General features: G+C 52.5%; 54 protein-coding genes and 1 riboswitch (2 of these 55 running past the window's edge). Of the genes, 31 read left to right on the top strand and 23 right to left on the bottom strand.

What is annotated here, in order from left to right; translation table 11 throughout:
- Window positions 1-95, bottom strand: a riboswitch (Glutamine riboswitch) (it extends 54 nt beyond the left edge of the window).
- Window positions 96-157: 62 nt separating this feature from the next.
- A complete protein-coding gene (locus NDI45_RS01725; protein ID WP_348245899.1) occupies window positions 158-718 on the bottom strand; it encodes a 2'-5' RNA ligase family protein in 561 nt (186 codons plus the stop codon).
- Between the two features lie 100 nt (window positions 719-818).
- Here NDI45_RS01725 and NDI45_RS01720 point away from each other — a divergent pair, with 100 nt between their 5' ends.
- On the top strand, window positions 819-1,643 hold the full coding sequence (locus tag NDI45_RS01720; RefSeq protein ID WP_348245897.1) for a pentapeptide repeat-containing protein: 825 nt from the start codon (window positions 819-821) through the stop codon (window positions 1,641-1,643).
- Between the two features lie 2 nt (window positions 1,644-1,645).
- On the opposite strand, the gene NDI45_RS01715 is transcribed toward NDI45_RS01720, so the two are convergent.
- Entirely contained in the window at window positions 1,646-2,479 is an 834-nt protein-coding gene (locus NDI45_RS01715; protein ID WP_190790390.1) for an ABC transporter permease, read from the bottom strand.
- An 85-nt stretch (window positions 2,480-2,564) separates the two neighbouring features.
- On the opposite strand from NDI45_RS01715, the gene NDI45_RS01710 reads away from it, so the two are divergent.
- The 4 genes from NDI45_RS01710 to NDI45_RS01695 all read left to right on the top strand — a co-directional run bounded on the left by NDI45_RS01710 (window position 2,565) and on the right by NDI45_RS01695 (window position 6,146).
- Window positions 2,565-2,687 carry a hypothetical protein gene (locus NDI45_RS01710; protein ID WP_277879035.1) on the top strand — a complete coding sequence of 41 codons (123 nt, stop codon included), beginning with the start codon at window positions 2,565-2,567 and terminating at the stop codon, window positions 2,685-2,687.
- Between the two features lie 6 nt (window positions 2,688-2,693).
- A complete protein-coding gene (locus NDI45_RS01705; protein WP_190790389.1) occupies window positions 2,694-3,596 on the top strand; it encodes a MoxR family ATPase in 903 nt (300 codons plus the stop codon).
- A gap of 93 nt (window positions 3,597-3,689) precedes the next feature.
- Window positions 3,690-4,178, top strand: a complete 489-nt coding sequence (locus NDI45_RS01700; RefSeq protein WP_190790388.1) for a DUF2062 domain-containing protein — start codon at window positions 3,690-3,692, stop codon at window positions 4,176-4,178.
- 258 nt (window positions 4,179-4,436) lie between these two features.
- Window positions 4,437-6,146 carry a metallophosphoesterase family protein gene (locus NDI45_RS01695; protein WP_348245989.1) on the top strand — a complete coding sequence of 570 codons (1,710 nt, stop codon included), beginning with the start codon at window positions 4,437-4,439 and terminating at the stop codon, window positions 6,144-6,146.
- Between the two features lie 97 nt (window positions 6,147-6,243).
- Here the strand turns inward: NDI45_RS01695 and NDI45_RS01690 are convergent, their stop codons facing one another.
- Entirely contained in the window at window positions 6,244-7,377 is a 1,134-nt protein-coding gene (locus NDI45_RS01690) for a geranylgeranyl reductase family protein (protein ID WP_190790386.1), read from the bottom strand.
- Between the two features lie 406 nt (window positions 7,378-7,783).
- A complete protein-coding gene (locus NDI45_RS01685; RefSeq protein WP_190790385.1) occupies window positions 7,784-8,440 on the bottom strand; it encodes a glutathione S-transferase family protein in 657 nt (218 codons plus the stop codon).
- A gap of 259 nt (window positions 8,441-8,699) precedes the next feature.
- Here NDI45_RS01685 and NDI45_RS01680 point away from each other — a divergent pair, with 259 nt between their 5' ends.
- A complete protein-coding gene (locus NDI45_RS01680) occupies window positions 8,700-9,236 on the top strand; it encodes a hypothetical protein (protein ID WP_348245893.1) in 537 nt (178 codons plus the stop codon).
- 29 nt (window positions 9,237-9,265) lie between these two features.
- On the opposite strand, the gene NDI45_RS01675 is transcribed toward NDI45_RS01680, so the two are convergent.
- Window positions 9,266-9,613: a DUF2203 domain-containing protein gene (locus NDI45_RS01675; protein ID WP_190790383.1), complete on the bottom strand. Its 348-nt coding sequence runs from the start codon at window positions 9,611-9,613 to the stop codon at window positions 9,266-9,268.
- A 121-nt stretch (window positions 9,614-9,734) separates the two neighbouring features.
- Between NDI45_RS01675 and NDI45_RS01670 the strand changes: the two genes are divergently transcribed.
- The 7 genes from NDI45_RS01670 (at window position 9,735) to NDI45_RS01640 (ending at window position 15,957) form a co-directional block, all read left to right on the top strand.
- The gene (locus NDI45_RS01670) at window positions 9,735-10,067 is read left to right on the top strand and encodes a DUF6439 family protein (protein ID WP_348245891.1); all 333 of its coding nucleotides are present in this window, start codon (window positions 9,735-9,737) and stop codon (window positions 10,065-10,067) included.
- A 73-nt stretch (window positions 10,068-10,140) separates the two neighbouring features.
- Window positions 10,141-10,827 carry a hypothetical protein gene (locus NDI45_RS01665; protein WP_190790382.1) on the top strand — a complete coding sequence of 229 codons (687 nt, stop codon included), beginning with the start codon at window positions 10,141-10,143 and terminating at the stop codon, window positions 10,825-10,827.
- Between the two features lie 40 nt (window positions 10,828-10,867).
- Window positions 10,868-11,686: a glucosamine-6-phosphate deaminase gene (nagB, locus tag NDI45_RS01660; RefSeq protein ID WP_348245889.1), complete on the top strand. Its 819-nt coding sequence runs from the start codon at window positions 10,868-10,870 to the stop codon at window positions 11,684-11,686.
- A gap of 490 nt (window positions 11,687-12,176) precedes the next feature.
- Window positions 12,177-12,782, top strand: a complete 606-nt coding sequence (locus tag NDI45_RS01655) for a hypothetical protein (protein WP_348245887.1) — start codon at window positions 12,177-12,179, stop codon at window positions 12,780-12,782.
- Window positions 12,783-12,962: 180 nt separating this feature from the next.
- Window positions 12,963-14,105, top strand: a complete 1,143-nt coding sequence (gene nagA / locus NDI45_RS01650; protein ID WP_348245885.1) for an N-acetylglucosamine-6-phosphate deacetylase — start codon at window positions 12,963-12,965, stop codon at window positions 14,103-14,105.
- A 10-nt stretch (window positions 14,106-14,115) separates the two neighbouring features.
- Window positions 14,116-14,997 carry an MnmC family methyltransferase gene (locus NDI45_RS01645; protein WP_348245883.1) on the top strand — a complete coding sequence of 294 codons (882 nt, stop codon included), beginning with the start codon at window positions 14,116-14,118 and terminating at the stop codon, window positions 14,995-14,997.
- 18 nt (window positions 14,998-15,015) lie between these two features.
- Window positions 15,016-15,957: an alpha/beta hydrolase gene (locus NDI45_RS01640; protein ID WP_348245881.1), complete on the top strand. Its 942-nt coding sequence runs from the start codon at window positions 15,016-15,018 to the stop codon at window positions 15,955-15,957.
- Here the strand turns inward: NDI45_RS01640 and mtnC are convergent.
- The 5 genes from mtnC to NDI45_RS01615 all read right to left on the bottom strand — a co-directional run bounded on the left by mtnC (window position 15,954) and on the right by NDI45_RS01615 (window position 20,761).
- Window positions 15,954-16,721 (bottom strand): acireductone synthase, encoded by a 768-nt coding sequence (gene mtnC / locus NDI45_RS01635; RefSeq protein ID WP_348245879.1) that lies wholly within the window; start codon window positions 16,719-16,721, stop codon window positions 15,954-15,956. The genes NDI45_RS01640 and mtnC overlap by 4 nt on opposite strands.
- 121 nt (window positions 16,722-16,842) lie before the next feature.
- Window positions 16,843-17,397, bottom strand: a complete 555-nt coding sequence (locus tag NDI45_RS01630; RefSeq protein ID WP_190793799.1) for a cupin domain-containing protein — start codon at window positions 17,395-17,397, stop codon at window positions 16,843-16,845.
- Window positions 17,398-17,433: 36 nt separating this feature from the next.
- On the bottom strand, window positions 17,434-18,051 hold the full coding sequence (gene mtnB / locus NDI45_RS01625) for a methylthioribulose 1-phosphate dehydratase (protein WP_190793798.1): 618 nt from the start codon (window positions 18,049-18,051) through the stop codon (window positions 17,434-17,436).
- Between the two features lie 78 nt (window positions 18,052-18,129).
- Window positions 18,130-18,468 (bottom strand): hypothetical protein, encoded by a 339-nt coding sequence (locus tag NDI45_RS01620; RefSeq protein WP_348245876.1) that lies wholly within the window; start codon window positions 18,466-18,468, stop codon window positions 18,130-18,132.
- 352 nt (window positions 18,469-18,820) lie between these two features.
- Window positions 18,821-20,761, bottom strand: a complete 1,941-nt coding sequence (locus NDI45_RS01615; RefSeq protein ID WP_190793797.1) for an ABC transporter ATP-binding protein — start codon at window positions 20,759-20,761, stop codon at window positions 18,821-18,823.
- Between the two features lie 279 nt (window positions 20,762-21,040).
- Between NDI45_RS01615 and NDI45_RS01610 the strand changes: the two genes are divergently transcribed.
- The gene (locus tag NDI45_RS01610; RefSeq protein WP_190793796.1) at window positions 21,041-21,322 is read left to right on the top strand and encodes a YiaA/YiaB family inner membrane protein; all 282 of its coding nucleotides are present in this window, start codon (window positions 21,041-21,043) and stop codon (window positions 21,320-21,322) included.
- A gap of 445 nt (window positions 21,323-21,767) precedes the next feature.
- Window positions 21,768-21,959 carry a hypothetical protein gene (locus NDI45_RS01605; RefSeq protein ID WP_190793795.1) on the top strand — a complete coding sequence of 64 codons (192 nt, stop codon included), beginning with the start codon at window positions 21,768-21,770 and terminating at the stop codon, window positions 21,957-21,959.
- A 54-nt stretch (window positions 21,960-22,013) separates the two neighbouring features.
- On the opposite strand, the gene NDI45_RS01600 is transcribed toward NDI45_RS01605, so the two are convergent.
- Complete coding sequence (locus tag NDI45_RS01600; protein ID WP_348245873.1) at window positions 22,014-23,606, bottom strand: glycoside hydrolase family 57 protein; 1,593 nt, start codon at window positions 23,604-23,606, stop codon at window positions 22,014-22,016.
- A gap of 170 nt (window positions 23,607-23,776) precedes the next feature.
- Between NDI45_RS01600 and NDI45_RS01595 the strand changes: the two genes are divergently transcribed.
- Window positions 23,777-28,252, top strand: coding sequence for a hypothetical protein (locus tag NDI45_RS01595; RefSeq protein WP_348245871.1), 4,476 nt, complete (start codon window positions 23,777-23,779; stop codon window positions 28,250-28,252).
- Window positions 28,253-28,493: 241 nt separating this feature from the next.
- Here the strand turns inward: NDI45_RS01595 and hemJ are convergent, their stop codons facing one another.
- Together hemJ and NDI45_RS01585 are read right to left on the bottom strand one after the other, a co-directional pair.
- Complete coding sequence (gene hemJ / locus NDI45_RS01590; RefSeq protein ID WP_190790627.1) at window positions 28,494-29,096, bottom strand: protoporphyrinogen oxidase HemJ; 603 nt, start codon at window positions 29,094-29,096, stop codon at window positions 28,494-28,496.
- Between the two features lie 232 nt (window positions 29,097-29,328).
- A complete protein-coding gene (locus tag NDI45_RS01585; RefSeq protein WP_190790626.1) occupies window positions 29,329-29,553 on the bottom strand; it encodes a DUF2811 domain-containing protein in 225 nt (74 codons plus the stop codon).
- 845 nt (window positions 29,554-30,398) lie between these two features.
- Between NDI45_RS01585 and NDI45_RS01580 the strand changes: the two genes are divergently transcribed.
- From NDI45_RS01580 to NDI45_RS01565, 4 genes are all read left to right on the top strand, one after another.
- Window positions 30,399-31,121 (top strand): pyridoxine 5'-phosphate synthase, encoded by a 723-nt coding sequence (locus NDI45_RS01580; RefSeq protein WP_348245868.1) that lies wholly within the window; start codon window positions 30,399-30,401, stop codon window positions 31,119-31,121.
- A 16-nt stretch (window positions 31,122-31,137) separates the two neighbouring features.
- The gene (locus NDI45_RS01575; protein WP_348245866.1) at window positions 31,138-31,299 is read left to right on the top strand and encodes a hypothetical protein; all 162 of its coding nucleotides are present in this window, start codon (window positions 31,138-31,140) and stop codon (window positions 31,297-31,299) included.
- Between the two features lie 68 nt (window positions 31,300-31,367).
- Entirely contained in the window at window positions 31,368-31,697 is a 330-nt protein-coding gene (locus NDI45_RS01570; RefSeq protein ID WP_348245864.1) for an MgPME-cyclase complex family protein, read from the top strand.
- Between the two features lie 139 nt (window positions 31,698-31,836).
- Window positions 31,837-32,682: a hypothetical protein gene (locus NDI45_RS01565; RefSeq protein ID WP_348245862.1), complete on the top strand. Its 846-nt coding sequence runs from the start codon at window positions 31,837-31,839 to the stop codon at window positions 32,680-32,682.
- Window positions 32,683-32,709: 27 nt separating this feature from the next.
- On the opposite strand, the gene NDI45_RS01560 is transcribed toward NDI45_RS01565, so the two are convergent.
- The 4 genes from NDI45_RS01560 to folD form a co-directional block, all read right to left on the bottom strand.
- Window positions 32,710-33,270: a dihydrofolate reductase family protein gene (locus tag NDI45_RS01560; protein WP_348245860.1), complete on the bottom strand. Its 561-nt coding sequence runs from the start codon at window positions 33,268-33,270 to the stop codon at window positions 32,710-32,712.
- Between the two features lie 27 nt (window positions 33,271-33,297).
- A complete protein-coding gene (locus tag NDI45_RS01555) occupies window positions 33,298-33,753 on the bottom strand; it encodes a divergent PAP2 family protein (protein WP_190793290.1) in 456 nt (151 codons plus the stop codon).
- Window positions 33,754-33,783: 30 nt separating this feature from the next.
- Entirely contained in the window at window positions 33,784-34,698 is a 915-nt protein-coding gene (gene crtE, locus NDI45_RS01550; RefSeq protein WP_190793289.1) for a geranylgeranyl diphosphate synthase CrtE, read from the bottom strand.
- A gap of 115 nt (window positions 34,699-34,813) precedes the next feature.
- A complete protein-coding gene (folD, locus tag NDI45_RS01545; protein ID WP_348245857.1) occupies window positions 34,814-35,677 on the bottom strand; it encodes a bifunctional methylenetetrahydrofolate dehydrogenase/methenyltetrahydrofolate cyclohydrolase FolD in 864 nt (287 codons plus the stop codon).
- Between the two features lie 239 nt (window positions 35,678-35,916).
- On the opposite strand from folD, the gene NDI45_RS01540 reads away from it, so the two are divergent.
- From NDI45_RS01540 to NDI45_RS01520, 5 genes are all read left to right on the top strand, one after another.
- Entirely contained in the window at window positions 35,917-36,348 is a 432-nt protein-coding gene (locus NDI45_RS01540) for a hypothetical protein (protein ID WP_348245855.1), read from the top strand.
- The gene (locus tag NDI45_RS01535; protein WP_190793286.1) at window positions 36,345-36,848 is read left to right on the top strand and encodes an NUDIX hydrolase; all 504 of its coding nucleotides are present in this window, start codon (window positions 36,345-36,347) and stop codon (window positions 36,846-36,848) included. Before NDI45_RS01540 ends, NDI45_RS01535 begins: the two co-directional genes overlap by 4 nt.
- Window positions 36,848-37,594 (top strand): SprT family zinc-dependent metalloprotease, encoded by a 747-nt coding sequence (locus tag NDI45_RS01530; protein ID WP_190793285.1) that lies wholly within the window; start codon window positions 36,848-36,850, stop codon window positions 37,592-37,594. Before NDI45_RS01535 ends, NDI45_RS01530 begins: the two co-directional genes overlap by 1 nt.
- 267 nt (window positions 37,595-37,861) lie before the next feature.
- A complete protein-coding gene (gene era, locus NDI45_RS01525) occupies window positions 37,862-38,866 on the top strand; it encodes a GTPase Era (RefSeq protein WP_190793284.1) in 1,005 nt (334 codons plus the stop codon).
- Window positions 38,867-39,125: 259 nt separating this feature from the next.
- Entirely contained in the window at window positions 39,126-41,036 is a 1,911-nt protein-coding gene (locus NDI45_RS01520; RefSeq protein ID WP_190793283.1) for a GAF domain-containing sensor histidine kinase, read from the top strand.
- Window positions 41,037-41,041: 5 nt separating this feature from the next.
- Here the strand turns inward: NDI45_RS01520 and NDI45_RS01515 are convergent, their stop codons facing one another.
- Window positions 41,042-41,977 (bottom strand): serine hydrolase, encoded by a 936-nt coding sequence (locus NDI45_RS01515; RefSeq protein ID WP_190793282.1) that lies wholly within the window; start codon window positions 41,975-41,977, stop codon window positions 41,042-41,044.
- A gap of 161 nt (window positions 41,978-42,138) precedes the next feature.
- On the opposite strand from NDI45_RS01515, the gene NDI45_RS01510 reads away from it, so the two are divergent.
- Window positions 42,139-42,882 (top strand): C40 family peptidase, encoded by a 744-nt coding sequence (locus NDI45_RS01510; protein WP_190793295.1) that lies wholly within the window; start codon window positions 42,139-42,141, stop codon window positions 42,880-42,882.
- A gap of 653 nt (window positions 42,883-43,535) precedes the next feature.
- Here NDI45_RS01510 and NDI45_RS01505 read toward each other — a convergent pair.
- Window positions 43,536-44,507 (bottom strand): hypothetical protein, encoded by a 972-nt coding sequence (locus NDI45_RS01505; RefSeq protein WP_190793281.1) that lies wholly within the window; start codon window positions 44,505-44,507, stop codon window positions 43,536-43,538.
- 283 nt (window positions 44,508-44,790) lie between these two features.
- Here NDI45_RS01505 and NDI45_RS01500 point away from each other — a divergent pair, with 283 nt between their 5' ends.
- A complete protein-coding gene (locus NDI45_RS01500; RefSeq protein WP_190793280.1) occupies window positions 44,791-45,483 on the top strand; it encodes a Crp/Fnr family transcriptional regulator in 693 nt (230 codons plus the stop codon).
- Between the two features lie 45 nt (window positions 45,484-45,528).
- Here the strand turns inward: NDI45_RS01500 and NDI45_RS01495 are convergent, their stop codons facing one another.
- The 3 genes from NDI45_RS01495 to NDI45_RS01485 form a co-directional block, all read right to left on the bottom strand.
- Entirely contained in the window at window positions 45,529-46,290 is a 762-nt protein-coding gene (locus NDI45_RS01495; RefSeq protein ID WP_242067471.1) for a lecithin retinol acyltransferase family protein, read from the bottom strand.
- A 103-nt stretch (window positions 46,291-46,393) separates the two neighbouring features.
- Complete coding sequence (locus tag NDI45_RS01490) at window positions 46,394-48,547, bottom strand: PPC domain-containing protein (RefSeq protein WP_190793279.1); 2,154 nt, start codon at window positions 48,545-48,547, stop codon at window positions 46,394-46,396.
- A 177-nt stretch (window positions 48,548-48,724) separates the two neighbouring features.
- Window positions 48,725-51,172: a GH116 family glycosyl hydrolase gene (locus NDI45_RS01485; protein WP_348245850.1), complete on the bottom strand. Its 2,448-nt coding sequence runs from the start codon at window positions 51,170-51,172 to the stop codon at window positions 48,725-48,727.
- A 166-nt stretch (window positions 51,173-51,338) separates the two neighbouring features.
- Between NDI45_RS01485 and NDI45_RS01480 the strand changes: the two genes are divergently transcribed.
- Window positions 51,339-51,887: a gamma-glutamylcyclotransferase gene (locus NDI45_RS01480; protein WP_190793277.1), complete on the top strand. Its 549-nt coding sequence runs from the start codon at window positions 51,339-51,341 to the stop codon at window positions 51,885-51,887.
- Window positions 51,888-52,553: 666 nt separating this feature from the next.
- Window positions 52,554-54,047: a GAF domain-containing sensor histidine kinase gene (locus NDI45_RS01475; RefSeq protein WP_348245847.1), complete on the top strand. Its 1,494-nt coding sequence runs from the start codon at window positions 52,554-52,556 to the stop codon at window positions 54,045-54,047.
- A gap of 193 nt (window positions 54,048-54,240) precedes the next feature.
- Here the strand turns inward: NDI45_RS01475 and ilvD are convergent, their stop codons facing one another.
- A complete protein-coding gene (gene ilvD, locus NDI45_RS01470; RefSeq protein WP_348245845.1) occupies window positions 54,241-55,926 on the bottom strand; it encodes a dihydroxy-acid dehydratase in 1,686 nt (561 codons plus the stop codon).
- A 474-nt stretch (window positions 55,927-56,400) separates the two neighbouring features.
- On the opposite strand from ilvD, the gene NDI45_RS01465 reads away from it, so the two are divergent.
- Both NDI45_RS01465 and NDI45_RS01460 read left to right on the top strand, forming a co-directional pair.
- Window positions 56,401-57,240: a pentapeptide repeat-containing protein gene (locus tag NDI45_RS01465; protein ID WP_190793274.1), complete on the top strand. Its 840-nt coding sequence runs from the start codon at window positions 56,401-56,403 to the stop codon at window positions 57,238-57,240.
- A 66-nt stretch (window positions 57,241-57,306) separates the two neighbouring features.
- Window positions 57,307-57,416, top strand: partial view of a low specificity L-threonine aldolase gene (locus tag NDI45_RS01460; RefSeq protein WP_348245987.1) — the 5' end (the start) only. It continues 973 nt past the right edge of the window; only the first 110 of its 1,083 coding nucleotides appear in the window; its start codon is at window positions 57,307-57,309; its stop codon lies beyond the right edge, outside the window.

Below are 57,416 nucleotides of genomic sequence, written 5' to 3'. Positions count from 1 at the left end.
TTCCCTACTTCCGTCCTTTTCGATCGCCCCCGGTGCTTTGCTGACAATCTAGCTTTAGCAATCCAGAATTTACGACCTAGATTAGGATGAACGATTCACTTTCTGTATCTATTGTTACGGTTTCAGATTCTCCTGTCAACAAAAACTCGATCGGTTGTCACGAATCTTTAGTATCGGGTTGCCCCCCTAATTCAAACTCCGATCGCACCTGCCACCGCTGCCCCTCATGAATCAGCAAAATTAGGCGATTGCTTACAAACTCAAATTCAACCGATCGCGCCTGAAGCTCTGCCCAAGCAGCCTTGAAGATGGGCTTGTTGATATTCCGTGAAGCCACCGTGAGATGGGGCGAAAAGCCGCGCTGTTTGTTCTTCGGGTCACGAATGCCAATCTGCTCTAAATCCTGTATAAGGACAGCCTGAAGGGCTAGGAGTTCCGGGGTTTTTAACACGTTCACGTACAGTACCCTCGGCGCAAATGCTCCAAAGCCAGAGATGGTCACCGGGACGGGCGATCGGGTTTGGGCAAACTGCCGCAAGCGATTCTCTAACTCAAAAACCTGCTCGAATTCCCACAGAAAAGGTGGTTGAAGCGTGACGTGGGGCGGAGCCTTGGCAGTGCGAGTCTGAAAGCGATCGGTCAGCTCCTGAATAGTGCGATCGGCGTAATCCTGGACTGCTTGAGGGGGAATGAGGGCGATGAAGAAGCGGGTAGACATTGGTGCGTCTCTCAAATTTTGAGTACACTATGATAGCCCTACAGTTAATTGCCCACGCTGTAAAATCAAGCAACCTTACTCTATACCTAGCGTATCAGTCATGAAACTCACTCTGTTGCCTGCACTCGCCGTTCTGACCGTTACTGGCTGGGGATCGGCTGCAATCGCTGAAAACTTGGAGCACGTTCAGCAGTTGATTGAGACCAAGCAGTGTTCGCAGTGTGAGCTAAGCCAGGCGGGATTAGTTTATGCCAGTCTCTCAGGGGCAAATTTGCAAAATGCGAATCTGGTGCAGGCAAACCTGAGCCGATCGAATTTGAGTGGGGCAAACCTGCAGGGGGCAAATCTGGCGGGGGCGGCACTGGTGAACGCAAACTTAAGCGGAGCCGATTTGAGCGGGGCTGACTTGAGAAATGCAGATTTGCGGGGGGCAATTTTGAACGGGGCAATGATTCAGGGGGCAAACCTGGACGGGGCAAATGTGCTGCAAGCGGTAGGACTTCCGGCGATGATCGCCACCCCTGAAAATCTTTATCGCTTTGGGCTGGCAGAGGCGCAGCGCGGCAACTTTCGAGGTGCAATCAGTAATTACGATCAGGCTTTAACGCGGAACCCTACCTTTGCTCATGCTTACCTGGCGCGGGCAATGGCACGGATGCGCTTGAGTGATGATGCGGGGGCGATCGGTGATGCTCAAAGTGCCCAAGAACTTTACACCACCCAGGGCGACAGCCAGGGACAGGAGCTTTCAGCTCAATTTATTACCAGCGTTCAGGCGTATCAGGAAGCAGAGCAGCAACGGCTTAAGGCGGCAAACGGTCAGGGCGGCGGCGGGGGCGGCAATTTCTTCAGCTTCCTGGGATCAGTGGCAGGACTGGCACTGCAAATTTTTCTGCAAGGTAGCATGGGTGGCTTGGGGCTGTAGAGCTAGCTAGACGCGCTGGTATAAAACCGCAGCGCAAACCGCCAGAAAGAACGGGCAAACAGCAAAAGCACGATCGCCAAAATCCCCGCGCCAGCGATCCACAAAACCTGCGCCCGGCTCAGCAGCACTTCAGCCGGAATCGTGGTCAGGAACGCAACCGGAACCACAAAGGTAAAAAAGACGCGGTACGCCACTGGATAAGCCGCCATCGGATATCGTCCGGCTTCTAGCAGCCCCCGCAGCACTTCGGTGACGTTGTAGATTTTGACAAACCAGATGCTCGTCGCGCCCAAAATAAACCACAGGCTATAGAGAATCAGCAGCCCAAACAGAATCGGAATCACACTGGCAACATAGGCGATCGGCGGCAGATTTAGCCTTGTTCCCGCATAGCCAATCAGAATCAGCCCAAAGATCAAATCAGGCAAACCCCAGGGCGAAATCCTCCGCAGCGACAGCCAAAACTGAGAGCTGATCGGTTTCAGCAGCACAAAATCGAGCGTGCCTTTTTGCACCTGATCCACAATTTGATTCAGGTTCGGAGCCAGCAGCGTTGCGGAAAATCCTTGAAGAATGGTAAACACGCCCAGCACCAGCAGTGCCTCTTCCCAGCTCCATCCCTGAAACTGATAGCCCGTCTGATAAAACAGCGACAGACTGAACAAACTACCTGCCAGACTGCCAAAACTAGTAAGGGCAGCAATCAAAAAATTAACCCGATACTCTAGCTCGGCTTCCAAAGCGGTTGACCAGAAAAGTTTGAGGACGCGCCAGTATTGCTTTAGGGGATTTGGCGATCGATTCGATTGCTTTTGAGTCGCACGGGCTTGAGTCATAAGGAAATGAAAAAATGTTAGGGCGGTTTGGTCGCCGATTAATTGGGGGTGAATTCAGTGTGAGATTTCCTCCTATTATCAATCTGTGACCCGGCAACCTGATCTACCGCTCTGCACAGCTTCCGTAAATTTGCTGCCTTCAGGTGCAATCGATCGCTGTCATTATGGAGCAATGCCCAAGGCGTTAGCCAGTCTTACCCCATCGTAAAACCCCATGCGAGAACGGATTGAACAGCTCGTTCAGAATTTAGGACAAACGATCGTCGGCAAAGAAGAGGCAATTCGGCTAGTGCTGGTGGCTCTGTTGTCGGGTGGACATGCGCTGCTGGAAGATGTGCCCGGAGTGGGAAAAACCCTGCTGGCAAAGTCTCTGGCGCGATCAATTGAGGGACAGTTTCAGCGAATTCAGTGCACGCCGGATCTGCTGCCTGCCGACGTGACGGGGACGAATATCTGGAATCCGCGATCGGGCGAGTTTGAGTTTTTGCCTGGACCTGTGTTTGCCAATGTGCTGCTGACAGATGAAATTAACCGGGCAACGCCTCGCACCCAGTCCGCCCTGCTGGAAGTCATGGAAGAACATCAAGTGACGATCGACGGCAAATCGCGTCTGGTTCCCCATCCATTTTTTGTGATTGCGACTCAGAATCCGGTGGAATATCAGGGCACGTTTCCCCTGCCCGAAGCGCAGATGGATCGATTTGCGCTGTCCTTTAGTCTGGGCTACCCAACCGAAGCAGAAGAACTGCAAATGCTTCAGCGACTCGGACAAAAACCCGAAGCCCTACATCCCTGTATTTCTCTGGCAGAAGTGCAGTCGCTTCAACAGCTTTGTGCCCAGGTGCGAGTCGAAACGCCGCTTCAGCAATACATTCTCGATCTGGTGCGCGCCACCCGTGAAGATGAGGAAGTCTTACTCGGCGTGAGCCCTAGAGGCACAGTTGCACTGCATCGGGCAGTCCAGGCACTGGCGTTTCTGGAAGGCAGAGAATTCGCGATTCCCGACGATGTAAAATTCCTCGCGCCCTATGTCCTTTCCCACCGCATGATTCCGGCTGCCGGACGCAAATCGCGGATCATTGTCGATCGTCTGCTGCGATCGGTTGCAGTGCCATAACAAGCAACTGCTTATCCTTCGAGACTGGTCATTGATCGAAACAAAATGTTATGAAGTTTGTAGAGTTGATCTGCTGATAATCCTAAGGACTTCATGCGCTGGAAACGATTGCTGCGCTACTTTTATCTGCGTTTTTTGCGACTGCGTGGCACACCGCCCGAAATTGCCCGCGGATTTGCCTTTGGTGTGTTTTGGGGAATGTTTCCGCTGCCGGGGCTGCAAATGGCGATCGCAATTCTCACCGCAGCCGTTTTTCACAGCAGTAAAATTGCTGCCGCTGCCGGAACCTGGCTCAGCAACCCGATTACCACGCTTCCCTTTACTGCGCTGAATTTTCATGTCGGGCAAACCTTGCTGGGGCAGAAGTGGAGTGATTTACCAATCGATAGTTTGCGATCGATCGAGGGGTTTCTGGCGTTGGGAGGGGACATCCTGGTTGCCTACTTGCTGGGCTGTGCGGTGGTCGGTTTCTTTGGCGGTTTGCTCAGCTATGGTGTTGCTTTGCCTGTCGTCCGTCGGATGCAAAAACAGGTGGCAGAACGGCGGCATCAACGACGCATGCGTAAGTATCGGGCAAGATAAGCACCGCACGATCGAAAGCGTGAAGCCCAAACTTCAAGCCCAAACTCCAAGTCCAAACTTCAAGCCCAAACTTGTATGAACGACTCTTGCCTTGGGCAAAATAAAGTGGTCTGATTTTCAGAGACCAAACCTACTGCATCTACGGGGACTAGGCGACTGCTGCATCGAATGAAGTGGAAGGAGTTATCGAACGGTCGCCTGGTGCTGTGGGTGACGACGATTTTGAGCGTCCTGGCTTACGGAGTTTTCTTTGTCCGAATGCTGCTGGCTCCGTTGTTTCCGGTGGGCGCGGGCTTGCTGACCGATCCGTTTCTTCAGCTCCCAGCTGCAAACTCGGTGCGAGTGGTCTGGTTCACTGAATTTGCCGGGCGCGAGAGCTTTGTGCAATATGGCAGCAATCTTGACCAGACGACGATCGCCCAAACCACCCAGCTTTCTCGGATGCGGGAAGACCAGCGATCGCGAGTGGACAATCAGGAAGAAGACGGGCAGGTTTACACTCAGCCGACCGATCGCCCCATCTGGCGACACGAAGCTGAGGTGCAGGGACTCACTCCCAGCCAGCGCATTCCTTATCGAGTGGGCAGCATGCGCGATAACGGACGGATGGAATGGAGCGGTCGCTATACTCTGGCAGCCGTTCCCGCCCCCGGACAGCCGCTCAAGATTCTGCTGACTTCTGATCATCAGCTCATGCCAATGACCCCGGCAAACCTCCAAAAGGTGACTGAAACGATCGAACCGATCGATGCCGTGTTTCTAGCGGGCGATCTGGTGAATATTCCCGATCGCGCTTCGGAATGGTTTGACGACAATCGGGGCGGCGCGTTTTTCCCCAGTTTGCAGGGACGAGCAAATCGGCTGTTAGAGCAAAACGGGGTTGGGACTCGCTATCGCGGCGGCAAGATTTTGCAGTCGGCTCCGCTGTTTCCGGCGTTGGGCAACCACGAGGTGATGGGACGCTTTTCAACCGAACTGCCATTAAATGAGCAGTACAACGATCCCGTGCCGATCGAGAATGCAGTCGCACTCTACGCCAAAATTGCCGCTCAGATTAACCCTGGAAATGATCCGGCAATCGCCCAAACCTGGATCAAGAATCATTCCTTTAACAGCGACACCTACGAAGAAATCTTTTCCCTGCCGAATACCAGTCCGGGTGGCGAAAAATACTATGCGATCACGCTGGGCGATGTGCGGCTAATTTCCCTCGATGCCTGCAATACCTGGCGTGTCCCCAGCTTGGAGCCAAATGCACGCGGACGCTACCGCGAACGAGATGTCGATCTCTCGGATGCCAACAAATGGGGCTACGGACAGCACATCTTTGAGCCGATCGCCCCCGGTAGTCCGCAATATAGCTGGCTGGAAGCAGAGCTAAACCGCCCCGAATTTCAGCAGGCGAAATACAAAATCGTCATGTTTCACCATCCGCCCCATTCGCTGGGGGATAACGTGGTTCCGCCCTACACGAACCCGACGCAGATTATCGATCGCTTCCCGGACGGGCAAATTAAATCCGTGCGCTACGAATACCCGATCGATCGCGACTATCTGCTGCGAGATCTGATGCCGCTCCTGGAAAAGGCAGGCGTACAGCTTGTGTTCTATGGACATTCGCACCTGTGGAATCGGTTTGACAGTCCGGGCGGAATGCACTTCCTGGAAAGCTCGAACGTGGGCAACACCTACGGAGCCTTTCTGGGTGAAACTCGTCGCTCAATTCCGATCGGTTTTCAGCCCAACTACGTGCCTAGCGGAGATCCGGGTGGACTGACGGCGATCGTACCTTCGATTAGTGCTCTGCTCGATGAAAATGGCAAACCCCAGCCCTACATTGCCAGCAACGAGATCACCGTCTTCAGCATTCTAGACACTGCGACCGGGCTTGTCAGCAGCTACCGATTTGATGCCCGCCAGCCCGAGGGGGACGTGGTGCGCTTTGATGAGTTTCAGATTGTTCGGTAGCACTCAGGTGCAGAGAAAAGCCATTCCCCAGAAAACCTAGGAGAATGGCTACCGATGAAAGGAGTTAATCGTATCCGCACCCAAACTTAAACGCTTGCTAGCCACCCATCCCGGGGATCAAGCCTGCTGTCAGCCGCTTCAGGGCACGGCTTGCGACGTCGCTATAGCGCAATTGACCACAGAGAATTTGTCCCATGCGCTCGGTTGCAGTCGGACGTTTCACACCGATTTTGTAGCCGAAGCTGGGAATCCGGTAAAATACGCCTGCCAACCGCTGTGCCCAAACCATATCTGCGCCCCATTCCTGGTTCATCACTTGGGAATAGCCAGCGAGCGCGTTTGCATTACCGCCGATCGCCTGATCGATCGCTTCGGCTGCCTTGACCCCGCTAAAAATCGAGGGACGAATACCTTCTGCCGTAAAGGGATCAACCACACAGGCAGCTTCTCCTGCCAGGACGGCATTTTGGGTATGTAGCTTTTGTTCGCCGTCCCACAGGCACAGAGGATGCCCGTACTGCTTGCAGGTTTGCAGGTCGATACCAAACAGCGTCGCGTATTCGGTCAGAATGCTCTTAAAGTCCTGCGGCTCACCGCCTCGGAAGGTCCCCACACCGATCGAATAGCCCTCTGCCTTGGGAAAATTCCAGATGTAGCCGTTTTTGACCATGCCAAACTCAAAGTGAGCGGTATCTGAATTTGCAACGGTAGCTTTTGCTTCGGCTTCTAAGGCTCCAGCGAGGCGACGCTTGCGATCTTTAAAGCCCAGCCATTTTGCTGTTTGCCCCTTTGCACCGTCGGCAGCAATTAAATAGCGTCCTTCAACTGGACCCTGCGCTGTGTTCACCTGCCAGCGATCGCTCTTAAACTCGATGCCTTTGACTTCGGTATTGTCTCGCAGTTCTGCGCCTTGCTTTTGCGCCTGTTGAATCAGAAAATGGTCAAATACATCGCGCCGCACCATCCAGATCGGCTCCAGGCTTTCGAGCTTGGCAGTCACCGGATCGTCCATTTTCCAGGTATAGCGGATGGTGTCTACCTTGAGGGAAATGGCAGGCGAAAAGTCAAAGTCAAACCATTCGGCAATTTGGGGGGAAACGCCACCTCCACACGGCTTATAGCGCGGCAGCGACTCTTTTTCTAAAACCAGAACCGATCGCCCTCGCTTTGCCAGATGGTAGGCAGCCGATCCGCCTGCGGGTCCTGCGCCGACGATGATGCAGTCATACATAAAGCTTCAATCTCACTTCTAGATACGCCAATTTGCTGTGGAACTAGAAAGGGATTCCCCCTTAACGAATAACACTCAAACCAGTGTCCCTGCTGAAGTCACTCACGGTCAATCCGCAACCGACAACCCCCATCACTCCAGAGCAATCGACAAGCTTCAGCACAGGCTGAATTCAGAGGACGTTTGAGCCGTATTCTTTGTTCTACACTGTCCCTTAAATTGCCCCAATCTTGGAAGACTTTAGAACCCCAGAGCTAGGGCAAGTTCTTCAGAATTGAGAGGATAGGGCAGGTCACAAGCATTTATTTTCATAACATCCTGCTAGGCTTCTCCTCAGTGTAAATTCCACCTCTCTGTTTTGCTGTGTTTTTCTAGGTAAGATCGCTGGGATTTCTTTAAAGCTTACTTAAACTGCAAAGAGCAAATCCGGCGGGATTACTTCGAGTTCCTGGGTTGCAGCCTCGACCCATTCCTGCATCAAAGGAAGCGTCCAGATTGCGTCTGCGTAGGTTTGCGCCTCTGAGTCCAGCTTGACGTTATAGGTGACAAATCGAGACACGACGGGAGCGTACATGGCATCGGCAATCGTGAAATTTCCAAACAAAAACGAACCCTGCTGCCTATACTGCTGCCGACAGTCTCGCCAGATCTGGCTGATGCGATCGATATCTTTCTGAACACTGGGTGTCACGCGATCGGTTGAATAACGCGATCGACAGTCCATTGGGAGATTCCGGCGCAAATCGAAAAATCCTGCGTGCATTTCTGCACTGACTGACCGGACGACTGCCCGAACTGCCGAATCCGCAGGCAACAAGCCAGAAGCAGGGGCAAGCTCAGCAATGTACTCGCCAATCGCGATCGATTCCCACACCCTCAAATCATCGTGCAGAAGAACGGGAACTCTGGCTGAGGGGGAATATTGGGAGATGCGATCGTAGAATTCTGGCGTATCGAGCGGCAGCCGAATTTCGGTAAACGGTAAGCCCGAATATTTCAGCGTCAGCCAGGCTCGCAGCGACCAGGACGAGTAATTTTTGTTGCCAATGATAAGAGTCAGCATGAGGAGTTGATTGTTTGAGGGTCGTTCGGGTTTAGCTCGTGCTGTTACTTGTTCGATTGCTTAGGAGCTGCGCTGCTGTCGGGATTACTCGAATTGACCATTCTATAAAAACCGTAGCATTACCCTCCCTTGCCTTAACAAATTTGTTTAGACTGACTCTGTGTCTTTCACCAGTTTCTAAGTTCGCCAGAAGACAAAATAGAGCTACAAAACAAAGATAATGGACAACGATAGGCTGCCAGAAAAGCTGCGGAGAAGTTTGGAAAAAGAGCTTTCGCCAAATGAGCAGATTCAATGGATTGAGCAGCCTATTGCTCGTTTTTTTACTCGTTCCGTCCTGGGTGTTTGTTTAGTTCTATTCGTTTCCTTACTATTTTTTTCTTTTACCAGCTTTAGCACCTATCAACAAGCGAGAGACATGGGAAGATCTCTGCTTGAATTTGTAGGTGTTCCAGGTGCTCTAGTTTTTCTCATGGGAACTGTTATTCCGCTATTTCTTATCTTTTTTATTCCCTTCCTGAATTGGCTCACAGCACGTCAGTCTGTTTACGTCATAACCTATGAACGAGCCTTTATTCTTACAGCGGGACGGTCGACAACAGTAACATCTTTTATGCCTTCTGAGCTAAGGGTTGTCTCTCGTCGAGAAGATCGCGATGGCAGTGGTGACATTATTCTTTACGTCCACAGATCAAAAGATTATGACGGCGATATCCAGACTCAAGAGATAGGGTTCAAGCAAGTTCGTAATGCAAAAGCCTTTGAAAGGATGTTGCGCCAAATTGACTTAGGATAACCGATCGCCCTTTATTGGGTGCTTTCAATCTAAAGCGCGATCGACCGCAATACCCAGCCAATCACAATTCCCAGTCCGCCAAACCGCACCGCCTGCCAGAATACTTCTTTTAAACCGCTCCAGGAAAAAAGCTGACTTTCCAAGGCGACTTCCAGTGCTTCGAGCTGCTGCTGGATCTGTTTGAGTTCAGCTTTCAGTTCTGGGGTTTTATCACGGCGTAGATTACCGCGTACATCATCCAGGCGGTTCTTCAGCTCGATCTGTCGCTGCTGGTCTGCCTGCACCTGGGCGTAGCGAGCTTTGAGGCGCAGTAAATCAGCTTCGGCTTGGCGTAAGCCTTGTTCCAGGTCGATCGCTTCATCGGGGGCAGGAGCCATTTGGGGAAGGAAAAAAGTGAGGAACAGGAGAAGACAATAAAGAATTTTGGGAAGGAACCAGATGCTCGAACCTGCATAGTACATTAGGAGAAAGAATCCGTCTTCCTAACCCGATCCTAATATGCCCCAATCTCCCATGTCTCAATCTATGCCCGAACCACTGGCATCCGAAGGCTCTGCGCTAACGGCATCTGCCCCTGCGCCCAAAGCCGCCCTCGCCGAACTCAGTACCCTGGAACTGGCACAGGCACTTGCAGAACGGCTCTCGATCGCCCCGCAGGATTGGCATCGGCTCAAGGCAAACCGCAACGCACGGGCAAGCGAACAGGCTGCGATCGCGCTGGTTTATCTGCTGCGAAACAACCCACAAGAGGCACTGCCCCGACTTCAGCAGGCAAGCGGCTGGCTCGATCGATCCGTTTCTGCACCGCCCTGCCCAACTCACGGACATTGACTGATTACAGCGGAAAAGCCATAACTGAAGAAATGACAGCAGAAATGGCAGCAGTCGAAATTGAGGAATTGCGATGGTTGGACGATGGCTTGACATCTACCCTGACGGGCGCGTGTTTGAGATGGAAGGCGGTAAGCCGCTGCGCGTGTTTCAAACCAACGGCGAGGTCAAAAAGCTGCTGAATGCTCTTCAGCAAACCAATGCCGGACGCTATGCCATTGCTCCACCCGCAAAAGTGCCGCCGACGATCGAAACCGAACGCCGCGTGATTCGCATTACCCGCACGAACCGCACCAATCCCAGCGGTTTGGTGTTGCTGAACGTCGCGCTGATTCAAGGAAATCGGGCGATCGATCAAATTCCAGCAATATCGGGTCAACCGAGAGAGCAGAACTTTCGCACCGTCAATCAAAGCCGCGCCGGCTCGATGGAACCTCTACCCGAAGGCTACTGGCTGGTGGGCAATGTGGAATGGGCAAGCGGGGTGCGCGACGATTACTCTAAAAGCTGGGCGGATGATGCAAACGGTTTAGGTCCAGTCTGGGTGGGAATGCGCTGCAACTCTCCGACTGAGCGAACGGCGATCGGCTTTCATTTGGATAACAATGCGGCAGCTTCTCCTGGTACAAATGGCTGTGTGGGAATTTCATCGCTGGCTGATCTGAAAAAGTTTGTCGGCTGGTTTAACGATCCGCGCTATGCGCCCAGGGTTGCGATCGTCAATTGGGGATTGGGAACGGTGGAGACACTCAAAAGTTAAATCAGGGTGAAATGAAACGCGAACTACGGACGATACAACCATGCGCCTGATCATCTGCGATTCCGCGGATGGCGTCGCGAATTGGGCAGCGAATTATGTGAAACATCGCATCAAAACCTTTGCACCCACGATCGATCGCCCCTTTGTGCTGGGATTGCCGACGGGCAGCACACCGCTCAAAATGTATCGCTGCTTAGTTGAATTTTATCAGCAGGGCGAATTGAGCTTTAGAAACGTGGTGACATTCAATATGGATGAATATGTCGGGCTTCCCGAAGATCATCCGCAAAGCTATCACGCCTATATGCACCAAAATTTTCTTGATCACATTGATATTCCACGAGAACAGATTCATATCCTGAATGGAAATGCGATTGATGTTGATCAAGAATGCGATCGCTATGAAGCAAAAATCAAAGCATTGGGCGGCGTTAAATTATTTATCGGCGGTGTGGGCGAAGATGGGCATATCGCATTTAATGAGCCAGGTTCGTCATTACAGTCAAGAACGCGAATTAAAACCTTAACCTACAGCACCAAATTAGCAAACGCTCGTTTTTTTAATCAGGATGTCAATCAAGTACCGAAATTTGCGTTAACGGTCGGAGTCGGCACGATTAACGATGCAAAGGAAGTCATGATCCTGGTGCAGGGATATCACAAAGCGAATGCACTGCAACACGCGATCGAGGATGGTGTAAATCACATGTGGTCGGTTTCTGCGCTTCAGCTTCATCCCCGGAGTGTGATTGTGTGCGATGAAGACGCGACGCTGGAATTGAAAGTGAAGACGGTAAAATACTTCAAAGAGCTGGAGCAAGACAGCCCGACGCTGGAAGGCAGAGAAACGCATGGGTGAAAAGGTTTGAGGAATGTTCGAGGTGCAACATTGCCTCTGAATCCCTCAACTCTGGAGGTTCTGAACGCGATAGATTCCTAACACATCCTCCAAGTCTAGATTACAAACTTCTTCAGGCTAACAAAGTAGAAAATTGGGGGGCAGGGGTTTTACCCTGAGCGAGGGCGAAGCCTCCACACCCCCCCGTCCCTTGCGTGAGTAAAAAGGCTGTAAGAGCGCAAAGCAGCCCAACTTGTTAATCATTTCACTAATGGATGTTAGGTGTCAGCGGACGAAAGCCAGCTTTATGTTGGAATGAAACAGCAATCTAGGGTAATACTCCACTGCACCACCAAGCGCATCGTTGCGAAACGGTATTCTGCTTCTATTTGTGTTGGGGTAGGGCAGTCGCCAGCCAGGGAGTAATTTCTCTGTTTTTCACAGGGATTGCTTTTGTTTCAAAATCCTTTTTCTATCAATCATCCAACCTATCCCTTCTACGGTGAATATTATGTCAAGGGCAAAATCGATCGCTCAAAAGCTTGCTGTATTGGTGACCCTGTTACCTTTTAGTGCTGGAATTGCCTTGAATCCCATTCACAAGGATCGAGCAGTGGCTCAGCCAACTCAGGGGTCTTTAGGGCAATGTATTTTAGATCTACGAGAAGCTAACATCTATGGTTCTAACGCAGCCGATCGCTGTATTAATCAACTGCAAAATCTGCCGCCTACGCAATCACTAGGGCAATGTATTTTAGATCTACGGCAAGCTAACATCTATGGTTCTAACGCAGCCGATCGCTGCGAACGCTTGCTTGCTGCTCAGCAACGCAATGGAGGTCAAAGTTCTGTTAGCCGCCCAGGTTCAAGTTCGCGTCGAGCAGTGCGAATCAACAACAATACAGGAGGCAACATCATTGAGCTTTATCTTTCTCCTGCAAGCAGTGATGATTGGGGAGCTAATCGGCTAAATGGCACTTTTAATTCCGGCTATTTTATCAACTTCACTTTGGGCAGTTCTGAGTGCATTTATGACATTAGGGCAGACTTCGATGACGGTAGCTATGTCCAGGATCAGTTTGATGCCTGTCGCAGTAACACCTATAACCTGAACTAAGTTTCGTGAAGTAATCAGTTCTTTGCCTAAAACCTGATTTCACCCCTGATACAGCCTTTTTCTAGCCTTTTTCCAGCCTAATGAAGTATAAGAAATGGGGGGCAGGGGTGAAACTCACAGCAAGGGAAGCAGACTCCACGCCTCTATCTTAACTAGAGCGAAAAAGGCTGTATTAGCGGAATGCTGGCTTTAACGAACGCAACGATCTACACCTCAAAAGATGTTTTTGACGATCGCGCCCTGCTGATCGATCGCGATCGAATTGTGGATCTGGTTCCGGCGGATGCGCTGCCCGAAGTAGATGCGGTGATTGATCTGCATGGACAAATTGTTGCCCCTGGGTTTATTGATTTGCAGCTTAATGGCTGTGGCGGGGTGATGTTTAACGATGCAATTACCGTCGAAACGCTGGACATCATGCACCAGACGAATCTCAAAAGCGGTACGACCAGCTTTCTGCCCACGCTGATCACCACCTCTGATGAAGAGATTAAAGCGGCGATTGATCTAATCAAAATCTATCGCAAAACGCACTCCGCCTCGGTGCTGGGGCTGCATTTGGAAGGACCATTTCTGAACCCGAAACGCAAGGGGATTCACAATGGAAATTACATTCGTGCTGCCGATCGCATAATGCTAGACATAATTGCAGTCGCCGGAAAAGAAGTCGTGCGTCTGGTTACGCTTGCGCCAGAACTGGCAGCGGTAGAAGAAATTAAACTTCTGACTGATCGCGGCATTGTGGTTTCGGCAGGACATACGGATGCGACCTACGAAGAGGCGATCGATCGATTTGAGGCCGGGGTGAACATGACCACCCATTTATTTAATGCAATGTCGCCCTGGCAGGGACGTAAACCGGGCATGGTGGGAGCCGTGTTCGATCACCCAGAGGTGTATGCAGGCATTATTGCAGACGGTCATCATGTGCATTTTGCCTCGATCGCCCTTGCCCATCGGCTGAAGCAGAACAAGCTGATTCTTGTCACCGACGCGACGCCGCCCGTTGGCACAGACATGACCTCGTTTATCATCGGCGGCAACGAAGTGTTTTACCGGGACGGCAAATGTGTCTCGGCAGATGGAACCCTGGGCGGCTCAGCCCTAACGATGATCGAAGCGATCGCCAACTGTGTGCAGCACGTCCGAATTCCCCTTGCAGAAGCTCTCAGAATGGCATCAACCTATCCGGCTCAACTGCTCGGACTGCATCACAAACTCGGTGACATTGCTCCCGGATACGTGGCAAATTTGGCAATTTTTGATCGCGAGTTTCAGATGGGTGGTGTGGTCGATCGCGGCTGGTTTTACGGATTGCGATAGCATGGGTTTCATGGCGCATTCCTGGATTCCGCAAGCCACCGACGACGGCTCTTTCACCTTCTTCTCGGAAACCTTTGGTGAAACGTTTCACAGTACGCAGGGCGCAAGGGCAGAGGCGTTTGTCAAATTTGTAAAAGCGACCCATCTGGCAGAAAAAGCGACTCGCGATCGGCTCAACTTGCTCGATGTCTGCTACGGTTTGGGCTACAACACAGCAGCCGCTTTGGAAACAATCTGGACGGTGAATCCAGCTTGTCAGGTGCAGGTGTATGGGCTGGAGTGGGATGCGACTGTTCCTGCGGGAGCAATCGAGCCGCCGCTAATTCAGTCCTGGTCGCCTGCGGTGCAGACCGTTCTAAAATCCCTGGCAGAACAGCACGTTTGTCAGACCGATCGACTGCAAGCCACGCTGCTAATTGGCGATGCCCGGCAGACGATCGATCCGGTGATTCAATCCGGCTTTGCTGCCGATGCCATCTTCTTTGACCCCTTTTCGCCCCGTCGTTGTCCCCAGCTCTGGACAGTGGATTTTTTTCAACGAATCGTGCGCTGTCTTGCCCTCGACGGAACGCTGGCAACCTACTCGCGCTCTGCCTGTGTTCGATCGGCTATGGTTGAAGCCGGACTGACGATCGGCACAATTCCCATGAACGACGAACTGCATCCCACCCACGAATGGTCACAAGGGACAATCGGCGCGTGGACAACAGCAGGTCTGCATCCCCTGACACGAATGGAGCAGGAGCACCTCTGCACCCGCGCTGCCATTCCCTACCGCGATCCGAATTTGACCGGCTCAGCAGAGGCAATTCTGAGCCGCCATCAGCAGGAGCAGAAAATCTGTAGGCGAGAATCTACGTCAAGCTGGCGCAGACGATGGAAGATTACCTGAAATTACAGGAGAAGCGTCATGGTTCCTGACTTTTTGCCTGTCTCAGCGAATGAAATTCAAGACCCGTGGGCGATCACCCTCCTTCATCAGATTCAGCGGCAGACCGTTCAGGTTGCTTTTCCTCAGGGCATCACCGCAATCGATACTGCTTTTGTTCACGCACGTATTTCTGAATTTCGATCGGGCATTCATTCACCGCTCTTATTTCTGAATGGCTTCGACAGTTCCCTGTTAGAATTTCGGCGAATCTTGCCGTTGTTACCTACTCAAGATATCTGGGCGATCGATTTATATGGCTCTGGATTTACGGCGTACTCTGCTCAAGTTCCCGTGAATCGTCAAACGATCCGTCTGCATCTTCAGCGTACGATGGCTGATTGGATTCATGAACCTGTGATTTTAATTGGCGCATCCTTGGGTGGAGCAGTTGCCCTTGATTTCGCGCTGCATTATCCAGAGTGGGTGAAGGCGATCGTTTTAATGGATAGCGTGGGATTTTCTGGGAGTTTTCCGATCGGTCAATTTCTGCCTGTCCCGCTCATTGAATTGGGAACCACATGGCTGCACTTTCGCAAACAGGCTGCGCTGACGGCTGCGACTTTATTGTCGGCAGGAGTTCTGCCCATTTTTCCGGCGCTCGATCCCGGATTAGCAGATGATTTGCGCTGTTTGCTGCTGCATCAGGAAATGCCGGACTGGGCAGCCGCAATCCGCTCTTTTACCCTGAGTGGTGGGTATAGCAATCTCGCTGAGCAAATTTCTCAAATCCAGCAGCCGACGCTGATTTTATGGGGAACCGCAGACGATATTCTCGGTATCGCCGATGCAGAAAAATTCAGGCGAGCAATTCCCGGCAGTCAGCTCGAATGGATTCAAAAAGCAGGTCATGCCCCTCATTTGGATCAGCCGCAGCAGGTCAGCGATCGGATTCTAGATTTTTGTCGGTTGCAGACTCGCTAAATCTCATCAAACGATCGCACGACTCCAAAACCCTCAGAATCCGAGGAAGAATTGCCCGGACGCAGCGAAAACAACCCCTGCATTCCCGCCAATCGCGCTGCTGTCAGTTCTGCGACCACATCAGAAACAAATAAAATTTCGGCAGGTGGAACTTCGATCGTTGCTGCAATCTTGTGATAGCTCTCCGGTTCGCGCTTCATGCCGATCTGCGTATCAAAATAGCCGCTCAAAAACTGCGTCAGATCGCCTGCTTCCGAGTAGCGAAACAAAAGCTGCTGCGCCTGTACGCTTCCCGACGAGAAAATATACAGCCGCTTGCCTGCTGCTATCCACCGCTCAAACGCGGGTTTGACATCGGGGAAGATCTGCGATCGCAGTGTTCCATCCTGATAGCCCTGATTCCAAATTTTGCCCTGCAACGATTTGAGTCCGGTTGATTTGCGATCGATCGCGATCAGGAAATGAATGTAGGGCACTGCCGCCGCAGGCGCGTTTCCCTCCCAGGCAGGCCAGTTTTCTGCACGATTATCCCTTTGGGGAACTGCATCTCTTTGAAAAGCTGCCAAGCAATCGGCTTCATACTCCTGCCGCAGCCGCTTCAGATCCGCCTGAACCGCTTCCTCCTGCCCGTGCTTCTGTAAAAACGCTTCAACCTGTTCTTCTGCATAGGGAAACAGCACCCCAAATACATAATCGACGGGGGTCGTCGTGCCCTCAATATCCAGGAGAATCACGCGGACTGCCTGAGAAATGCGATCGATCATACCAACCCCGAAAAGAGCCTAACAAACCAAAGTCCCCCCTCGCTCTTTTAGAGCGGCAAGTCAAAGGTTGGGGGATTTAGGGGGCGATGGAGAACACCCCTGAGACTGTTCAAACCACCGCTTAAACCGCTGCCATCGCAGGCGCACTAAAACAAAGCGGCGCAAACCCCTGCTCTTTACCGCTCTCGGTATAGTGAGGCGTCCAGCCTACGGAGTCTTGGAATAGCCGAATTGCGCGAATTCGCCGATCGCCACAGAGATCAAACCAGTGCAGCGTTCCCTGGGGCACAACGAGCAGATCGCCTGGTTCTACCTGAATGCTGACCACTGGGCCCGATTGGGGATTGATGTGGAACAGTCCGTGTCCCTCGATCGTGAAGCGTACTTCGTCTTCGGCGTGAGCATGTTCGCGGCTAAACTTTGCCAGCATGGCTTCCAGATTGGGCATGTCGGGCTTAATGTCGATCACATCTGCGGTGACGTAGCCGCCCTGCTGCTTTAACACCTCAATTTCTGAAGCGTAGGCGGCGAGAATTTCTTCGCTGGTTGCTGCTTCGCTCAGCGGGTGGCTCGGCTGCCACCGGGCAAAGCCAATGCCGATCGCCTTCAAATATGCCTCAATTTCGCCAGCGTCTTTAATTTGCCGATTTTCCTCTGGAATGGTGAGAACTGCCATTGTTTCGTCCCTTAACGCAAGTCACAGTATTCCAGCTTAGCGAAGTGTGAGCTTACGATAGGTCAACTCAAACAAAAATTCGAGAATCTCAAGATGCCGCCGGGCGTGAAACAGGGTATCGCCCCAGGTGTATAGCCCGTGCCCGACCACCAGAAAACCGTAAGAACGCGCCGTATCCGACAAAAACGGACGCACCGACTGACTCAGGATTTTCATGTCCTGCGAATTGGGCACAACGGGAATTGTTATCGTCTCTTCGTGGCTCTGGATGCCTTCTAAGCCCTTTAGCATTTCGTAACCAGAGAGCATGATTTTGCCGCGATCGGCATAGTATTCCGACAGCAGCGTATTAAAGACTGAATGGGTATGCAGCACGGCTCCTGCTCCCGTTTCTTTGACGACCGTAAGGTGCAGCAGCGTCTCCGCAGAGGTGCGCCCTTTCCCCTGCACTACGGTGCCCTCACCATCGACTTCGATTAAATCTTCTGGCTGCACCAGCCCCTTATCTATCCCACTCGGAGCCATCAAGAGCGTGAGCGGGGTGCGGCTGATCACTGCACTAAAATTACCCCCCGTGCCCTGTGCCCACCCCTGAGAGTGGATGTCTTGAATCACCCAGCTTAGCGTATCCCGCAGGTCTAACGAGTGCAGCATAGCGTATGACATTGTTAACCCAAACATTGTTAACCCAGTAGTCCAACCTAACGAGTCCAACCTAACAATTCACGAATTTCAGTCTGTAAATAAGCCCCATCGTCGATTAACAGTATCGTAATCGGGGATCAAGCGCAATGAGATAATTGAGCCGGATGCCAATTGGATTGGTGTTTCTGGGGAATTTAGCCAGGCAGCATATTCCCAGCAGTTTGGGTGAGAGTTGCTTTGATTTGAGCCGGAGCCAGGATCGGGTTTGCGCTGAGCATCAGAGTCGCAATGCCAGCCACAAAGGGAGCCGCAAAAAACGTACCGCCGCTGAAGCTGATAAGATTGCTGCTGAATAGAGGAATAGGTCGAGAAGAGGTCTTTACCAGGAGCCGTTATATAGTCGAAGTCGATCGCCTGGTTGCCCACCGGATTTGAAAAGTCTGCTATCCAGTTCTAAGGGCTGGGGGACAGTGGGAGAATTGTCTACCGAAGTGACCTGATAGCGAAGCTGATACCGACCGACCTAGCCGGGACGATCGCTCAAGACGCGCAGCTTATACAATTCGCAAATGAAGCTGACTGTGCGGCTAGCTTGAACGGCTTGAGTTCTTAAAACGATCGGGGCTTGAAGCTCAAAGTGTTTCTGCTGAAGTAGGTTTTGATGCTACGGACGGCAGTAGATTCTCAACGATCCCTGAGTTTGGAAGCAGTATGGACTGAGTTCAGTGAATGACCTGCGCTTCCTGGCTCGCTTGTTCCGGTTGCCGCATTGCCGCTTTTAGCTCACTGCAAATCCTCGCCGGGTCTGCCGATCGCGGATCGTGTCCAAATTGCCTAAGGGAATTGCCGCAATCAGGTGCTTGGTATATTCCGTTTGTGGACGGCGATAAATCGAATCGGCAGTGTCAATTTCTTCGATCCTGCCCCGGTTCATCACCATAATGCGATCGCTCATAAACTTAACCACGCTCAAATCGTGCGAAATGAAAATATAAGTGAGCTTAAATTCTTCCTGAAGTTCTTTCAGCAAATTCAGCACCTGCGCCTGCACCGACACATCCAGCGCAGAAACCGATTCGTCGCAAATAATAAATTTCGGGTTCAGTGCCAGGGCACGGGCAATGCAAACTCGCTGCCGCTGACCGCCGGAAAACTCGTGGGGATAGCGATTGCTAAATTCTGGATTGAGTCCCACCCGATCGAGCAGGTAAGACATTCGCTCCAGCCGATCGCGCCGGCTCTTGCCGACCTTGTGAATCATCAGCGGTTCCATGATTGCTTCGCCGATCGTAATGCGCGGGTCGAGCGAACTAAACGGATCTTGAAAGATAATCTGCATTTCGCGTCGAAGCTGCCGCAGCTTGCCACCGTTGGCGCGAGTAATGTCTTTGTTTTCAAAAACAATTTGTCCTGCCGTTGGCTTGACCAGGTGCAGCAGCGTTCGCGCCAGGGTCGTTTTGCCGCAGCCGGACTCGCCCACCAGACCCAGCGTTTCCCCCGGATACACCTGAAATGAAACGCCGTTGACTGCCATCGCCAGTCGCTGTGCCCGTCCAAAAATACCGTGAATCGGATAGCCCACCTGCAAATTCTGCACCGACAAGATGGGGGACTGCTGCTGAAGGGCGATCACCCGCTGATGGTCTTCTTCCGGGCTGATTGCCGCATTCGATCGCAATGCCTGATCCACACTCAGTGACTTCTCGCGAATGATCATTTCCCCACTGGGACTGGTGCTCACTTCCATAAAGTCGGTGATGGTCGGCAAAACTCGCAGGTGGCGCGTGGGCTGGGGACGGCAGGCAAGCAGTCCTTTCGTATAGGGATGCTGCGGATTCGAGAAAATATCCCACACCGCACCCGACTCCACAATCTTGCCCTGATACATCACCGCGACCTGATCGGCAATATCGGCAATTAAGCCCAGATCGTGCGTGATAAACATGATCGACATTCCCCGTCGATCGCGCAGTTCCCGCAGCAGATCCAGAATTCGCGCCTGCACGGTGACATCTAGCGCAGTGGTTGGCTCGTCGGCGATCAGCAGTGCCGGATTACAGGAAATCGCCATCGCAATCATGACCCGCTGAATCTGTCCGCCCGAAAGCTGATGGGGGTAGCGTTCCAGCATGGCGTACTTTTGCTCGTTGACCAGACTGGTAATTTCTCGATCGCCCAAACTGCCCTTCACACTGTCTCTCGAACTACTGCCCAGATGCTCTTTTTGCCAGGAGTCAATCGCCTGCTGCTGAAGTTCTTCATCAGAAGGCACGAGCTTCACTTCCTGCAATAAGCCGATCGCCCGTCGTCGCGCTTCTGAAGGGGAAATATTCGGTTCATGCTGCCGAATTGCCTCGACCAATTGAAAGCCACAGGTGTAGACCGGATTGAGCGAACTGAGCGGCTCCTGAAAAATCATCGATACCCGACCGCCGCGATAGTGCTGCATCTGCTCTGACGTGAGCGATCGAAGGTTCACAGGCTCCGCTTCAGGGTTGGGCTGAAACCAGACTTCGCCCTCAGGAATCCGCCCCGGCGAGGGAATTAGCCCCATGACTGCCAGCGAAGTCACTGACTTTCCAGAACCAGACTCGCCTACAATTCCCAGGGTTTGCCCGCGTTTGACCTGAAATGAGATGCCGTCTACGGCTTTAGTAATGCGATTAGAGGTCTGAAACTGAACGTGCAGGTTACGAACATCAAGAACAGTGTCATTCATGGCGGCAGGCAAACAGTGAGCAGAAAAAAGTGGGCAGTGAGCAGCAAAGTAACGTGGGCAAAAAAGCGAGCAATGGAATGAAGCGGATTAGCAGGATCTTAGCAACTTAGCAGCATCATATCGAGATTAAGGACGAAGCGAAGCAGTTCCCCACCTCTGGCATCACCCAACAGGCAATGTCACACCCAAAAGGCAATGTCGCAACTGTCACATTCTTGAAATTAGGCAAAAAATCCAATCGATAAGATGAAAGTCACCTCGCTTCTACACCTCACTCGTATGAAAGAACTTCGAACCGCTCAATCTCATAGCCAAGCCTGGATTATCCAAACCTGGCTTTCGTTTGCGATCTCAACTTCTGCTACGGCGATCGGCATTCTTTATTTGCCTGTGGATGGCTGGGTGAAGGGCTATCTCGGCATGGGCATGGCGTTCACGCTCGGTTCCACGATCAGCCTCACTAAGACCGTGCGGGATGAGCATGAGTCGAAAAGACTGCTGGCAAAAGTCGATGAAGCAAGAGTCGAAAAACTGCTGGCTGAGCATCATCCACTGCGCTAAACAACCGAATTTTTGGGGAAAACCAGAACATTTTGAGCGAACAGGGTGGGTATCTCCCACCTTTTTTAATCCTTTTCAAAGGACAAAACTATAAAAGTCTTTTCGCTCTTGTAATACTTTTTTTGCGATCGATAAATCTGCTCAAACAGCAAACTAATCTGAACGAATTACAGCAAGACGCAATTTAGTAGGGGAGTTTCTGAAAGCAACTTTGCCATTTCCTAGTTGATTGCCGCTGATTAAATTGCAATGATCGAGTTAGCTAATTGTTATCCAACTTTTCGATCGCTTCTCCTTTGAAATCAACCAATTGCGCGCTTTCTAGCCTGCCTAGAGCGAATCTGGAAATTCTTATTGATCCCTTGTATAAGAACAGAAATCAATCAGTGTCTTGTCGAATAGAATTGAGTGCAATTGAACTAATTTTAAGAAGGAGTTATTACCCGTGGAAGCGATATTACTCTCAGTTCTGGCAATCTTTGGAATTGTTTTTTGGCAAGATACGGCTCCTAAGAAAAAAGATGAAAAACCAAAGACCCCAGAACAAAAACTTCTGGAGGCACTGGCTGAATACGAACAAAAGAAAGACGGCGGCAAAAAAACCACCAAAATTGTGGTTGAGATTAACGATCGCTAGCTGATGCGCGGGTAGGAGGATTGATCAGGTCTGTTCGAGGATTAGCCAGGAGGATTAGCCCAGCGGTCGATAAACCCGATAGTTCACCTCTGGAAAGATATTGTCGATCGCTTCAACCTTTTCTAACCAGCCCGAATCAATTTTGCCCTGGTTTAGGTCTTCCCACAGTTTGTTAAATCTTTGGAGGTGCGATCGGGTGCGGCGGACAGCGTAGGGAACCATTGTTCCGGTTCGCATAATAAATGCCCAATCCGAAGATTGCGCCAGCAGCAGTTCTCTTGCCGCCTGGTTTAGGGCACGCCATTCGAGTTCGTCGCTCGGTTCGCGGTGCGATAGATCGATCATGCGCTCGGCAGCTTTGTGCAGATGAGGATAGATCCAGGCGTTGGTTTCATTCAGCCAATACTCGTGGAAACCACGAAAACCCCAGCTCGACTGCGACGGACGACAAACCTGCTGCGACGGATGACGTTTCAGATAGTCCGCCAAGTGAATCATTTCGTAGGCTTTCTGGTCGTACCAGGTTTTGCGGAACAGGTAGTCGAGAAACCACGGACCTTCGTACCACCAGTGACCAAAAAGCTCTGCGTCATAGGGCGAGACGATAATCGGCGGACGCTGCATAATGCCGTAGAGGTGTTCGACCTGCTGTTCGCGGTTATACATAAAGTTGCCCGCGTGTTCGGCGGCTTTTTCCCGTGCCCAGTAGGGGTCGTAGAGGGATTTGTCGCTCAGTCCCAGTCCGCGTCCGGTGATTTTGTGATATTTAATCCCTGTGTTTTTGCGCTGCCCGTTGGGCATGATGTAGGGCTTGATGTACTCGTAGTCCGCATCCCAGCCTAGATCGCGGTAAAACTCGCGATATTCCGGCGCACCTGGATAACCCACCTCTGAAGACCAAACCTGCTGCGATGATTCGTGATCGCGCCCAAAGACTGCCACACCGGTTTCAGTGAAAATGGGCGCATAGGTTCCAAAGCGGGGACGGGGACGGGCGTAGAGAATGCCGTGACCATCAGTGAGAAAGTAGCGCAGTCCGGCATCGGCGATCATGCGCTCTAATCCGTCGTAATAAGCACACTCCGGTAGCCAGATGCCATTTGGCGATCGTCCAAAATGCTGTTCATAATGTTCACAGGCAACTTGAATCTGTGCCCAGACTGCCTGCGGGTACATTTTCATTAAGGGAAAGTAGCCATGCGTCGCCCCACAGGTAATAATCTCCAGATTGTTACTGTCTAGAAATTGCTTAAATCCGGCGACTAAATCATGGTTATAACGCTCCCATGTTTCGCGTACCTTGTTAAACTCAGTGGCATAGAATTCAGCCAGATATCGGAGATGTCCATTTTGGGCGTAATGCTCGACTTCTCTTTCTGCTAATTCTTCGAGTTGAGCCAAATGATGATCGTAGCGTTCTTGGAGTAATGGATCTCGCAGCATCGACACAAGCGGCGGTGTCATGCTCATGGTCATTTTGAAATCGATTCCGTCTTGCTTGAGTCCTTCAAAGACGTGCAGCAGCGGAATGTAGGTTTCAGTAATCGCCTCAAATAGCCACTCTTCTTCTAAGACATAGTCGCTTTCAGGATGTCTGACGAAAGGCAAGTGGGCGTGCAAGACCAGGGCAAGATAGCCAATACTCATAGGTTTAAGGTCTGACGGTTAAGACAGGCAATGGAACGATTTAGCAGACAAGACAGCAAACAAGGTATGTAGGGAACGTAAATCGGGCATCCTATACCGGATCGGGAAAAGCCGTTGCCAAGATTGTAAAGCAAAAGTTAAGCAAAACGATTGATGGGGCAAAGGGAGTTATGGCAGAACTACGTTTAATCGAACTGGCACAGCAGGGTGATCCGCAGGCGATCGCAGCTCTGATGAATCAGTCGCTTCAGCCCAAGGGCATGACGGCAACAGTGGAGCGGCAGGGCAATGCGCTGGAAGTTACCCTCGAAGCCGATCGCGTCCCCAATCGTCAGGCATTGACTGCGTTTGTCGAGAAGGGCATTCACAATCTCGGGATTGAGTCGATTCGATCGATTCGCATTATGGGACAGCAGACGGGCGCGAGTTTTCCTGCCTGGATGCAGGAATTGTATCTGGAAGTGTCCCCGGCTGATTTGCTGGGTGATGTGCCGAATCAGTCCATCACCGAAGCGGGTTCCCTGGCCGATGCCTCAGGGGCTTCACAGTTTTCCGAAGAGACGATCGCGCCCAGTTTAGAACCCGATTTCCCTGAATCTGATTTCGCTGAAGGCATGGCTTCACCGTCTGCCGCATCTGAGCCGTTGCCGGATTTGCTCTTTCCAGAAGCTTCCGACGTTCAGGGTTTAGCAGGCTCAGACTTATCCGCTGCTTTAGAGGGATTGAGCGAAACGCCGCTGCCGCCGTCGAGCAATCAGGCTGATCTGGAAGCCGAACTCGGAGCAATTTGGGATGAGCAGGCGCAAGACCAATCGAATGATCTTCTGCAAGATCTGTTTGCCGATTCAGACGCGACCCGTTCAGAAAGCGATCTGGATCAGTTTTCGGCTGAATTGGATGTCAGTCCTGACCCTGCCGCACCCAGTGCCCTCGATGACCTGAGCAGCTTGCAAGACTTGTTTGCCGACGAATCGATCGAGACGAAGCTGCCCGACCGTTCCCCTGACCCGGTGCTGACTGACCCCTGGGAAGACCTGCCTCAGGCTGATGCTGCTGGGTCCGATCGTCCTGCGGCTGGAATGATCGACGATCTGTTTGCAGACAGCCCCAATGACCCGGCAACCACCGACGAGATGGAGTTTGAGGCTGCCGCAGTTCCGTTGACGAGCGTTGATGATTTGCTGGCGGCACTTGATGGCGAGGAAGACACTGGAATGAGTGCGGATGAGGGTGGTCGCAGTGAAATTGGCGATAGCAGCGATGAATCTGCTGATGCGTTTGAAGCTGCATTCGGGGAAACGCAAAATCCTGATGACGCGCCTGATTCCACCACTGTCCTGGTCGATCTATTTTCCGTGGATGTCTCAGCAGAAAATGGAGAACCGCTTTTTACAGAAGAAGTAATTCTGATTGAGGAAACGATCGTCTTTGATTCATCTGATGATTTTGCTGGGGATGAGCTTGTCGGGAATGACGCCAGCGAGGACGTTTCGGTTGACTTTGGTGCGGGCAACGAAGCCGCCATGCTTGATCTGTTTTCAGAAGACGCTTTTTCAGAAGACGCTGCACCCGAAATCCAACCAGACGAAGCCGCCATTGCCGATCTGTTTTCAGAAGCGGCAGCCCCAGAAGAAATCGCTCCACCTGAAACAGCAGACGACGCACTCGATCGGGCACTGTTTGGCTCTGACGATTTTGAGGCTGGCATTTTTGAGGCTGGTATTGATCAGGGTAACGACCCTGGGATGAGCGAAGCAGATTTCGCGATCGATGAAATGGGCTTGCTGCAAACCGATGACAATTTTGCGTTTCCAGCGCAGGAAGAAGGGGACAGGGCGATCGATGATCCAGCGATGCCTCCAGGTCTCTCAAGCGCGATCGATGAGAATTTGTTTATGGTTGCCTCTGAGCCTTTAGACTTTGACAGTCTGGAGTTTGGCATTTCAGAATCCGAAGCGTTGGATGCGAATTTGATCGATGAGCTAGGTTTTGAGCCAGGTTTTGAGTCAGAGTCTGAGTCAAATTTTGATCCAAATCTTGAGTCAACTTCTGAGTCGCTCGACTTTCTAGATGAAATGGCAACCGAAGCCGAAATGCTGCCCGAGGTGATGCTCCAGGATCAGTGGATCGAATCTTCGCCCTCTGAGGAGTCTCTTGCAGGGGAACTCGGACTAGAAGGATTTGCCCCAGAAGAATTCACTACTGCGTCTGAGCAGGATGTTTTGGCTCAGGAGTTTCCCACGGGCTCCGACCCGATCGATTTCCCAACTGATTTTTTCCCCGCTGAAACGCCTGCTGAATCGGTTGGTTCGCAGTTTCCTACAGCGGGAATTGAGGAATCTGCTGCCACCGCAGAACCTTTTGCAGATTTTGGGGAAGCAGGCGATTTGGAAGCCAGCAATTCAGATGTGGGTGATTCGGACGTAAACAATTCAGACGTAAGCGATCGAAATAATAATGACAATCTCGATCTGACCGATTGGTTTGCAGATCAGATCGATTCGGGCGATCCGGCGGCAGAACTCTCGACTGCACCCTCCGAGGACTTTTTGATCCACGAAGATATGCCCAATTTTGGCTTCAGTGGGGAAGCTAGCTCCGAAGCCGCCGCTGATGCTCTGTTTAACGATGTGCCTCCCGAACCCTCGTTTACCCCCGAAGCCGATCTTCTGGAGGAGCTGACTTTTGAGGAAACGTCTGAGGACCCTTCAGAAAACGCTTCAGCTGAATTTGCTCCATTAGAATTTGCCCCATCAGACATTGAGCCCGAACCCGCTCAGCCTGAGATTACCCAGGAGCAGCTCGAAGCCCAGATCGAAAACCTGTTTGCCGAGGAAGAAGACAGCGTGACCGAAGACAGCTTCCAAAACTCCTGGGAGCTTGCATCCGATGATGTGTCTGACGACTCTGCTGATATCGCAGCTTGGGGCAGCCCACTGGATTTAGACCTGGGCGAACCTGCTGACCTGGAAGAACCTGCTTTGCCCGATTTTGCAGAGCAATCTAGTTTTCCTGAAGACCTGACAAATGCGGATCTCATCCTGGAGCCGCTTGTCCCGGAATATTCCGAAGAAATCATTGCTTCGGACTCTGTTCTGGATGATGCGCCCTCGACCGCAGAAACCGTCCTGCCGGATTTGAGCTTTGAAGACGAAGTGACGATCGTAGAGCATGATTTGGCCGACAACGATCTGCCTGATTTGGCAGTCTTGACCGATATGCCAGACATCGACCTCCCCGATGATCAGGTCATTTCTTCGCACGAAGACCCGTTTGCAGCTGACCTCGCAGGCTTTGACGCTGCTTTGCCCGAAATGGCTACCGACGATGCCGATACCTCGCTGGCAAATACTCTGAGCTTGTCGGAGGCGATCGATCCAGATCAGCTTGTGAATGATTTACAAGGTGACGATTTACAGCGTGACGATTTACAGGACAATCCGTTGGAACTGTCGCTCGGCTTCCAGAACAGCCTAAATCAGGAAGATTACGGCGATCTGACCACGCTGGAGGAGCCTTCCTTACTGGAGGAATTAACCGACGAACAGCTTCAGGAGTTGCTGGGCAACCAGCCGGAGGATGTCGCGCCTAATGACTTTGCCCTGGATAATCCTGCTCTAGATAACCCTGTTCTAGATGACCCTTCAGAAGACCCTGTGCTTCAGCAGTCCTTCTCGGAGCCATTTGCCGATTTCAACCCGGAACCCGTTTCAGAAACCCCGGCAGATCTTTCAGATCCCGTTTCAGCTTCCCCTGAGAACGAACCTCTGCTCGACTTCCTTAATCGACAGTTTGGCCTGGAAGAAGAGCTGTCCCCGGTGGAAGAACCGGAGCTAAGCTCGGAGCCAGTAGCCGATCGCGAAATCCTCGCGGAAACCGAGTTCCTCGATCGATCGGAGAATGCACACCAGCCTACACAAATTCCGTTTGCAGCGACCCCGTTTGCAGCGGCCTCAATGGCTTCCTCTGACGTGCCTGCTGCTGTCGAACCGAATCTGGATCTGTCTGACGATTGGCTGGATGATACCAGTCCCGCAATGCCTGCCCATTCTGAAACTGCTCCTGCGATCGGGGCAGACGATTCAGAGTGGCAGGAACAGTCTCAGGAAGATCTGGAACGCCAGCTTGAATCTTCTGATTTTGTCCAGCCTGTACCAAATGAGGTGTACCCTCCTGCTGAGCCGAGTGCTGCTCCGCCCAGAGTTGTCGTGTCTTCCTCACCGTCTCGCCCAGCCTCTAGTTCAACCGGGATATTTACGCTCATTCTGTTTTCGATCGTCGGATTTATTGCCGCGCTGCTCGGATTCTCGCTCTGGTCAGAGCTTTCTGCTCCGCCTGAACCTCAACCGCAGCCTGTGCCTGCCCCCACTGATCCCCCGGCTTCTCCGGTAGCTCCCCCGACAGCTCCCACCGCGCCTCCGGCAGCCCCAGCGGTTCCTCCTGTCCAAACTGCTCCTCCTACTGCTCCAGTGGCTCCTCCGGCAGATGCTCCCGCCGCGCCCCCGCCAGCTCCGGCAGATGCTCCAGTGGCTCCCCCGCCTGTTGCCCCCGTGGTAACACCTGAAGCATCCCCAGTTCCTCCTGCTGCTCCAGTGGCTCCTCCGGCAGATGCGCCCGCTCCTCCAGCGGCTCCTGCTTCACCGTAGAAGAGAAATTCTTAAGTGGGGGCAAAATCGCCCTCACACCTCTTCCTCTTTTGATGCCTCACGCAATCGGGTAACAGTAATCCGGCAACAGCAAAGAACACAAAACAAAAATCCCCCGATCGACTCAAAATGGATCAGGGGATTTTTTCGATTAAGACGATCGCTAACGTTTGTTGTTATCCCTTATTGTTGTCCTTCTACCGAGAATTGTTCAAAACTAAACCGTTCAAAACTCGATCGGCTACACCGAACTTTTTGCGCCCAGTTCACCTAAATTAGCCGTTGAGTCAGCATTCGCAGCCCGCTCTTTTTCAAGCCGCCGCTTCCGTGCATAGAGCTGAATAATTGCTGCCATTGCCACAATCATTGCCACAATGCCCCAAGCCGTTGCTGACGTCGGTAAACTATTCTTAAAGACTGCCAGCAGCACAATTAATACAAGAAATAAAGTTGGTACTTCGTTGAGCCAGCGAAACTTTTGTCCGCTCCACTGCATATTTCCGGCTGCAAGCTGTTTCATCCAGCGACCGCAAAGGTGATGATAAACCACCAGCAGCGCGACCAGACTGAGTTTGACATGGAGCCAGGTTTCGTGTAGCAGGCTTGGCGCAGTAACCAGCATTGCGATCGCCATTGCCACGGTCAGCACCATTCCAGGCGTGGTAATCAGGTTATAGAGACGCTTCTCCATAATCTGATACTGCTGCTGCAAAATCGTGCGAGCGGGTTCGGGCTGCTCATCTGCCTCAGCGTGATAGACAAACAAACGCACAAGATAGAAGAGTCCGGCAAACCACACTACGACTCCGATGATATGAAACGCTTTAAACCAGAGATATGTCATGGGATGTCTTTATCTATTGTCCAGCCCTCATTGTATCGAGTGGGAAGGGGATCAAGATAGATGAAAAAACAGCCGCAGCGACAAGCCGATCGTTAAGTTTAATGCGTACTCAGATACCAGGGAGATAGAGATTTTGACAAGCGAATCGCAACTAGAAATAAGCGAGACACGATCCAAATCGGAGTCAGTGAAAGATTAAGAAGTGAAACAATTCAAACCGCGTTAAGCCACGTTAAACCGCGTGCTTAAACAGCGTATCTAGATAAACCCTGGCAGCCCGTCGATAACTGCGGGAAGAATCGGGAGTCGAGCTTGTGCCGTTTTGCAGCAGGAAGAGCGAGAGCGCGGCGCAGAAGACCCGGTCATGATCCCAGTCAGGGTGGGTTTCTAGATAGCCTTGAAGCGACTCGTGCAGTTCTTCCGGGATTTCTGCCAGGATGCTAACCGTTGCTTGCATGGGAACCTCGTTGAAGATGAGTAACTGTAAAAGATACCTCTAGTTGCTTCAAATGAAGCAAATTTGCTCACAGCTATCGGTACAGGGCGATTAACTCAAAGGAAAACGGCTTTGTACCGCAGCAGAAAGCTGAGCGAACCTCATCTCGTCCAACCCTACCGAATCCTTGCTGGAAGCGGCGGGAATGGCTTCGGTGAGCTGCCCTTAACTTTGGTGGTCGCATCATTTTGCGCTATGGGGGGGTAGGGTTGTCAATGCCAATTTTTTGTGGCATGAAACAGGTGACGAAATATCCTTCACGAAGGAATGAGGGTTTCAAGCTAATTTTTGTTACATTTCTTCACAAAATCCAGGAAAAATCTTGTGAAATGCTTGTCTGCTCCGTAATCCACAGGAATTCCCCAACCCCCGATCGCACCGTTGCTGCCTGTGGAAAACCCAGGTTAAGCCTGTGGAAAACTGCATCATGCCTGTGGAGAACTTGTGGAATGGGTGGGGAAAAGCCCTTCTTCTGTAAAGTTTTGTAAAGAATTCCTCAATCTGTTCCGGTTCACCCCTGGCAAACCCTTTGGTTAAAAGCATTGCCGCGATCGAGCCTCCTTCAAAACAATTGTGCTGAGTCATGAATTCTTAACTTCGCTGCACGATTTGGGAGCATTGTATAACAGTATTGTCAAGATTCACATGAACTATCCCTCACCTCTTCACCCACCTTTTCACCCATCCCCCTCCTCAACCCCTACCTTCCCTGCTAAGCAAAACACCATCCGCTAAGATATAAAGCGGAATTGCTCAGACAAGACTGAATCAAACGATCTCATTTAGGCTTAATTCGGGAGGAAAGATTGCCTACACTCGGCGTCAATATTGACCATGTGGCGACTATTCGGCAGGCACGCCGCACCGTTGAACCCGATCCTGTTGGGGCAGCCGTCCTTGCGGAACTGGCAGGAGCCGACGGCATCACCGTTCACCTGCGGGAAGATCGGCGGCATATTCAGGATCGGGATGTGCGTCTGCTGCGTCAGACCGTGCGAACCCATCTCAATTTAGAGATGGCAGCGACCGATGAAATGGTGTCGATCGCCCTGGAGATTCGCCCGGACTATGTGACGCTGGTTCCCGAACGGCGCGAAGAAGTGACGACCGAAGGTGGGCTAGACGTTGCAGGGCAGATCGATCGAATGCAGCAGGTGGTTGATGCCCTTCAGGAGGCAAATATTCCCGTGAGCCTGTTTATTGACGCTGATTCGGCTCAGATTGACGCGGCCGCGATCGTTAAGGCAAAATTCATCGAGCTGCACACCGGACGCTATGCCAAAGCCAAAGACGATGCCAGCCGTGCTCAGGAACTTACCTTCCTCAAAAAGGGCTGTCAGCAGGCACTTGCTGCCGGAATCCGGGTGAATGCAGGGCATGGCTTGACCTATTGGAACGTCTACCCGATCGCCTGTCTTCCCGGTATGGAAGAACTGAACATTGGGCACACCATTGTCAGCCGTGCTGTTTTGGTCGGGATGGAGCGAGCCGTGCGCGAAATGAAGCAGGCAATTCGAGGGGAGTTTTAGAGGAGGGTAGAAAAGTATGATTAGACTCGCGCCCCCTGAGTCCCCTGGGTACTGGATGGAGCCGAGCTATCTTTCTCCTGAATTTCAAAGTTCCCCAGCATGGGAGGATTTAGAAGGCGATGCAGAATTGCTGCGGCTGATCAAACTGCCTGCTGCCATTCCGCTTATTTCGCCCTAGTTCGAGCAATTTCATCGATCGTTTTTTAACCTGTTATCACTTGTAATCAAAACTTAAACTTCAAGCCAATGCAAACCTACTACTATGCTGTAGCAAGCCAGCGATATCTGCTGGAAGAAGAGCCGACCGAGGAAGTTCTCAAAGAGCGGATTCGCTACTATCAGGAACAGGAAAAAGAGCGCGACTTCTGGCTGGTGCTTCAGCCCGCCTTTCTGGATGCTCCTGAACTGGCAGAGGTAAAAGCCAAGTGTCCTCAGCCTGCGGCAGCGATCGTGTCGACGAATCCTCAGTTCATTACCTGGCTGAAGCTGCGGCTAGAGTATGTGGCAACGGGAGAATTTCAGGCTCCTTCGGCAACGATTCCAGACCCGCTTGCATCCCCTGCTCCCACCGCCTAACAATATCGCTCGACTGAGCGCAAAGCAGCGATAACTGTCCTAAACGGGAACCGTCTTAAACGGAAACTGTCCTGAACGGATACAGGCGACGGAGAAAAGGGTAGACTACGAGTCCCTTTTGGTTTGAGGAGTTTGAGCAATGAGGCAACGTTGGATTGCGCGATCGAGTTTCGTTACGCCGCTGATTCTGGTCGGAATTCTGGGCAGCACGCCGGGACGATCGATCGCGCAGCCCTTGCCAACCTGCAACCCGCCTCGCCCAGATGAATATCTGCTGCTGGTTCGCAACCCGAATGCCGATACGCAAAATCAGCTTCGGCAGCTTCTTCCCAGCAATGCTGTACTCACCGACTGTCGCTACGACAATAACCCGGTGGTGCGGGTCGAAGGGTTTGTCAGTGCGGACATTGCCGGCGCCTGGGCGCAATATCTCAGCACTTCTTCAGGGCTTGAGGCGATCGTTGCTCGTCCACCTGCCGCTTCCTCGACGGCGACGAATTTTCCCAGCCCAACCCAGACAACTCCTAATTCCCAGATAACCCCTAATGCAGGGACAAGCCCGGCAACTACTCAGGCAGCAAATCCGGCAACAAATCCGGCGGCTGCACCCAGCAATCCGGCTCCTGCCGCTCTGCCTACTACTCCTGCGGCAAATGCTACGGCTACGGCTACAGCTCCTGCCCCGGCTCCTCAGACCACCGCAGCGAGACCAATGCCTGCGTTTAATCCTCGACCGCTTGGCGGGGGCTATGCCGTGGTGGTGAACTATTTTAATCGTCCTGAAGTGGCTCTAGACGTGCAGCAATTCACCGATGGCGATGTGGGCTTGGTCGCATTTGAGCAGCGTCCTTATTTGCTGGTTGCCTACACACCTGATCCGGCGGCGGCTTCTGCAGTGCTGCGAAGCTTGACCGAGCGTGGATTCACAGCGTCGATCGTGGATAGCCAGAGAGCAATCTTGCTTACCCCGGCAGTTGCTCGATAAAGCGTGGTGATGCTTAAACAATCCATGTTATTGGGTGGGGCGGGAAACCTCATAGCGCAGCTCTGCAAAAGCGTTGCCATAGGCCTTTGCCGACAGAAGCTTTAGCGGAGGAGTGATAATTCTGCGGGGGAGGAGCGGTGCCCCACTCCCCAGCGTCACGGACGCGATCGTCACAATAATTTCATCCAGCAATCCCTGATCATAAAACTGACCGGCTAAATCTCCTCCGCCCACGATCCAGATATTTCGATCGCCCGCCACCTGGGTCATTTCTTGATGCACTGAGCGGACATCCCCTTTGACAAATTGAATATCTGCGCCTTCAATCAGGGGCAAACTGCGCGAGGTAAAGACCCAGGCGGGTTGTTCATACGCCCATGCTGGCGATCGATCGGCTCCCTCGCCCGTTGGATGGTTGAGAATCCATTCGTAAGTCGTCGAACCCATTGCGATCGCCCCAACGTCACGAACGAAATCTGGATAGCTGCTGCTGTCGGGTTCGCCAAACTGAAAGAGCCACTCCAGGGAGTTCTCTGAATCAGCAATAAAGCCATCTAAACTGGTGGCAGTGTAATACTGAGTTTTCATTGGAACATGCTTTCAGTGAAATACAACTTAATAGGCAGGCGAAGCGATCCAGGAGATTGCTGCTCCCAGGGCAGAACCCACAATGACCTGCACGGGCGTGTGTCCCAGAAGCTCTTTCAGCCGATTTTCATTAAAGGTAGGATGCTCACGAAACAGCTCATCAACGATTTGATTGAGAATTCGCGCCTGCTTTCCGGCTGCCTGCCGCACTCCGGCTGCGTCGTACATTACGATCACCGCAAACACAAAGGCGATCGCAAATTCGCCGCTTTCCCAGCCTGCGGTTTGTCCAACTCCGGCAGCCAGAGCCGTGACGAGCGCAGAATGGGCACTGGGCATTCCTCCGGTTTCAACCAGGGTGCGGAAGTTAATCTTACCGTCGCGAATTAAATCAACAAAGACTTTGATAATCTGCGCCAGCACAGAGGCAAGCAGCGAGACGAGCAGCACGTGATTGTCAAGGATGGCGGGAAAGTCCTGCATGATGGCGGGTAGCGAGTTTTTGCGAATAGCCTAGTTTTTGCGAGCAGTAATGTAGTCAGCCAACGCCATCAGCGGATAGGCACTTTCTCCATAGGCTGCGAGATTTGCCTTTGCCTCGTTCACGAGCTGATCTGCCTGACGCTTTGATTCCTCAATGCCCCAAAAACTGGGATAGGTCGCTTTTTGGGCTTGCAGATCTTTGCCTGCAGTTTTGCCCAGCTCTTCTTGCGTGGCGGTGATGTCCAGCACGTCGTCAATAATTTGAAACGCTAGCCCAATGTTTTGAGCGTATTCTGCCAACCGCTGGCGATCGCCTTCATTTGCCCCCGCCAATATTGCGCCGCACACCACCGCTGCTTCCAGCAGTGCTCCAGTTTTGTGGCGATGAATATAGGTCAGCGTGTCCACCGTGACATCCGATCGCCCTTCGCACTCCAGATCGACCACCTGACCGCCGACTAGACCCGCTGCACCCACCGCACGGCCCAATTTAGCAATGACTTGCAGAACGCGATCGGCTGGGACATCCTGAGTTTGGGCCGCGATAAATTCAAAGGCATAAGCCAGCAGCCCATCGCCTGCCAGAATCGCAATATCTTCGCCGTAAACTTTGTGATTCGTAGGTTTGCCGCGCCGGAAGTCGTCGTTGTCCATTGCGGGCAAGTCATCGTGGATCAGCGACATAGTGTGGATCATTTCCAGGGCGCAGGCGGTTGACATTGCCATTGCAGTCGTACCGCCGATCAGCTGACAGGTTGCTAGACAGAGAATTGGACGCAGCCGCTTGCCCCCTGCCATCAGTGAGTAGCGCATCGCCTCATAAATTTTTTCGGGATACACCACGTCGATCGAGCGAGCGAGGGCTGCCTCAACCTGTGCCTGCTGTGCTGCCAGATAGCGTTTGAGGTCGAATTCGAGATACTGCTGACTGTTGGTTGCAACCATGCTTTAATCCGCTTGAGCCACTAAACTTGTCATTCCTACACCATGAACGCGCATTTCTGAACGCGCACTTTAAACGCACAGCGGCAATGCAAAGCAGTTCCTGTTTGGTAATCGGCTACAGGCGCTGGCGATAACTCCATACTGTATTGTGCAACAGCATGGTCACAGTCATCGGTCCAATTCCGCCCGGAACCGGAGTAATCCAGCCTGCAACAGCTTTGACCGCTTCATAATCCACGTCTCCAACCAGCCGGGATTTTCCCGTTGCCTCATGGGTGACACGATTGATTCCCACATCTACCACAACCGCGCCCGGTTTCACCATCTCCGGCGTAATCAGATTCGGGCGACCAACTGCCGCGACCAAAATATCTGCGCTGCGGGTGACTGCGCTTAGATCTGGGGTGCGAGAGTGGGCAATCGTCACCGTGGCATCTTCTGCAAGCAGCATCAGGGCAATCGGCTTGCCCACCAGAATGCTGCGTCCGACTACGACTGCCTGTTTGCCTTTTGCCGAGATGCCGTGTTCCTGAAGCAGACGCATTGACCCAGCAGGTGTACAGCTTTGCAGCCCCGGTTCCCCGCGCACAAGGCGACCCAAATTTACCGGATGCAGCCCGTCTGCGTCTTTGTCGGGATTGATTTGATTCAGCAGGGCGACAGCGTCCAGATGATCGGGCAGGGGCAACTGCACCAGAATCCCGTCTACGCGATCGTCTTCGTTTAAGCTCTGAATCGTCTGCTCTAACTCTGCCTGGGTCGCGTCTGCCGAAAAATGCTTGCCGAATGAAGCGATCCCCACCCGCGCACAAGCCTGCTCTTTATTTCGCACATAGGCAGCACTGGCAGGATTATCGCCCACCATCAGCACTGCTAAACCGGGCGGTCGTCCATAGCGATCGCTCAAGGATTTTACCTCGTCGGTCAGTTCTGCTTGAATTTTGGCTGCGAGTGCTTTGCCGTCCAGGATGCCTGTCATAGTGAGTTGAGGGTGAGCGTCGATGGGCAAAAATCCCTTTGATTATCCAAGGTTGATTCGCGACTGCTGAATGCTCAAAGTCCTTAGTTTAGCGTCTATTGTCGCCCTCGTATCTCGATCGCAGCCGGGAGTTAAGATTCGTGATTCCTGGGCAGCTCATTCTAGCTGTAACGTCAATTCAATCAGAATGAAATCTTCAGTCGGAGCAGTCGTGCAGAATTCCCTGGTGTGGAGGTGACGTGAAAAGCCGCAATCATGCTGTCCTGTTGCTTAAAAGCCTTGCCTCCTCGCACCGATCGATCACCCTAACCGGAAAATGGTTTCGCGTTGCTCCGGGTCTTGCCGCCGGAACCCTTCTTCTTGCCCTGCTGCTTAATAGCTGTAGCCGCTTGACAACAGTACAGGATGTGCAAACCCGTCCCCGTCGGTGGTCTTCTACAGTGCAACTTGAGGGAACAGTGGGCGATCGAGTACCGCTGATTGGGGCAGAAGTGTACGAGCTGAAAGACCCGACAGGCGAGATCTGGGTCTTAACGGACGATCGCACCCTGGAAACAGGGGAGCAGGTGAAAATTCGAGGAAAAATTCGGATTGAGGAAATCACGATCGAGGGGCAAACTGCGGAGGAAGTGTACATTGAGCAGCACCTGATCGAAAAACAGCCGCGATGATTGATCCCACAATCCAACTCGACTCAAGTTCCCAGGTGGCGATCGCCATTTTGCACCAGAACAATGGCTCCTCGAGGGGAACGGCTTCACTGCGATTTTTGATGCAGCTGCGGGATGACAAGCCTCAGATTCGCTATCCGGGCGTATGGGCGTTTTTTGGCGGACATCTCGAACCGGGGGAGTCTCCCGAGCGGGCAATCTGGCGCGAACTTCAAGAGGAAATTGGCTATCAGCCGCCCTACGTTCGATACTTCCGCGCCTACAGGACAGAGATGCAAGTGATTCGGCACGTTTTCGCGGTTCCGCTCACGGTTCCCATCACCGATCTCGAACTCAATGAAGGAATCGACTTGAGACTGCTTACCATAGAAGAAGTAAGGCGAGGCGACTGCTATTCCGATCGTATCGGGCAGATTCGCGCCCTTGCCCAACCCCATCGGCAAATTCTGCTAGATTTTCTTAGAGAGGGATTCTCGATCGCAGACGAACCTGAGACCTAATGGCAGCGAAATTCTCTAAATCGAAACCCTATCGCATCCGGGAAAGCACCAAAGCAAAGCACGTCAGCATCAAAGTGACGCATCTGGGCGACGTAGAAATTGTCGTGCCGAAGGGATTCGATCGCCGTAAGCTTCCCGAAATTTTGGAGAAGCGCAAAGATTGGATTGCGAAAACCACCCAGCGGATTGAAGCTGAGCGGCAGTCTTTTCCGGGGGATGCAGCAGAGCTGGGCAGCGACGGCATGATTCCTGAGCGGTTGTGTCTCCGAGCGATCGATGAAAACTGGACGGTGCAGTATCAGCCCGGCAATTCTTCGGTGAAGACGATCGCTGCTAGCTCCCAGATCCTGCTCTTTGCTCCTACCCAGGAACCTGCTGTTACCTACAAACTCCTGCGCCACTGGCTCAGCCGCCGAGCCGAACAGCAGCTCGTTCCCTGGCTTCGTCAGCTCAGCTCCGAAATCAATCTTCCGTTTCAAACCGCAGCCGTACGTGGGCAAAAGACGCTGTGGGCAAGCTGTTCGGGCAAGAAAAATATCAACCTCAACTACAAGCTGCTGTTTCTGCCGCCGCATCTGGTGCGTTATGTTCTGATTCACGAACTCTGCCACACCATTCACCTGAATCACTCAGCAAGCTACTGGGCACTGGTCGCCCGTAAGGAACCGCAGTATCGGGAGCTTGACGCAGAGCTAAATCGTGCCTGGGTTTATGTGCCGGAGTGGGTGGAGCGGTTTTTTGAGTAGGAATGTGGATAGGTGGATGAGGAGATCAGAAGATGAGGCGAAGGCGTAGTTGGCGAAGGCATAGGATGGGTTAGCGTAGCGTCATGCATTGAATCTAGAGATGGGGCTGTCGCTCAAAAAGCCGAAGACAAGCTGTTTCTGGTAGTTCTGGCTATCTATTTACGCTGCATTGTGTGAATCTTCGCTCTCAAGAATCGATCGATGCGAACATAGAACATAGTGTTCCTGTTGCTTATCAGTACAACTCAGTACAACGTACGACCTGCTATGACCGATCGCCCCCTAGAGGAAAGTGCTTCGCACCCTGCTGCTCCTGACCAATCTGATTTGCTTGCTGCACTGGGTGAACCACTCATCCCGATCGCCCCGCCTGGCTATCGGTCGGGCTTTGTGGGCATCATTGGCAGACCCAATGTGGGCAAATCAACGCTGATGAACCAGCTTGTCGGGCAAAAAATCTCTATCACTTCTCCGGTTGCTCAAACGACACGCAATCGCCTGCGGGGAATTCTCACGACTCCAGACGCACAAATTATCTTTGTCGATACCCCAGGGATTCACAAGCCCCATCATCAACTAGGCGAAGTCCTGGTTAAAAATGCTCAAATTGCGATCGACTCGGTCGATGTGGTGCTGTTTGTGGTTGATGGGTCTGTGCCGTCAGGCAAGGGCGATCGGTTTGTGACTGACTTGATTCGGCGTACCGAAACGCCTGTGATTTTGGGACTTAACAAAATCGACCAGCAGCCTGAAGACCGCGAGGCGATCGAGCAAATTGATCAGACCTACGCCGAAATCGCTCAAGAGCGCGACTGGTCGCTGGTAAAATTCTCAGCGTTGTCAGGAGCCGGGCTAGAGGAACTGCAAGCTACCTTGGTTGGCGCACTGGAACCCGGACCCTATTACTACCCGCCCGATCTAGTGACCGATCAGCCCGAACGCTTCATTATGGGCGAACTCATCCGCGAACAGATTTTGCTGCATACCCGCGAGGAAGTGCCCCATTCGGTTGCCATCGCGATCGATCGCGTCGAAGAAGCCCCTGACATTACCCGGATTCTGGCAACAATTAATGTGGAGCGAAACTCCCAAAAGGGGATTATCATCGGCAAGAGCGGACAAATGCTGAAAACCATTGGGTCAGCCGCCCGGCAGCAGATTCAAAAGCTAGTGATGGGCAAAGTGTACCTGGAGCTTTTTGTTAGGGTGCAGCCGAAATGGAGACAGTCGCGTAACCAGCTTGCCGAGTTTGGCTACCGCGTTGAGGAATAAAGTTAGATTGGCAAAAACTTTATCTCGTCCATGCTCCGTGGGTTTCACCCGGATCGTCCGGTTGATGAATTGCGACCGTGATTTCATTTCACCTGTGGGCACTCTAGACCGGGAAGCTCATTCGATGACTGGTGCGCCTAGCTGCTACCTGACGCGGTGAAACGCCACACTTGTGAAGTCGCGCAAGGCAAGTACTCAGCCGCTTTCGCTCTCGCCTTAATTTCGCTTTCCGTTTCATGCTGTATTTTTCGCTGAGCCTGTGTCTGATCATCACCTTGAAGCCGATTTCAATTTGCCTTTGAGACAGGGTTTGACGCCTGCACTGTCTCCCATTTCCGCTACGAATCCTGAACCGAGTATTTCTTCTCAAGACTGGGAGCGACAACAGGCAGAATGGCAAAAGCTCGTCCGGGCGATCGCCCGTTCAGCCAATCAATCGCTGGATCTGCATCGAATGTTGCAAACCGCGACCGATAAAGTGCAGCAGGTTCTCCAAACCGATCGCGTCCTAATTTACCACTACAAACCGCGCAGCAAGGGCGACATCCTGGCGCAGTCGGTTACAGAAGCGCGCTGGCAAGCAGAGCCCCGGTCCGACCTGACGCGTCAGTTTCGGGCACTCTGTCGTCAGATCAACCGATCGAAGGCACTGGTGCAATCGGGCGGATTTAATATCGACACGTCGAGCCGCCATCACTTTCAGATTCAAGCAGAGGTGAGCATTCCGGTGATCGTGCAGGATTCGCTCTGGGGTCTGCTGGTGGTGCATCAGTGCCGTGCCGATCGCCAGTGGAAAGCCTGGGAACTCAACTTGCTGCATCAGCTTGCAATTCACCTGGAAAGCTTAATCCAGCAGGCAGAACTGTATCAGGAAGTGCAGCGGCTCAACACCAACCTGGAACGGCAGATTCAAGCCCGCACTGCAGAACTTCAGCTCGCGTTTGAGTTTGAGGCAACGCTGAAGCGAATCACCGACAAAGTGCGCGACAGCCTGGACGAAGATCAGATTCTTGAAACCGTCGTGGCAGAGCTGGCAAAAGCAACGGGCGTTGTTGGCTGCAATGCTGCCCTCTACGACCTGGAAAAAAGCACATCAACTATCCACTACGAATACACCAACGATCTTTCTCCCTATCAGGGGCGGAGCGTCTCTCTGGAAGCCTTTCCCGAAATCTACAATCAGCTTTTGGAAGGTTTATCGTTTCAGTTTTGTTCGCTCATGCCCAACCCAGTGCGGGGGCGAGTTGCCATGCTCACTTGCCCGATCGTTGATGACCAGGGAGTTCTGGGTGATTTGTGGCTGATTAACCAGGCGTTTTGCCGCTATACCGAGCAGGATATCCGGCTGGTGCAGCAGGTAGCAAACCAGTGCGCGATCGCCATTCGACAGGCGCGGCTATTTCAGGCAGCCCAGGCGCAGGTCAAAGAGCTAGAGCGGCTCAATCGGCTCAAGGACGACTTTCTTAGCACCGTGTCTCACGAACTCCGCACCCCGATGGCAAACATGAAAATGGCGATTCAAATGCTGTCGGTCGCGCTCAAACAGGCAGGAACTATGGAGGGGCAGGAGCAGCGCATCGCTCAATATTTCCAGATTTTAAGTAAAGAGTGTCAGCGTGAAACCAGCCTGATTAATGACCTGCTCGACCTGTCCCGCCTCGACTCTGAGAGTCAAACGCTCAACCTCACTCCCGTTGACCTTAAATCCTGGCTACCTGCCATTACGCAGTCCTTTACTGAGCGATTGGAGGAACAGGAGCAGCAGCTCAAAATTCAGGTCTCTCATCCTTTGCCGCCGATCGTCACCGACCTGGGCTATCTGGAGCGAATCCTGCTCGAACTGCTGCAAAACGCCTGCAAGTACACCCCAGCCAGGGAAACCATTACGATCGCTGCCTCTCTCCTGCCTCCTAAAGAAGCCGATCAGCCCTGGATTTCGTTGAGCATCAGCAACACAGGTGTACAGTTGCCCGCTCCAGAACTATCCCGCATCTTTGAAAAGTTCTACCGCATTCCCAACAACGATCCCTGGCAGCACGGCGGAACTGGACTGGGACTAGCACTCGTGAAAAAACTCGTTGAACACCTGGGCGGAAAAATCTGGGCCGAAAGCAACACCAACGAAACCTGCTTTTCCATCCTCCTCCCAACCCCAAAAAACGCCCTCTGACCCCCTCACCCCTCCATCACACACTCAGCCACCTGTCCTGAAATAAACGGAAGCAGCTTCTCGTTCTGACTCTGAGTTTTTCCTTCTGTAAACACGACCAGCACATAGGGCAGAGCATTGGGCAGTTCCACATAAGCGGCATCGTGGCGCACCTGGCTTGTCCATCCTGCCTTTGACCACAGTTTTGCCTCGGTCGGCAAGCCTTCCCCTAAAAAGCCCGTCACCTGGTTTTCAGGATCGGCAGCGAGATCCGCCGCATTCAGGCTGCGCTGCATCAGAGTCATCATTGCCTGCGATCGGCTAGATGAAACTGCGACTCCTCCAATTAGACTGTGCATGAGTCGTGCGGTCGCCTCGGTGGTCAGGGTATTGCGATTTTCCCGCAGTTCACCCAAGAAAGCCCGCTCGCGTCCGTAAGGTCCATCACACCAGGTTTTCTGATTCACATTAATGCCTTCTAGCTCAATCCACCCCAGGGATTGAAAGTAGCGGTTTACAAGATTACGCTGCGATTTCCAGGTCTCAAATGGCTCTGGCGGCAGTTCTGGACCGCTCGTGGTTCCGGTCAGCATATCCATCACCAGGCTGGTCGCATCATTGCTCGAATCCACAATCATGTCTCGCACGGCGCGATCGAGTTCTGCCGAGGGCTGAATCATGCCCTGCTCCAGCCATTCTGCTACCGCCACCAGGTAAAACAGCTTCACCACGCTCGCCGGATAAATTTGCTCTACTCCCCGATAGGAAAACCCCCGCACCGGATATTTCCAGAACTCTTCTGGCGTTAACGCTCCGCCTGTATTCACCGGGATCGGCTCATCGTAGATCAGCCAGGTTATCGCAAGCTGTGTGCGCGTCAGTCCCGGAAAAGCAGCCCAGGTCGCCTCCAAAATCCGATCGCCCCACTGCTCAAGCTGTGCATCTCGATAGAAGAAAGGCATGATTAGACCTCACAAGTTCACCCACCAAAGATTACATCAGGAGTAGGAGATATGGCGTGAGGGAATAGGAAGGGAGTGGATGAGTGAAGGAAGCGGGGTAAGGGGGTGAAGAGGTGGAAAAATAGAGGGAGTGGACAAGTAATGGGTGAGAAACTGCTGTGCTGACGCTTCCTTTGCTAAAAGTGGCAATCGACAATAACCCGGCTCAGGAGTATGAGTGTCAGGGCAATCTCAATTTGTATGATTCGCCTGATTTGCGATCGCTGGCAACCCAAGCAATGCCAGGGCGACAGCTCAAAATTTTGGCTTTGCCCTTTGACGAAGCAGGACAGGTCAACGGCACGGTGATTCAGGTGCGGCTCTGTGAAGATGACTATCCGGGCTGGATTGCGGTTGAAGATCTGGATTTGTTAGAGGCGGCTGAGGCAGCTTATGAACCGCTTTTTCTACCCGAAGCTGAGACTCGTGCCCGGATGTCGCAGGTAATCGCCTTTACCTACAGCGCAATGAATCAGCCCAATCGCTATTTGTGGGGCGGGACAGTGGGACCGAACTACGACTGTTCTGGGCTCATGCAAACTGCCTTTGCCTCGGTGGGAATCTGGATTCCCAGAGATGCCTATCAGCAGGAGGGCTTCGCCCAACGGATCGCCCTTCAGGAGCTTGAACCGGGTGATTTAGTTTTCTTTGGGACTCCCGATCGTGCCACTCATGTCGGTTTGTACATCGGAGAAAGCTGCTATCTGCACAGTTCTGGCAGGGATCAGGGCAGAAACGGAATCGGCATTGACACCCTGGCTGAAACCGAAGATCGAATCAGCCGCACTTATTCTCAGCAGTTGCGGGGAGCCGGACGCATCTTGAGCAGCTATCAATCGACGCTTTCGATCGGTAATCTGCTTTAGTTTGCTGTTTCCAGATTGAGTGCAAGGGGGTGTTTTAGCAGGATCAATCATGCTGCATCGCCCCTCAATGGTTCAACGTCAGGGGACTGCGAAACTAAGCGATGGTTTGGTTCCCCAGCCTTGATCCGCGCGGGGGTGGTTCGGGTCAGGATGATGACTTTTCAGACAGCCTCTCGAACACCCTGTCACCAACCTGCTGCGAACGATTACAAAAAAGCCGATCGAATCGCGCCAGACCGGACTCAACCAGAACTCAAATTAGGGATTGATTGAGTAATTTATCGCAGGATCTGTGCTGCTGATCTAACTCTAATTATTTCTCGCTCGTCACGATCGCCACTTAAATTTCTTGTACTTAAAACGGGTTCTTAAAACTTAATTGGAACCAATCTAATACTAATTAACTTTTTTAATAAAAAAATAGCAAAGTATTAATAAAAATCCGACAAAGTGAGAAAAAATTGATATCAGAAAGGGCATCGACGACTGACCGTGTTTCGTCTCGATGCCCTTGCTGGTTCGCTCCTCACACATTGGATAGAATAACAAACCTGTTTTGATTTGTCACGCTTTTGGAGAAAATCCGTCAGAGGCATGATGTCAGATTAATAATAGAAGTAAGCGGCTGCCTCTCAAGAATGATGCTTGAGCTGTTAGAGAAACAGGGGAGTTGGCAGTTCGATCGAGCGCAGCAATTCGTGCAGCAACTTTTGAGTAATCCAAGTTAATCCCAGTCGAAGCTGTGCCTGCGCGGGGTCGTTTTGCCCTACTTCGTCGGCGATGCGACACGCCGCATAAAATAGTTGCCAGCTCTGGCTGAGGCGATCGGCTTGCTTAAGAGTTTCTTTTATATCGGAGATTGGGTTGAACTGAGCGTCTAGCTCCGCTCGTTGATCCAGAGTGGCGCAAATTTGCTCAACAAGCTGCCACTCTGCGGGCTGGCTGCCGCGAAAGCCTCCGGTGGGCAGCAGCCAGGGAAAGGGCTTCGGAGCCTGAATTTGCCAGCCGCAAAAGGAAGCGTCAGGTTTAACGATCGCCGACGGAGAACAGCTTGCGATCGCCTGTATCAGCCCAAGTTGCTGACCGAGACGAAGCACACTATGACATCGGGCGTAGGTGTGCAGTATCGGAAAAACACTGGTAGAATTACGGGCAGACGCAGCCATTGGAATCAAAGATCGGGACTCCAGCAGCGTTGTTGAGGTATCCTCGGCAACTGGTAATGGGTAATCGACGAGGCATTGCAGCCAAATTGCCAAGCCAGGATCTGCAAGCCGAAAGAAGACCCAGCCGGGAGGTGCGACTTCAAGATTGAAATGTTTCTGAAGGTCGTCCAGGGTCGCGTCAGACAGTGTTCCTTGCAAAGTTGCATCGAGTTTTTCGAGCGGTTTGCTCAGCTTCTCCATCAGGTCTTTCGCCAATTGTAGTGCTGGCTTCTGCAAGGGCTGTGCATATCTCAGAGCAACCGCTGAAACGTACTCAAGCTGCTTTTGTTTACCTTGTCGGGTCTGCTTAAGCGGAAGCGTCTGGCTTTTTCCATCCTGCTGAAGCTTCTCAGTATGGAGTGCTTTTTGTATCCGATGAACTAGTCGCGATCGGAGAGCAGCAGATAGAATGGTATGCAATCTAACACTCCCGGTAGAATTATTGTGCTTCCTGAGAAGCGGGTCGATTTCGCTGAACTCGATTTTTTAACTTTGGTTGTAATATATCAAGATTCAGATCAAAGTAAGGCTTAAAGAAGCCGTTCTACGGGTATTAACTGATGCAATTAGCACAAAGCACAACTCAAAGAAATCGATTTTGTATTCTCTTCGGCCGTTCTCCCTGTTGATTATTCTCTCTGTTCATTATCGTCCAGTTCAGTTCAGAGTCCCCCATCTCTACTGATTGTTGTAGTCACCCCTTATGTATTCAGTGTCTTCACCCTCAGAAACCTCCCGTCCATTTCTTACCTGGCAGCGTATTCTCGACTGGGCACAGGAGCATTACCGCTACCGTACCTTTAGCAAAGACGAAAAAATTCCGGCACGGGCAGGTTTACTTTACCTGGTACAGCGTGGAGCGGTTCGTCTGGTTGGCGAGGCACAGGTGAGTGCTAGTGTGAGCAGCGGGTCCTCCCGTTTACCCCGGATCAATTCAGAAGAAGCATTTCTGGGATTTGTTGGGGCAGGTCAGCCCTTTGAGATTGTGGCGCAGTCGCCGTTCACCCTCCAAAGTTTTGCTCATGTCGATCAAACGGCGGTGATCTGGCTCTACTGGCACGACCTGGACAACTGGCCCCACTTTCGGCGCGAAGTTCTGGATGCCTTTCGCTATCAGCATCAGCGGAAGCTGCTCTGGCTCAGCACGCTGGGACAACGCCGCACGATCGATCGCCTGCTCGGATTCCTCACCCTGCTAATTGAAGAATTTGGCGAACCCTGCGATGAAGGCTACGGGCTGCCCTGGTCACTCACCCATGCTCAGATTGGCAGCGCGATCGGCTCAACCCGGGTTACGGTCACGCGCTTGATGGGCAAACTGCGCCAGCGCGGGCTGATTCGCACCTACGGTGATAATTTGCTGTGCTTGCCTGCTGAGGCGGTTGCGAATAAGTAGCATTCGGCTTTCTGATAGAGCTGCAGCCGTCCAGCAGCCCGATGGTTAGCTAACCGGGGTGAGCCGCTGCTTAATTTGCAGGCTGTTGCGATCGAGCGTAGTTCGAATACCAACCAATTCTGCAAGCTGATTTTTGGCGGCTTCTGCCTGTTTCTTCGCCTGCACTTTGCGTTCCAAGGCTGCTCGCGCCAGGTCTTCTCGGCTTTGCTTTAACGCCAGCGTTGCCACTCGTTCCCAGGTGGTCATGTCTTGCTGTGCCCGGTTGTATTGATCTTGCAGGGTCGATTGAGCAACAGAAATATTGCTCTGGGCGTGGTTGAGCAACTGCATCGCAGTCACCGGATCGCCTCCCTGGGCAGCTTCTTCGATCATGCGGCGGGAGTCAAGCGATCGAATTTGGGACAAGTCTAAGCCGTAGTTGATGAGCTGCTGGCTTTCGTTTTTGCCTGTTTTGCACCAGTTAGCAAAATGCTCACAGTTGTTGGTTAGCAGATTGTACTGCCGTTCGCCCAGCCGGCTCTCTGCCCGCTGAAGCACAATATCGGGAATAAAAGCAAGCGGCTGCTGTTTGGTGTAAACAGGGGTGCCTCTGGCAAATGCCTCCATCGTGGTGCGCGTAATCACGGCATCATCGCCTTTGTGGTAGTGAATTATCGTGCCATCCCCACAATCAATTCCATGATGTTCGTAAACGCCCTCAACGCTGAGGAGGGGTCGCATCACGTAAATCTGATCGCCTCTTGCCATTGCTAATTGCTTAACCTGAACGGGTTTGCCTGAAAAAGAAAAGCCAGGAACCATTCGCATGAATGACTCCTAGCCACAATCTAGCATCCCGCTTTTGCTTTCAGCAGGGTCAGAAGGAGGAAACGATCGCGGATCAGGCAACCCTGATGTGAAGCAGTGCTCGCTACGCGGTAATCGCTGCCATCAAACTTCCAGACCCAATTTCATCCAGTCCCGCAGCCGAGCGCACGTTGGCACACATCGAACAGCCGCAGCCACTTACCGTCGTGCCGCTGGGAACCAGACCCTCAGGAGCCAGCACAGACTGGGTAACGGAAAAACTATCTGCCGCGCCGTAGTTGACGTTCCAGCCAATATCTCGTAGCGAAGCAAGCGTAACCTGGCTCAGCGGCATCTTCACGGTTGCACCTTCCGCAAAGGGAGTCAGCAGCTCATCGCCAAATTTACCTTCGTCCCAGTGACCGAACGTGCCCGCTTCAACCGGAATGGCTTTAGGCGCAAGTATGCCGGAAATTTCGCCATAAGCCCTGCCTGCGTAGCTGTCTGCTTTGTAGGTGTTGCTGCCGCGATCGATCAGGCTGCGTCCTTGCTTCTCCCAAAGTGTGCCGATGCCCAGAACGTGACCCAGTTCGTGAATCACGAGCGTTTTCAGGTAGCTGGGATCAGAGTTATAGGAATTGCTGTAGCTGGTGTTGATACGGACAATTCCCGTGGTGGGCATCCAGTTCCCTTTCGCATCGGTCGCGCCCGATCGATTGGTTGCGGCTGCCAGCCAGGCTTGGGGGCTATTCACGCCCTGAACGTCAATTTGGAGCAGATGGGAACCGTTAAAGCTGCTGTGGGTGATGGCATTTTCCCAGAATTTAGCGGCTTCGGTAATCGCATTACGAACGTTGAAGTTGAGGCTTTCTATCCCGTCTGCGAAATTAACCTGCATCGAGAATTTGCGATCGTCGCTACCGGAGGGCGTGAAGTTGGTGTTGACGGTGTAGTTCATGGACTGGTTACCGTAGCCCATTACCTGCACAAAGTAGTTTCCGGCAGACAAAAAGCGGCGAACTGATTCCCCGGTAGCTCCCCATTCCCACTGCCAGCCCAGCACCTCACCGGGATCGATCGCGCCGTTATTGTTTTTGTCCTGAATCAGCCGCACATCGGCATCGCCCGTTAAGCCACTCAGGTTTGCCGTGAATGTCCCAGATTGGGAAAGGCTGAAGCGATAAAAGTCTTCCCGATTGCTGGCACTAAGCTGGTCACTGCGTGAAAAAGCGGCAGATTGAACAGATGCGGTGCTGAGCGAGGTTCCAGGAGCACTACCGCTCGAAGTGGCTCCCCCACCCGGAGTTGGACTGGGTGCAGGAATCGGGGAAGGACTTGGCACATAAGCGGCTGATGCCCCAGTGCCGCCTGTCATCGACAGCGTATAGTTGGCGCGATCGGAGTCGAACGGAGTGACTCGCACAAAATAGCTGCCCACATTAAGCTGCTGCTGAATCGTTTCCTCTGTTTGTCCATCGCTGCCCGATCGTCCCAGTTCTGCCCCGGTGCTGCTGAGCAACTGAATATCGGCATCCTCGGAAAGACCCTTCAGGTTCAGCGCGACTTGCCCAGCTTCGGATAGGGAAAACTTATAGACATCGGCGTTGTCTTTTGAATCTACCCGTCCCTGGTAACTGCGCTGAAGGCGGCTAATGTTCCCGGCATCCAAGGCAGACAGGGTAGTATTTCCGGCATCGCTGGCAAATCCTGATCCTTTCAGCTTCAGCGTGTAGTTGGTGCTAGTGGTGCCTGCCGAAACGCGAATAAAATAAGTTCCCGCCCGCAGGTTGCCTTCGATTCGCTCATCTTGCCGATCGCCCCGCAACGATCGCGCCACGGAATCGCCGTTTTGCCGCACGATTGACAGATCCGCATTGGCACTAAGCTGACTCAGAGTAAGTCGAAACCGCAGCGATCGAGACAGATTCATCCGAAAATACTGATCCGTCGTGCTGCCGCCGATCGAGCCATTCCAGGTGAGTTCCGCTCGTCCGCTCAGGTTGCCCAGATTATTGGCAGTCGATAAGCTGTTGCCAGCTAAGCCTTGATTTGCCGTTGCCGTTGCGCTAATGGGCTGAATCTTCAGACTGCCAGTACTGTTGCCTGACTGAGCAAACCGCATCTTTTGGAAGGGCGAATTTCTTGAACTGCTTACTTTCAGAAACTTGCGCTGAGTCTCTGGCTGAACTTTCTGGAATAGCGGCGAATCCGTTTGTAGCTGAAACGACGCATTCGAGCGAGCCTGAGGGAACGCCCCAGACGCAAAACGATTTGACATAAATCCTCCTGATGACCTAAGCAGGGGCAACCCGGCAAAGCAGCAAACGATATAAGGACTGCAAGAAATCCTCTCCCCGATGGGGGATGCTAGCTTCAGTAAATAAGCTGCTACCTATGACTTGAGGAGGAGCCGAGTGTTCCGCGATTCCAGAAAAAAACTTAGAATCGCTGAAAATCAAAATAGCCAGTAAATCGCCCAAATTGCCATTGCCCGCAGATAGTGGCTCGCCCTGAAGGTTCCTGCTGCTGTAATCGCCTCCGGCGTGCGAAATTGTAGTCCGTTCTCGTAAACCTGCCGCACCACTGCCTCCGTAATTGCCATCGCTTCCGATCGCATTCCCATTTGCAGCATAAAAGCTGCCAGCCCAAAATTAATCCCCGTCCAGACTTCGAGCGGATGCGTATCATTAGGATTCACCGGAGACCCATCAGCCAGCACTCCATTTGCCGCCCCGATTGCCACAAATGCCTCTCTTGATTCCCCTGATTTTTCACGGCTCGCCGCGACATATTGATTAAAGTTGACAAAACAAGCTTCATACACCGACTTTAACGCCGATCGCACACAGTCCTCTGGCACAACATCTGGCAAACTCAGCAACCGCGCGTAAAACTGCCCGCAAAGCTGATCCGCCATCACCACTGCTGAACCGCTGCCGCTATCTAGACGGTAATACTGTCCGTTCCACAGCTTTTCCTGATAAACCGATCGCGCTTGCCCCAACCAGCCCTGATAAATCTCGCTTTGTTGTTTTCGCCCGTCTACCGCTCCATCTGCTTTGTCTAGAACTTGCCCGATCGCGATCGCTGCCTCTAACGCCGCAATCCACAGTCCGCCACAGTACGCGCTGACTCCCTGCAATCGCCAGTCATCAAAGGTCTGATCGGGTGCGCCGGAGTTTTCGGGAATGCCGTCATTGTCCAGGTCAAAGGTTTTCAGGTAGTCCAGCGTGGCGACGATCGCCCCCCAGCTTTCCCGCAAAAACGCTATATCCTGGCTGCCCGTAAACACAAAATCGCGATACACTTGCAGCACAAAATCGGAGCCGAGGTCTTTCCACAGGTTGCAGTCTTGATAGCTGGTGTAGTTGGTCTTCTCCCAGACGTGCTCATTTGGCGCACCCAGATCATGCGGCGTTGCGTTCGCCGTTTTGCGCTGGGCGATCGGGCTTTCCATTTTCTGAGTGAAGTAATAGCCAATCACGCGGGGCGTATCGTCTGCGGTCGGAATCGCTCGGGCAAAGGCCCGCATCACCGCTTTATCCAGTTCGGGAAACAGCAGCAGCAGCGCAAACGAGCCATAGAGCCGCACGTCCAAGCTTTCATACCAGCGATAGTCCAGGCATTCCAGAACGGCAAATTGCCCGATCGGATCTCGATCGCTTGCCGCACTCCACAAAGTTCCGCCGCTGGTCAGGTCGTACAGCTCGTTAAATAACGCCATCTTGAACCACTGCGGCAAATCCGAGCGATCGAGGATCGGCTGCTGCCACTGCTGAATCTGCTCGCGCCACTGCGGATATTGAGCAAGGGCCGTTTGAGCGATCGACCCGGCATTGTCTCCACTCCGCCCGAAGAAATCGGTATAGCGACGAAAATAAGAAGTTCCCTCAGCAAACTCCGTCACCGGAAAATCCCACGCCAGCACAAAGGGAATCTGCTTCACCTCACCGGGAACCAGCGTGATTCGCACTGCGATGGCTGCGCCAATTTGTTCGCCTGTCCCTGCCGGAGTTTCGTCGTGAGTATTGGGCAATGATCCATCTCGACTGAAGGACTGCCACAGATCCGCGCCATCCCCGATCGGATTCCATCGGCTGTGATAAAACACTTCGCCTGCGTTGGCATCAGTGACGATCGCCCATTGCCCATCGCCTTCTGCTGGATCACCTGTGCAAACCCGACCCATCACACAGCCAATCCCGCCCCCATCCGCCTGAACCTGATTAAAGTTTCCGACACTTTCCCCGATGCGCGGCTGATACTCATACACCGGACTGCCATCATCTCGCACTTTGGCTTGGGGCGACTTTAGCGCGTTCGTAAACCAGCCCGTCATATTTTGCCAGGACAGCATCACGCTCAACGTTAAGGGACGATCGCCCGAATTTCGCACCGTCCACAAAAACACCGCCACCGGATAGCTGCTTTCTCGATAATTTTCTGCCCAGATCGGGGAAAACTGCTCACACACTATCTCCGCTCGAAACCTGTTGCGGTAAGTAAACCAGCTTCGCGGATACAGCGCAGCATAGTCTCCCTTGTCCTGTTCTTCTGCCATTTCCCCGTACCATTGCCATGCCCCTAATGTTCCATCTGTAGGGGCTTCAGTACAGAGCGCGTATGCTTGGGTTTGATTACCCTCCTGCTCAAACACACTAAATTGGCAGGCAGGCATCGACCCAAACCAGTGTTCGCCGCCGTCGATATGCCACAAATTAAAATCGCCGCGGGACGATCGCCCAATACAGCCGGCCCCAAAGCCACCCAGCGGCATTCCGTGCCAGGGACCATCATCGATATTGCTGGCATAGCGAACGGTGTAAGGATGATCCCAACCAGAACCGATCGATCGCGTCCAGGCAGAATCAGGAATTTGGAAGAAAGAGTCGGAATTGATCATCAGACGATTTTACCGAACACCTGCCCCCAATCTTCACTCTTCCCATACCCCGGTTCGTTGGTCGGGATATGTGGCAATCCTCCGATATATCTGATACAATTCCTGGGTAATCAAGGCTTTAGGATCAGGTTATTTCTTAATCTCTCTTTCCTGACTCGCATCCCGTATGGAATCTCTCTCGTCGCATCGGTTTTCCCGCAGCCTCCAAGCGATCGAACCGTCCTTTTATTACTTTGCCTACGGTTCCTGTATGTGTCCGGTAGACCTGAAGCGATCGCTCGGCGAGAAAATGCACCCTTACGTCGTCGGTCATGCAACGCTTAGCGGTTATCGACTGGGGTTTTTCCAACGATCGCAGCTTCGCAACTGCGGTGTATTGGATATTGTGAAAGACGGGCGATCGCAGGTGGAAGGCGTGCTGTATCGGCTCCCCCAGCGGCTGAGCGATCGGCTCGATGAGCGAGAAAAAGGCTATCGTCACGAAACGATCGAAGTGGTGAGCCAGGGACACCGCTATGCTCACGTTCGCACCTATACCGTGATTGAAAAGCTCACCGAAGAACACGCACCCAACGACTGGTATTTTAATGTCGTGCTGCGCGGCGCGGTTACTTGCGGCTTGCCAGAGCAATACTGCTGGAAGCTGTTTAGCCACATGCACCAACTCCAGCAAACTGAAGCCAGCCAAGCCTGCACCAGTTTGCGATCGGCATAGTTTGCCCCCTTTACCAAAAAGCGTCCTCTGGCGATCAACGGTGTTCTACAGGGGCGCAATTGGGCTGCCAGTTCTGTTGCTTCAAGGGAATATTTGAAGGCCTAATTGTTTTCCGAATTGCCTTCAGTCGTGCTGAAACGATGTCTTATTCTGGTTCTGAAGTCCTCCGTAATTCGAGGATTAAGGAGGCAATAGAGCAGCTCGAATCCTTCTGAAATCCTACTCAGAATCTCAAATATTTCTCAAATTTCTGCGATCGATTACCGCATTTCCGCTGTAAACCTTTCCTTGGGGAAACAGCTCACTAATAAGTTGTAAACATCTGTTATATCTATTCGTTACTAACTAGAGCGAGTAGCGACTGCGCTTTGCATCAAGGGCAGGGTCTTTGTAATGCCTTGGGCTGCCTAAAAAATGGCTATTGTTCGCTCGATTCACTCCATTTCACCCTGCTCTAATCTTTTTTTTACTAAACGGTGCAGGTAATTTTACGGAACCTTGATCATCACTCAACCAATAAAAGATCCTGGAAAGCTCGGAAATTCACAATCGCTTTAATTCATCTGTTCAAGATGCAATCCGTCCGGGAAGTATGGATTTATCGCACCCCCCATCGATCCCTCTCGATTCGATGGCTTAAACCTGCCTACCAAAGGAAGGGTTGTTATGAAGAACCCTGAGCATAAACCGCAATACTCGATCGATCCAGCCGTCCATTTGGAATCAGAGCAACATCGGATGCAAGCCTTATTAGAACTAGGACTTTTAGAAGCAGAAACAATGCCCATCTTTGATGAGGCAACTCAAACGGCAGCTCATTTTTTAGAAATGCCAATTTGTACCTTTGGTTTGCTTGATCGCGATCGAGTCTGGCTAAAGGCAGCAGTTGGTTTATCGCGAATTGGCTTGATGAACCAGCTTGCGGCTTCTCGTCAGCTTCCACGCACCGAAGGTTTATTTCTCCAGGTAATTGAGAGTCAGCGTCCTTTAACGGTTCCTGATACGGCGGCAGACGATCGATTTTCCAGCAGCGTTCTTTTCCAGCAGTATGGCATTCGCGCTTATCTGGGCGTTCCGGTTGTTGATTCTCGTGGTCGCTGTTTGGGCGTGCTGGCAGTAATGGATCTGGCTCTACGCCAGTTTACCAGTCGCGATATTCAGTTTCTAGAACTCATGGCACGCTGGAGCATCAGCGAATTTGAGCGAAACTGGCTGCTCAATCAGCAACCCCATCCCGGTTCTAGCGAAATCAAAGAGACCGCTCTACTGCTTCCCTCTGCTGCCAGCGAGCCAGCTTCGTCCAGTCCATCTGAGAACCCGACTCTGGTGAAAGCAGATTTGATCAGCCAGATGACGCAGGAGCTCTCGACACCGCTCACCTCGATCCTGGGCATGGCGCGGGTGCTGAGTCAGGGAATTTACGGCGCACTGACCGATAAACAGCAGGAGTACATTGACATTATCCATAACAGCGGACAATATCTGCTATCGCTGGTTAATGAAATCGTAGAACTGGGCGTGTTGAACGATCGCAGCACCACACTGACGCTTTCACCGGTCGATGTAGAAATGCTGTGTCAGCTCACCATCAGCAGCCTCAACCAGGCAGCCCACCGTCGGGAACAGCGCATTCAGCTCACGGTAGAGCCGGGTCTTCGCTTCTGGATGCTTGACAAAGACAAAGTTCGGCAAATTCTTTACCATCTTGTCTTTAATGTGATTCAGTCTTCTAGTTCTGACAGCGTGATTCGGATTCACGGTTCGCGCCGCCAGAACGCCCTTCATCTCATGATCTGGACTTCCCATCCCTGGTTAGGAGACGGCTTGCCGATTACTGACCTCGCTCCCCTGTCTTATCCTGGCTCAAGCTCCAATTCCTTTTCCTCGGAGCCGTGGAAACAGCAGTCAAACTCAGACTTAAGCTCTGGCAAGCTTTTTGCCAATCATGCTGGCAGGCAATCCTCGCTCGGGCTGCTGGATTCTGAGCCGCACAGCAATCTTTCCAACCAGTCTCGATCGCGTGAAGGTCTGAGTCTGATGCTCAGTCATCAGCTTGTCGAGATGCACCAGGGCTGCATTACGATGCAGGGATCGCCCGAAGAAGGCTTCCGCTATGTGATTCAGCTCCCGCAGCTCCAAGAAAGCACGGCTAAAAGCTAGAGCATCGGTAGGGCATCGTTATAAGGGGTGAAGCAGTTGCGGTCGTGTTTTTTACACCAGGAGATTTGTGCCCGGAGAACAGCTTGGTCAAAAGTCCTGTCGCAGCCGCCTCGCCCTTACAGCTTTTCTGGAGCAGAGGATGAAGCAACTGACGCTGCCCTTATCTCCTCATCTCTCCATTCCCTCATCCTTTCTACGGCACATTCAGATCCGTCACGGCCCCCAGACTGCTGGTAGAAACCAGCTTGGCATACTTCGCTAAAACGCCCCGTTGATAGCGAGGTGCGGGTGGGGTCCACTGAGCGCGGCGGTCTGCCAGGTCTTCATTAGAGACGTGCAGGTGCAGCAGGCGTTGGTCGGCATCGATCGTAATCTGATCCCCTTCCTGAACCAAGGCGATCGTCCCTCCCACATAAGCTTCTGGGGCAACGTGACCCACGACCATGCCGTAGGTACCGCCAGAAAAGCGACCGTCAGTAATCAGTCCGACTGCATCGCCTAAGCCAGCGCCAATGATTGCAGACGTGGGAGCCAGCATTTCGCGCATGCCGGGACCGCCTTTTGGACCTTCGTATCGAATCACCAGTACGTCTCCGGGCTGAATCTTGCCTGCCAGGATTGCGTCTAGACACGATTCTTCGGATTCAAATACCCGTGCAGGTCCGGTAATTTTGCGGTTTTTGATGCCCGTCAGCTTGGCGACTGATCCTTCCGTCGCAAGATTGCCTTTGAGAATGCCTAAGTGTCCCTGCGGATACATCGGACGATCCCAGGGGCGAATCACATCCTGGTCGGGGCGCGGGTTATCGGGAATGTCTTTGAGCAGTTCGGCGATCGTCTCTCCGGTGATCGTGATGCAGTCGCCGTGCAGCAAGCCCTGGTTCAGCAGCATTTTCATCACCTGGGGAATGCCGCCTGCCCGGTGCAGATCCGTGGCAACATAGCGACCGGAGGGCTTCAGGTCACACAGGACGGGAACCCGTTGCCGGATGGTTTCAAAGTCATCAATCGCCAAAGGCACTCCAGCAGAATGGGCGATCGCCAGAAAGTGCAGCACCGCATTCGTCGAGCCACCCACCGCCATAATGACCGAGATGGCATTCTCGATCGACTTGCGCGTAATGATGTCTCGCGGACGACGGTTTGCTCGGATCGCCTCGACCAGTGCCTTGCCTGCCAGCAGTGTGTTGTCTGCTTTTTCGGGATCTTCCGCTGCCATCGTCGAGGAATACATCAGGCTCATGCCCATTGCCTCAAATGCCGAAGACATCGTGTTTGCCGTGTACATCCCGCCGCAGGAACCCGCCCCCGGGCAGGCGTTGCGCTCGACTGACATCAGCCGCACTTCGTCAATTCTGCCTGCGCTGTACTGTCCCACGGCTTCAAACGAACTCACCACGGTCAGGTCTTCGCCTTCGAGATGTCCGGGTTTGATCGTGCCGCCATAAACGAAAACTGCCGGAATGTTCATTCGCGCCATTGCAATCATCGCGCCCGGCATATTCTTGTCGCAGCCGCCGATCGCCAGTACACCGTCCATACTCTGGGCATTGCAGGCTGTTTCGATCGAGTCAGCAATCACATCCCGCGACACGAGCGAATACTTCATGCCCTCGGTTCCCATCGAGATGCCATCGCTAACAGTGATTGTGCCGAAAATCTGCGGCATTCCTCCTCCAGCCCGGATTCCTTCCTGGGCGCGTTCGGCAAGCGGCGCGATTCCCATATTGCAGGGCGTGATCGTGCTGTAGGCACTAGCGACTCCCACGATCGGTTTCGTGAAGTCTTCGTCGTTAAACCCGACTGCCCGCAACATGGCTCGGTTAGGCGATCGCTGCACGCCTTGGGTAATGATTTGACTGCGTAAATTGTCAGGCATTCGCTTTTCCTTCGCTGTTCGATATTTTGAATCTAGGTTTGAGTTCGGCGCTCCGTTTTGAGTCGGTTGCTTCGCAGTTCGCCGAAGGGGTCATCGGTCAGGTCTGTTTCTGATTTTCTCAGATTCTCATGCGCTCAGAGCTTGTTTCCCGGAACACGCATTGCTAAAAACGAGTCCTGTGCAGGCACGCTAAATCTTCCGTACATCCATTTCTCCTGAAGCGTGAATCAGTATGGTTCTAATTTGCGCTGACTTTCTTCTGGAGAGAAGGTACAAATCGATCGACTTCTGCTAGGACAGTTCAAGTTTTTTGACGCTGTTCTAGTCAAAATTGAACCCATTGTACCAGGGCACTTCAGAGCGCACAGGCTTTTCGTCTGCTCCAGATCCTCCTTAGAAAAAGCGAGAATTTGCAGCGTTTCAGGGCAAGCTAAAGTTCATTCAGCTTCATTACCGCCCCCATCATGCTGCCTTATGCAAACCGAAGAACTGCTAGACCGCTACGCTGCAGGAGAGCGAGACTTCCGAGAACTTGTGCTGGCAGGATGTGATTTAAGCGATCGTGATTTACGCGGCATTAACCTGCGCGGAGCAGATCTGAGCCAGGCAATTTTGAAAGGGGCAGACCTTAGCTCAGCTAATCTGCGCGAAGCCAAGCTGATCGAAGCCAATTTGAGCCATGCAACGCTTTTAGAAGTCAATCTGATCGGGGCAGATCTGACACAGGCAAATTTGTTAGAAACCGATTTGAGTCGAGCCGGACTGCGGAGCGCGAAGCTGATTGGGGCAAACTTCGATCGCAGCAATTCACCCGAAGCTAACTTTGGGGAGGCAAACCTGAGCCGGGCAAACTTTGTCGAGGCAAATCTCAGTCACACCAGTTTTCACCGGGCAAAGCTGCTGGCAACCAACCTGACCCGCGCCATTTTGGAAGGCGTCAACCTGTCGAACGCCAATCTCACCGGTGCCATTTTGGAAGGGGCGACTTTAACGAATGCAATGGTGCATGGAGCCAGTCTGGAAGAAGCCGATTTGCGGGAAGCCGACCTGAGCCGCGCCCGCATTATCAATGCCAATTTAATCAACGCTAACCTGGGACGGGCCAACGCCAGAGGCATCAATCTAAGCTGGACTTCGCTGCGTGGAGCAAATTTGCGGCGGGCAAATCTGTATCGGGCAAACCTGTGTTGGGCAAACCTGAGCGAAGCGGATTTGAGTGAAGCTGTTTTAGTCAGCGCGAATATCAATCAGGCGAATCTTCAGAATGCAGATTTGACAGGTACGCTAATGCCAAGCGGGACAACTCACGGATAATTGCTCTCCTGCATAAATGGCTGCGATATCGTGAAGAAGTTCCTCCCCTGCAAGCAATCCGTCATTATGATCTCGATCGATCGCCCTTCTGCCCTACCCGAACAGTTTGCCAGCGATAACTATTCCGGCATTTGTCCTGAAGCCCTGGATTATATGCTGCAAGCCAATCAGGGAGC

This window comes from Leptolyngbya sp. GB1-A1 (genome assembly GCF_039962475.1).
Classification (GTDB): Bacteria; Cyanobacteriota; Cyanobacteriia; order Elainellales; family Elainellaceae; genus Leptolyngbya_A.
This window is presented reverse-complemented; position numbering and strand designations above follow the sequence as displayed.

Excerpts from the sequence above, each read along its gene's own strand:
- NDI45_RS01725 (WP_348245899.1), bottom strand. The coding sequence starts at position 718 with ATGTCTACCCGCTTCTTCATCGCCCTCATTCCCCCTCAAGCAGTCCAG.
- NDI45_RS01720 (WP_348245897.1), top strand. The coding sequence starts at position 819 with ATGAAACTCACTCTGTTGCCTGCACTCGCCGTTCTGACCGTTACTGGC.
- NDI45_RS01715 (WP_190790390.1), bottom strand. The coding sequence starts at position 2,479 with ATGACTCAAGCCCGTGCGACTCAAAAGCAATCGAATCGATCGCCAAAT.
- NDI45_RS01705 (WP_190790389.1), top strand. The coding sequence starts at position 2,694 with ATGCGAGAACGGATTGAACAGCTCGTTCAGAATTTAGGACAAACGATC.
- NDI45_RS01700 (WP_190790388.1), top strand. The coding sequence starts at position 3,690 with ATGCGCTGGAAACGATTGCTGCGCTACTTTTATCTGCGTTTTTTGCGA.
- NDI45_RS01695 (WP_348245989.1), top strand. The coding sequence starts at position 4,437 with ATGCTGCTGGCTCCGTTGTTTCCGGTGGGCGCGGGCTTGCTGACCGAT.
- NDI45_RS01690 (WP_190790386.1), bottom strand. The coding sequence starts at position 7,377 with ATGTATGACTGCATCATCGTCGGCGCAGGACCCGCAGGCGGATCGGCT.
- NDI45_RS01685 (WP_190790385.1), bottom strand. The coding sequence starts at position 8,440 with ATGCTGACTCTTATCATTGGCAACAAAAATTACTCGTCCTGGTCGCTG.
- NDI45_RS01675 (WP_190790383.1), bottom strand. The coding sequence starts at position 9,613 with ATGGCTCCTGCCCCCGATGAAGCGATCGACCTGGAACAAGGCTTACGC.
- NDI45_RS01670 (WP_348245891.1), top strand. The coding sequence starts at position 9,735 with ATGCCCCAATCTCCCATGTCTCAATCTATGCCCGAACCACTGGCATCC.
- NDI45_RS01665 (WP_190790382.1), top strand. The coding sequence starts at position 10,141 with ATGGTTGGACGATGGCTTGACATCTACCCTGACGGGCGCGTGTTTGAG.
- nagB (WP_348245889.1), top strand. The coding sequence starts at position 10,868 with ATGCGCCTGATCATCTGCGATTCCGCGGATGGCGTCGCGAATTGGGCA.
- NDI45_RS01655 (WP_348245887.1), top strand. The coding sequence starts at position 12,177 with ATGTCAAGGGCAAAATCGATCGCTCAAAAGCTTGCTGTATTGGTGACC.
- nagA (WP_348245885.1), top strand. The coding sequence starts at position 12,963 with ATGCTGGCTTTAACGAACGCAACGATCTACACCTCAAAAGATGTTTTT.
- NDI45_RS01645 (WP_348245883.1), top strand. The coding sequence starts at position 14,116 with ATGGCGCATTCCTGGATTCCGCAAGCCACCGACGACGGCTCTTTCACC.
- NDI45_RS01640 (WP_348245881.1), top strand. The coding sequence starts at position 15,016 with ATGGTTCCTGACTTTTTGCCTGTCTCAGCGAATGAAATTCAAGACCCG.
- mtnC (WP_348245879.1), bottom strand. The coding sequence starts at position 16,721 with ATGATCGATCGCATTTCTCAGGCAGTCCGCGTGATTCTCCTGGATATT.
- NDI45_RS01630 (WP_190793799.1), bottom strand. The coding sequence starts at position 17,397 with ATGGCAGTTCTCACCATTCCAGAGGAAAATCGGCAAATTAAAGACGCT.
- mtnB (WP_190793798.1), bottom strand. The coding sequence starts at position 18,051 with ATGCTGCACTCGTTAGACCTGCGGGATACGCTAAGCTGGGTGATTCAA.
- NDI45_RS01615 (WP_190793797.1), bottom strand. The coding sequence starts at position 20,761 with ATGAATGACACTGTTCTTGATGTTCGTAACCTGCACGTTCAGTTTCAG.
- NDI45_RS01610 (WP_190793796.1), top strand. The coding sequence starts at position 21,041 with ATGAAAGAACTTCGAACCGCTCAATCTCATAGCCAAGCCTGGATTATC.
- NDI45_RS01600 (WP_348245873.1), bottom strand. The coding sequence starts at position 23,606 with ATGAGTATTGGCTATCTTGCCCTGGTCTTGCACGCCCACTTGCCTTTC.
- NDI45_RS01595 (WP_348245871.1), top strand. The coding sequence starts at position 23,777 with ATGGCAGAACTACGTTTAATCGAACTGGCACAGCAGGGTGATCCGCAG.
- hemJ (WP_190790627.1), bottom strand. The coding sequence starts at position 29,096 with ATGACATATCTCTGGTTTAAAGCGTTTCATATCATCGGAGTCGTAGTG.
- NDI45_RS01585 (WP_190790626.1), bottom strand. The coding sequence starts at position 29,553 with ATGCAAGCAACGGTTAGCATCCTGGCAGAAATCCCGGAAGAACTGCAC.
- NDI45_RS01575 (WP_348245866.1), top strand. The coding sequence starts at position 31,138 with ATGATTAGACTCGCGCCCCCTGAGTCCCCTGGGTACTGGATGGAGCCG.
- NDI45_RS01570 (WP_348245864.1), top strand. The coding sequence starts at position 31,368 with ATGCAAACCTACTACTATGCTGTAGCAAGCCAGCGATATCTGCTGGAA.
- NDI45_RS01565 (WP_348245862.1), top strand. The coding sequence starts at position 31,837 with ATGAGGCAACGTTGGATTGCGCGATCGAGTTTCGTTACGCCGCTGATT.
- NDI45_RS01560 (WP_348245860.1), bottom strand. The coding sequence starts at position 33,270 with ATGAAAACTCAGTATTACACTGCCACCAGTTTAGATGGCTTTATTGCT.
- NDI45_RS01555 (WP_190793290.1), bottom strand. The coding sequence starts at position 33,753 with ATGCAGGACTTTCCCGCCATCCTTGACAATCACGTGCTGCTCGTCTCG.
- crtE (WP_190793289.1), bottom strand. The coding sequence starts at position 34,698 with ATGGTTGCAACCAACAGTCAGCAGTATCTCGAATTCGACCTCAAACGC.
- folD (WP_348245857.1), bottom strand. The coding sequence starts at position 35,677 with ATGACAGGCATCCTGGACGGCAAAGCACTCGCAGCCAAAATTCAAGCA.
- NDI45_RS01535 (WP_190793286.1), top strand. The coding sequence starts at position 36,345 with ATGATTGATCCCACAATCCAACTCGACTCAAGTTCCCAGGTGGCGATC.
- NDI45_RS01530 (WP_190793285.1), top strand. The coding sequence starts at position 36,848 with ATGGCAGCGAAATTCTCTAAATCGAAACCCTATCGCATCCGGGAAAGC.
- era (WP_190793284.1), top strand. The coding sequence starts at position 37,862 with ATGACCGATCGCCCCCTAGAGGAAAGTGCTTCGCACCCTGCTGCTCCT.
- NDI45_RS01515 (WP_190793282.1), bottom strand. The coding sequence starts at position 41,977 with ATGCCTTTCTTCTATCGAGATGCACAGCTTGAGCAGTGGGGCGATCGG.
- NDI45_RS01500 (WP_190793280.1), top strand. The coding sequence starts at position 44,791 with ATGTATTCAGTGTCTTCACCCTCAGAAACCTCCCGTCCATTTCTTACC.
- NDI45_RS01495 (WP_242067471.1), bottom strand. The coding sequence starts at position 46,290 with ATGCGAATGGTTCCTGGCTTTTCTTTTTCAGGCAAACCCGTTCAGGTT.
- NDI45_RS01490 (WP_190793279.1), bottom strand. The coding sequence starts at position 48,547 with ATGTCAAATCGTTTTGCGTCTGGGGCGTTCCCTCAGGCTCGCTCGAAT.
- NDI45_RS01485 (WP_348245850.1), bottom strand. The coding sequence starts at position 51,172 with ATGATCAATTCCGACTCTTTCTTCCAAATTCCTGATTCTGCCTGGACG.
- NDI45_RS01480 (WP_190793277.1), top strand. The coding sequence starts at position 51,339 with ATGGAATCTCTCTCGTCGCATCGGTTTTCCCGCAGCCTCCAAGCGATC.
- NDI45_RS01475 (WP_348245847.1), top strand. The coding sequence starts at position 52,554 with ATGAAGAACCCTGAGCATAAACCGCAATACTCGATCGATCCAGCCGTC.
- ilvD (WP_348245845.1), bottom strand. The coding sequence starts at position 55,926 with ATGCCTGACAATTTACGCAGTCAAATCATTACCCAAGGCGTGCAGCGA.
- NDI45_RS01465 (WP_190793274.1), top strand. The coding sequence starts at position 56,401 with ATGCAAACCGAAGAACTGCTAGACCGCTACGCTGCAGGAGAGCGAGAC.